46 protein-coding genes, 1 tRNA gene and 1 pseudogene (2 of these 48 running past the window's edge) are annotated in these 57,671 nt (G+C 39.1%); 18 read left to right on the top strand and 30 right to left on the bottom strand.

The features are described from left to right. The 4 genes from JMW39_RS03995 to JMW39_RS03980 form a co-directional block, all read right to left on the bottom strand. A protein-coding gene (locus tag JMW39_RS03995) for a VOC family protein (protein ID WP_201544036.1) crosses the window boundary here: on the bottom strand, nucleotides 1–752 show its 5' portion. 136 nt of this gene lie to the left of the window's left edge; 752 of the gene's 888 nt are visible here — the first part of the coding sequence; its start codon is at nucleotides 750–752; the stop codon falls past the left edge of the window. 61 nt (nucleotides 753–813) lie between these two features. Then, complete coding sequence (locus tag JMW39_RS03990) at nucleotides 814–2,055, bottom strand: NAD(P)/FAD-dependent oxidoreductase (RefSeq protein WP_201544035.1); 1,242 nt, start codon at nucleotides 2,053–2,055, stop codon at nucleotides 814–816. After that, a complete protein-coding gene (locus JMW39_RS03985) occupies nucleotides 2,052–2,360 on the bottom strand; it encodes a bifunctional 3-phenylpropionate/cinnamic acid dioxygenase ferredoxin subunit (protein WP_201544034.1) in 309 nt (102 codons plus the stop codon). The genes JMW39_RS03990 and JMW39_RS03985 overlap by 4 nt, the downstream gene beginning before the upstream one ends. A gap of 12 nt (nucleotides 2,361–2,372) precedes the next feature. Continuing rightward, nucleotides 2,373–3,203 carry an alpha/beta fold hydrolase gene (locus JMW39_RS03980; protein ID WP_201544033.1) on the bottom strand — a complete coding sequence of 277 codons (831 nt, stop codon included), beginning with the start codon at nucleotides 3,201–3,203 and terminating at the stop codon, nucleotides 2,373–2,375. A 660-nt stretch (nucleotides 3,204–3,863) separates the two neighbouring features. Between JMW39_RS03980 and JMW39_RS03975 the strand changes: the two genes are divergently transcribed. Then, entirely contained in the window at nucleotides 3,864–4,430 is a 567-nt protein-coding gene (locus JMW39_RS03975; RefSeq protein ID WP_201544032.1) for a TetR/AcrR family transcriptional regulator, read from the top strand. Nucleotides 4,431–4,539: 109 nt separating this feature from the next. On the opposite strand, the gene JMW39_RS03970 is transcribed toward JMW39_RS03975, so the two are convergent. From JMW39_RS03970 to JMW39_RS03945, 6 genes are all read right to left on the bottom strand, one after another. After that, entirely contained in the window at nucleotides 4,540–5,355 is an 816-nt protein-coding gene (locus tag JMW39_RS03970) for a thioesterase family protein (protein WP_201544031.1), read from the bottom strand. A gap of 701 nt (nucleotides 5,356–6,056) precedes the next feature. After that, the gene (locus JMW39_RS03965) at nucleotides 6,057–7,742 is read right to left on the bottom strand and encodes an AMP-binding protein (RefSeq protein WP_227679228.1); all 1,686 of its coding nucleotides are present in this window, start codon (nucleotides 7,740–7,742) and stop codon (nucleotides 6,057–6,059) included. A gap of 56 nt (nucleotides 7,743–7,798) precedes the next feature. Beyond that, nucleotides 7,799–8,857: a CaiB/BaiF CoA transferase family protein gene (locus JMW39_RS03960; RefSeq protein WP_201544030.1), complete on the bottom strand. Its 1,059-nt coding sequence runs from the start codon at nucleotides 8,855–8,857 to the stop codon at nucleotides 7,799–7,801. Beyond that, nucleotides 8,850–11,021, bottom strand: a complete 2,172-nt coding sequence (locus JMW39_RS03955) for a 3-hydroxyacyl-CoA dehydrogenase NAD-binding domain-containing protein (RefSeq protein ID WP_201544029.1) — start codon at nucleotides 11,019–11,021, stop codon at nucleotides 8,850–8,852. Before JMW39_RS03955 ends, JMW39_RS03960 begins: the two co-directional genes overlap by 8 nt. Before the next feature lie 76 nt (nucleotides 11,022–11,097). Further along, the gene (locus tag JMW39_RS03950; protein ID WP_201544027.1) at nucleotides 11,098–12,306 is read right to left on the bottom strand and encodes an acetyl-CoA C-acetyltransferase; all 1,209 of its coding nucleotides are present in this window, start codon (nucleotides 12,304–12,306) and stop codon (nucleotides 11,098–11,100) included. Nucleotides 12,307–12,484: 178 nt separating this feature from the next. Next, nucleotides 12,485–13,636, bottom strand: coding sequence for an acyl-CoA dehydrogenase family protein (locus JMW39_RS03945; RefSeq protein ID WP_201544025.1), 1,152 nt, complete (start codon nucleotides 13,634–13,636; stop codon nucleotides 12,485–12,487). A 277-nt stretch (nucleotides 13,637–13,913) separates the two neighbouring features. Here JMW39_RS03945 and JMW39_RS03940 point away from each other — a divergent pair, with 277 nt between their 5' ends. The 3 genes from JMW39_RS03940 (at nucleotide 13,914) to JMW39_RS03930 (ending at nucleotide 16,900) form a co-directional block, all read left to right on the top strand. After that, on the top strand, nucleotides 13,914–14,564 hold the full coding sequence (locus JMW39_RS03940; protein ID WP_201544023.1) for a TetR/AcrR family transcriptional regulator: 651 nt from the start codon (nucleotides 13,914–13,916) through the stop codon (nucleotides 14,562–14,564). Between the two features lie 264 nt (nucleotides 14,565–14,828). Further along, a complete protein-coding gene (locus JMW39_RS03935) occupies nucleotides 14,829–15,362 on the top strand; it encodes a DUF2058 domain-containing protein (protein ID WP_201544022.1) in 534 nt (177 codons plus the stop codon). Nucleotides 15,363–15,643: 281 nt separating this feature from the next. Further along, nucleotides 15,644–16,900 (top strand): CAP domain-containing protein, encoded by a 1,257-nt coding sequence (locus JMW39_RS03930; RefSeq protein ID WP_201544021.1) that lies wholly within the window; start codon nucleotides 15,644–15,646, stop codon nucleotides 16,898–16,900. 170 nt (nucleotides 16,901–17,070) lie between these two features. On the opposite strand, the gene JMW39_RS03925 is transcribed toward JMW39_RS03930, so the two are convergent. Both JMW39_RS03925 and JMW39_RS03920 read right to left on the bottom strand, forming a co-directional pair. Next, nucleotides 17,071–18,861 carry a potassium/proton antiporter gene (locus JMW39_RS03925; protein WP_201544020.1) on the bottom strand — a complete coding sequence of 597 codons (1,791 nt, stop codon included), beginning with the start codon at nucleotides 18,859–18,861 and terminating at the stop codon, nucleotides 17,071–17,073. Nucleotides 18,862–19,238: 377 nt separating this feature from the next. Continuing rightward, the gene (locus tag JMW39_RS03920; protein WP_201544019.1) at nucleotides 19,239–20,903 is read right to left on the bottom strand and encodes an alpha-keto acid decarboxylase family protein; all 1,665 of its coding nucleotides are present in this window, start codon (nucleotides 20,901–20,903) and stop codon (nucleotides 19,239–19,241) included. 253 nt (nucleotides 20,904–21,156) lie between these two features. Here JMW39_RS03920 and JMW39_RS03915 point away from each other — a divergent pair. Beyond that, nucleotides 21,157–21,231 (top strand) — tRNA-Gly (locus tag JMW39_RS03915). A 495-nt stretch (nucleotides 21,232–21,726) separates the two neighbouring features. Here JMW39_RS03915 and JMW39_RS03910 read toward each other — a convergent pair. Beyond that, on the bottom strand, nucleotides 21,727–21,963 hold the full coding sequence (locus tag JMW39_RS03910) for a helix-turn-helix domain-containing protein (RefSeq protein WP_045456306.1): 237 nt from the start codon (nucleotides 21,961–21,963) through the stop codon (nucleotides 21,727–21,729). Nucleotides 21,964–22,085: 122 nt separating this feature from the next. Between JMW39_RS03910 and JMW39_RS03905 the strand changes: the two genes are divergently transcribed. Genes JMW39_RS03905 through JMW39_RS03890 form a run of 4 tightly spaced genes read left to right on the top strand, consistent with a single transcriptional unit; the run spans nucleotide 22,086 to nucleotide 24,190 of the window. After that, nucleotides 22,086–22,301 (top strand): hypothetical protein, encoded by a 216-nt coding sequence (locus JMW39_RS03905; RefSeq protein WP_045456309.1) that lies wholly within the window; start codon nucleotides 22,086–22,088, stop codon nucleotides 22,299–22,301. Nucleotides 22,302–22,327: 26 nt separating this feature from the next. Beyond that, nucleotides 22,328–23,572, top strand: coding sequence for a site-specific integrase (locus tag JMW39_RS03900; RefSeq protein WP_201544018.1), 1,245 nt, complete (start codon nucleotides 22,328–22,330; stop codon nucleotides 23,570–23,572). Further along, nucleotides 23,569–23,862 carry a hypothetical protein gene (locus JMW39_RS03895; RefSeq protein ID WP_201544017.1) on the top strand — a complete coding sequence of 98 codons (294 nt, stop codon included), beginning with the start codon at nucleotides 23,569–23,571 and terminating at the stop codon, nucleotides 23,860–23,862. Before JMW39_RS03900 ends, JMW39_RS03895 begins: the two co-directional genes overlap by 4 nt. A 10-nt stretch (nucleotides 23,863–23,872) precedes the next feature. Further along, entirely contained in the window at nucleotides 23,873–24,190 is a 318-nt protein-coding gene (locus JMW39_RS03890) for a hypothetical protein (RefSeq protein ID WP_227679226.1), read from the top strand. Between the two features lie 267 nt (nucleotides 24,191–24,457). On the opposite strand, the gene JMW39_RS03885 is transcribed toward JMW39_RS03890, so the two are convergent. The 7 genes from JMW39_RS03885 to JMW39_RS03855 all read right to left on the bottom strand — a co-directional run bounded on the left by JMW39_RS03885 (nucleotide 24,458) and on the right by JMW39_RS03855 (nucleotide 31,085). Then, a complete protein-coding gene (locus JMW39_RS03885; RefSeq protein WP_201544014.1) occupies nucleotides 24,458–25,699 on the bottom strand; it encodes a PD-(D/E)XK nuclease family protein in 1,242 nt (413 codons plus the stop codon). A 36-nt stretch (nucleotides 25,700–25,735) separates the two neighbouring features. Continuing rightward, the gene (locus JMW39_RS03880; protein ID WP_201544012.1) at nucleotides 25,736–26,182 is read right to left on the bottom strand and encodes a DUF1810 domain-containing protein; all 447 of its coding nucleotides are present in this window, start codon (nucleotides 26,180–26,182) and stop codon (nucleotides 25,736–25,738) included. 94 nt (nucleotides 26,183–26,276) lie between these two features. Next, entirely contained in the window at nucleotides 26,277–27,284 is a 1,008-nt protein-coding gene (locus tag JMW39_RS03875) for a leucine-rich repeat domain-containing protein (protein WP_201544010.1), read from the bottom strand. 29 nt (nucleotides 27,285–27,313) lie between these two features. Continuing rightward, a complete protein-coding gene (locus JMW39_RS03870; RefSeq protein WP_201544008.1) occupies nucleotides 27,314–28,579 on the bottom strand; it encodes a PD-(D/E)XK nuclease family protein in 1,266 nt (421 codons plus the stop codon). 21 nt (nucleotides 28,580–28,600) lie between these two features. Then, nucleotides 28,601–29,059: a DUF1810 domain-containing protein gene (locus JMW39_RS03865; protein ID WP_201544006.1), complete on the bottom strand. Its 459-nt coding sequence runs from the start codon at nucleotides 29,057–29,059 to the stop codon at nucleotides 28,601–28,603. Between the two features lie 18 nt (nucleotides 29,060–29,077). Next, the gene (locus JMW39_RS03860; protein WP_201544004.1) at nucleotides 29,078–30,166 is read right to left on the bottom strand and encodes a helix-turn-helix transcriptional regulator; all 1,089 of its coding nucleotides are present in this window, start codon (nucleotides 30,164–30,166) and stop codon (nucleotides 29,078–29,080) included. A 61-nt stretch (nucleotides 30,167–30,227) separates the two neighbouring features. Then, nucleotides 30,228–31,085, bottom strand: a complete 858-nt coding sequence (locus JMW39_RS03855; protein ID WP_201544002.1) for a PP2C family protein-serine/threonine phosphatase — start codon at nucleotides 31,083–31,085, stop codon at nucleotides 30,228–30,230. A 475-nt stretch (nucleotides 31,086–31,560) separates the two neighbouring features. Here JMW39_RS03855 and JMW39_RS03850 point away from each other — a divergent pair, with 475 nt between their 5' ends. The 6 genes from JMW39_RS03850 (at nucleotide 31,561) to JMW39_RS03825 (ending at nucleotide 37,557) form a co-directional block, all read left to right on the top strand. Continuing rightward, nucleotides 31,561–32,616, top strand: coding sequence for a WG repeat-containing protein (locus tag JMW39_RS03850; RefSeq protein WP_201544001.1), 1,056 nt, complete (start codon nucleotides 31,561–31,563; stop codon nucleotides 32,614–32,616). Between the two features lie 250 nt (nucleotides 32,617–32,866). Beyond that, nucleotides 32,867–33,823 carry a WG repeat-containing protein gene (locus JMW39_RS03845; RefSeq protein ID WP_201543999.1) on the top strand — a complete coding sequence of 319 codons (957 nt, stop codon included), beginning with the start codon at nucleotides 32,867–32,869 and terminating at the stop codon, nucleotides 33,821–33,823. A gap of 53 nt (nucleotides 33,824–33,876) precedes the next feature. Beyond that, on the top strand, nucleotides 33,877–34,647 hold the full coding sequence (locus tag JMW39_RS03840) for a hypothetical protein (RefSeq protein WP_201543997.1): 771 nt from the start codon (nucleotides 33,877–33,879) through the stop codon (nucleotides 34,645–34,647). 180 nt (nucleotides 34,648–34,827) lie between these two features. Next, nucleotides 34,828–36,033, top strand: a complete 1,206-nt coding sequence (locus tag JMW39_RS03835) for a competence protein CoiA (protein ID WP_201543995.1) — start codon at nucleotides 34,828–34,830, stop codon at nucleotides 36,031–36,033. A gap of 144 nt (nucleotides 36,034–36,177) precedes the next feature. Continuing rightward, nucleotides 36,178–36,651 carry a hypothetical protein gene (locus JMW39_RS03830; protein ID WP_201543993.1) on the top strand — a complete coding sequence of 158 codons (474 nt, stop codon included), beginning with the start codon at nucleotides 36,178–36,180 and terminating at the stop codon, nucleotides 36,649–36,651. Nucleotides 36,652–36,837: 186 nt separating this feature from the next. Beyond that, nucleotides 36,838–37,557: a 3'-5' exonuclease gene (locus tag JMW39_RS03825; protein ID WP_201543991.1), complete on the top strand. Its 720-nt coding sequence runs from the start codon at nucleotides 36,838–36,840 to the stop codon at nucleotides 37,555–37,557. Between the two features lie 87 nt (nucleotides 37,558–37,644). On the opposite strand, the gene JMW39_RS03820 is transcribed toward JMW39_RS03825, so the two are convergent. The 4 genes from JMW39_RS03820 to JMW39_RS03805 form a co-directional block, all read right to left on the bottom strand. Further along, nucleotides 37,645–38,391, bottom strand: a complete 747-nt coding sequence (locus JMW39_RS03820; protein ID WP_201543989.1) for a hypothetical protein — start codon at nucleotides 38,389–38,391, stop codon at nucleotides 37,645–37,647. A 42-nt stretch (nucleotides 38,392–38,433) separates the two neighbouring features. Further along, nucleotides 38,434–39,087: a class I SAM-dependent methyltransferase gene (locus JMW39_RS03815; protein WP_201543988.1), complete on the bottom strand. Its 654-nt coding sequence runs from the start codon at nucleotides 39,085–39,087 to the stop codon at nucleotides 38,434–38,436. 19 nt (nucleotides 39,088–39,106) lie between these two features. Continuing rightward, nucleotides 39,107–40,168, bottom strand: coding sequence for an HNH endonuclease (locus JMW39_RS03810; protein WP_201543986.1), 1,062 nt, complete (start codon nucleotides 40,166–40,168; stop codon nucleotides 39,107–39,109). 154 nt (nucleotides 40,169–40,322) lie between these two features. Beyond that, nucleotides 40,323–44,063, bottom strand: coding sequence for a hypothetical protein (locus JMW39_RS03805; RefSeq protein WP_201543984.1), 3,741 nt, complete (start codon nucleotides 44,061–44,063; stop codon nucleotides 40,323–40,325). Between the two features lie 229 nt (nucleotides 44,064–44,292). On the opposite strand from JMW39_RS03805, the gene JMW39_RS03800 reads away from it, so the two are divergent. Then, the gene (locus JMW39_RS03800) at nucleotides 44,293–49,959 is read left to right on the top strand and encodes a UvrD-helicase domain-containing protein (RefSeq protein WP_201543982.1); all 5,667 of its coding nucleotides are present in this window, start codon (nucleotides 44,293–44,295) and stop codon (nucleotides 49,957–49,959) included. A gap of 233 nt (nucleotides 49,960–50,192) precedes the next feature. Here the strand turns inward: JMW39_RS03800 and JMW39_RS03795 are convergent, their stop codons facing one another. From JMW39_RS03795 to JMW39_RS03770, 6 genes and pseudogenes are all read right to left on the bottom strand, one after another. Further along, nucleotides 50,193–52,070 (bottom strand): protein kinase domain-containing protein, encoded by a 1,878-nt coding sequence (locus JMW39_RS03795; RefSeq protein ID WP_201543980.1) that lies wholly within the window; start codon nucleotides 52,068–52,070, stop codon nucleotides 50,193–50,195. Beyond that, entirely contained in the window at nucleotides 52,070–52,828 is a 759-nt protein-coding gene (locus JMW39_RS03790) for a hypothetical protein (protein WP_201543972.1), read from the bottom strand. Before JMW39_RS03790 ends, JMW39_RS03795 begins: the two co-directional genes overlap by 1 nt. Beyond that, nucleotides 52,825–53,658, bottom strand: a complete 834-nt coding sequence (locus tag JMW39_RS03785) for a vWA domain-containing protein (protein ID WP_201543970.1) — start codon at nucleotides 53,656–53,658, stop codon at nucleotides 52,825–52,827. Before JMW39_RS03785 ends, JMW39_RS03790 begins: the two co-directional genes overlap by 4 nt. 183 nt (nucleotides 53,659–53,841) lie before the next feature. After that, nucleotides 53,842–53,985 carry a hypothetical protein gene (locus tag JMW39_RS03780; RefSeq protein WP_201543968.1) on the bottom strand — a complete coding sequence of 48 codons (144 nt, stop codon included), beginning with the start codon at nucleotides 53,983–53,985 and terminating at the stop codon, nucleotides 53,842–53,844. Between the two features lie 87 nt (nucleotides 53,986–54,072). After that, nucleotides 54,073–54,561: a single-stranded DNA-binding protein gene (gene ssb, locus JMW39_RS03775; RefSeq protein WP_201543966.1), complete on the bottom strand. Its 489-nt coding sequence runs from the start codon at nucleotides 54,559–54,561 to the stop codon at nucleotides 54,073–54,075. A 258-nt stretch (nucleotides 54,562–54,819) separates the two neighbouring features. Beyond that, nucleotides 54,820–55,413, bottom strand: a pseudogene (locus JMW39_RS03770) (IS3 family transposase); the annotation flags it as partial. A gap of 1,213 nt (nucleotides 55,414–56,626) precedes the next feature. Between JMW39_RS03770 and JMW39_RS03765 the strand changes: the two are divergent. After that, complete coding sequence (locus JMW39_RS03765; protein ID WP_201543964.1) at nucleotides 56,627–57,103, top strand: hypothetical protein; 477 nt, start codon at nucleotides 56,627–56,629, stop codon at nucleotides 57,101–57,103. Between the two features lie 321 nt (nucleotides 57,104–57,424). Continuing rightward, a protein-coding gene (locus JMW39_RS03760; RefSeq protein ID WP_201543962.1) for a hypothetical protein crosses the window boundary here: on the top strand, nucleotides 57,425–57,671 show its 5' portion. Its footprint extends 1,361 nt past the window's final position; 247 of the gene's 1,608 nt are visible here — the first part of the coding sequence; it begins with the start codon at nucleotides 57,425–57,427; the stop codon falls past the right edge of the window.

The following is a 57,671-nucleotide window of genomic DNA, read 5'->3' as shown; positions in this document are numbered from 1 at the left end:
TAAAAAGACAACATCTCATCATTAGAGTGTCGACCTAGCGTGAACGAAAAGTGTGTGCCCGCTTTCTCTGCCGCATCCATCGCCCGACCAACGTCATCGACGTTATCGACTTGCAGCATGATATGAGCAACTTTTGCTGGGATAGGCACAGGCGCTAATGCCAAAGAATGATGACGTCCGTTACAACGTAAGAAGGAGATACTTAAAGGTTTACCAGGTACGATTTCGGTATTGATGTAATCTGATACTTTGAAGCCTAAAAGCTGAGTGTAGAATGCTTCTTGCGCCGCATGATCTTTACTAATAAGGACAATATGACCGAGTCCCTGCTCGCCAGTAATAAAGCGAAAACCTTTAGGACTGACAAAAGGCTGATTAGTCAATTGTAAAGGGCCGTAGAAGGCTTCACAGCGGGTGCCATCAGAATCATAAAAGACGATAAGCTCTTTTACTTGACGAGATTTTGCCAACTCATCTGAACCCACTTCAAAAGCGATTTTATGCTTGTGCAAGCGGCTTTTCAGACTTTCCAAATCTTGCTTGTCACTGACTTCCCAACCGACATAATCTAGATGGTTATGATCTGAATTTTTAAGCTTAATACGCCAAGCATACGAATCGACGCGCAGTGACATATCACCGTTATCATGGTCATCGACACTGACGCCCAGTATGTTTTCGGCATAATCTCGCCACGCTTCTCTATCAGCAATGGAGAAGCCCAGATAGCCCAACGCTTTTATCTCTGACATGTTAAAAATCCCTTTTATGAGTTTTATCCCTTCACTACACAACACATATATAGCCAAGCATTTAGCCGCGCATCAGTTTTCGCAGTGGTAGCTCTGGATTGGCCAATTGTGATGGCTCAACATTCACATCATTCTTTATCATGCGCATGGCAGCACGAACGGCATTTGGATTATTGACACTGACTGCACCAACGACGCGATTATCAACCACGCTAAAATACACCGGCCAATCACTTTCAAGTCTCACGACCAAATGCTCCTTGGTGGGTAAAATATTGCCAGCCATCTCTATATGCAAATCGCCTTGATCTGACCAAAACCAATCGACGGGTGCAGCAGGCGGCTCTTTATTTAAAATAGCAGCGGCGGCGCGCTCCCCTTGATGTTGGGCTGACTGCCAGTGTTCATGACGTACCGTTGAGCCATCAGCTTGGGTCACTGCCGCAACGTCTCCCGCCGCATAAATGCCTGAAAATTTAGTGACTTGATTGTCATTTACTTGAATGCCGCCCGTTGCTGGGTTTAGTAGCTCAGCGCTCACTGCTTCCGAAAGATAAGGGGTGCTTGGCGCCATACCAACGCCCATCACGATGACATCAACCTCAATGGACGTGGTATCTTCAAACAATATGGACACACTACCGTCCGCCTGCTCTATAAATTTATCGAGGCGGCAATGAGGTGTTAGCGTCACACCTTGGGAGCAGTGATTAGCAACAATTTTTTCGCATAATTCTGTCGGTAGTAGATGAGCCATTGGAAGCTCAGCGGCATCTAACCACTGTACTGCGGCGCCAGATTTAGATAACGAAGCCGTAGTTTCAGCACCAATGAAGCCGCCACCTATCACTGCCACGCGTGTATCAGCGGTCAATCTTTGGCGTAGGTTTAGAGCATCTTCATAGTGACGTAGTACAAATACTTGCGGCAAATCTGCCCCTTCTATAGGTAGTCGTCTTGCCTCGCCACCCGTTGCCAGTACGATGGCATCGGCGGTTAATTCTTTACCAGACTCCAAAGTGATGCGACGTGTCGTTGGATCTAATTCATACACACCATCACCATAGTGAGCTTCTATATTGAGCGACGTGAGCTCGTCATCGCTGATTAAAGCAATATCGTGGTGAGTGCTATCGGCTTGCATCAAAATCTGCTTGGATAGCGGTGGCCTCTCATACGCGCCATGTTTGTCTTTATCGACCAGCGTAATGCTGCCCAAAAAGCCCTGTTGGCGTAATGCTCTGACAGCGCTTACTCCAGCGGCACTTGCACCAACGACGATGACTGACTCAATCTGGCTCATCTGTCGACCTCAACGTATATCTCACCATCTCTGATTTCGACATCATAAACATTGACGGCTTTTATCGCTGGTGGATTATCAGGAACGCCCGTTTTTAGACAAAACACTGACATATGCAGCGGACACTCAACGGTGTCGCCCTCTACAAAACCATCACAAAACGAGGCTTGGGCATGAGTACAAGTATCATCAATAGCATAAACCTCACCACTTTCACCACGAATGATGGCGATTGGTGGGTTAAATTGGTCCAGCTTGATTGCTTCGCCAATGTCTAAGTCTTCTAATTTGCCAATATGAAACATAACAACCTCGCTTTATTCTACCGTGAAATGATTGATAACCAATTGCAGGAACTCTTTAGGTCTTTCAGCCATGACCCAATGCCCACAATTGGCTAGGACATGCAAATCTGCATTGGGCATCGAACGACCTAACTTAAAGCCCATTTCTGTCGGCACGACTTTGTCTTCACGGCCGTGAATAACGATAGCAGGATGATTGATTTTGGCGACCACGTGCTCAGGCATGCCAGAGAGTTGGGTTTCCCCTTCCTCGTTTGGCTGTACCAATAACTTGCGCAGACCTTCTTGAGCACCAGGGATAAGGCTGGTTTGATAACGCTCTTCGACCAACTCATCGGTGATGGTGTCTGGATTATATGGAAAGTGTGACATGGCTTGACGCATGTTTTCGCGTGATGGCGTGTAGTCCCATCCTGAGCGCAGACCGGGCGTCATAAAGAACTTGTCACAAGGGGTGCCCATTAAGCAGAGCTTGGAAAACCTTTCAGGGAAACGGGCCGCCGTTGCAAGTGTCAACGAGCCACCAAATGAGTTACCAATGACGTGGGTTTTTTCGATACCTAACGCATCTAAAAAGGCCAGTAAGTGCTTGCCCCAATGCTTAATATCATAACTGAAGTTAGGATCTCTTTCAGTGTGTCCAAAGCCAGCTAGGTCAGGCGCAATGACACGGAAGTGTTTGGCAAGCTCAGGAATAATTTTACGCCAGTTTGTATAGGCAGAGACGCCTGGTCCAGAACCATGCAATAGCAATAATGGCTCACCCTCGCCCATTTCCAAATAGTTGGTTTGCAGTCCAAAAGCTTCAATCGTTTTGCCTTTGCCAGAATCAATTACTTGCATATTCAATCTTCCTTGATAACAGTTTTCACGAGATGATTATTTATCACTGACAATTACAATAATGTAGATTATCACTAATGTCAATACGCTACCGTATGGTAAATAATAAAAATAACCCTTATCATGATTGCGAAGCACAATAGGATTAATAGACCTTTAATTCTTGAATCCTTATAAATAATAGATTATAGGATAAAAATAGGGGATTTATTAATCAAAATTATTAGTTAAATTTTATTTTAATTTAGAAAATATAGATGTATTCTATTAATATATAACATACTAAAGCGTATGTTATAGCTAATAATCAGCCGTATTTCGATGTAATAAACAAGGATAAAAATGGTAAAAGCGCTGTTTACTAGTATTTAACAGGATGAGCGAGAGGTCTTCGGAGAGTAGTTGAGAATGAACCTGATAGCTTATTAGGCTAGGACTTAAGTTTATTAAAATGATAAGATAAGGCAAATCTGATCTGACTAGCTGAGTGCATGGCTCAGTAGGCGTACGATTATTAATTTCTACGAGTGCTATCGTAGCGTCAGACTTTAGATATCTGGTATTGAGCATACTTGAAACCTACTAAATATAATAAATGAATTGTTTAAGAGTGAATCAACGATGATTGACTCTTTTTTAATAAGTAGAGGTCTTAAAAACATGGATTTAATAGAAAAAAATCCAAGTCAATCCAACAAACTGACTGCGCAAGATTGGTTGGATATCGCTGAATCTGAGCTGGCTAAATCTGGTATCACGGCCGTCAGAGTAGAGCCACTTGCCAAAAAGCTGAAAGTGACAAAGGGAAGTTTTTACTGGCATTTTAGTAGCAGAAAAGAGCTGTTCGAAAAGCTGTTGTCAAACTGGCGCACTCGCTCGACTGTTTCTATTATCGAGCGTTTGAGTGATATAGAGTTGACACCTGAAGAACGCTTGAGGAAACTTTTTTTAATTCCTTATAAGCGCAACACCAAGACCAATGGCGCCGCTTTAGAGCTTGCCATTCGTAACTGGTCACAAAACGATAAAGCGGTGCAGGAAATTCTAAATGAAGTCGATACTCACCGTCTGACTTTTATTGCGATGATTTTTGAAAATTTAGGGTATGACAAAGAACAGGCGGAGATAAGAGCGGCACGATTTTATTACACGATGCAGGGAATATCTGTCGTCAACGTACACAAAGAACAGGCTTCTATTGAGCAGATATTTGAGACCTTGTTGTAATAATTTTTGGATAGCGCTTTGAGGTTGCTTGCACAAATAATACCGCTAGCGATGGTATCCTCTATCGAGTTCACCATCGCCTCTTATAATCTTTATGTACTAATCAAATTTAACGCGGAATCTGACGAATGGTAAGAATCTGCTCACTCCGACCAAAAGGTCCGTAAACGTCATGCAGTACGGCACTGGTGATACCAATACCGTCAGCACCGTATTGTTGTACCGCCTCTAGACCTAACCAGCGACCTCTAGGAATACGATGCATATGAATTTGCAAATCCGTATTGGGGAACATCCATTGTAAATCATCCAGCTCTAACCCCAGTCTTGGTACGATGCCATTAGCAAGATCAACCATCCCGAGCAGATGCACCACATCATTAGTAGGCTCACCTTCTACCATTGCCGTATCATTGGTAATCCATACCATACCTTTGCCCGCACGGCGCGCTGAATTAGCAACCAGATTTACGCTTTTGACGAACCCACCAGGCCAGCTTTTCATCTCTTCCCACACGGGCAGCTCATCAGGATGCTGAGTTGCGTTTTGATCTTCTAAGCCTGCAATGGCGCTAGTATCTTGTGTCAAGAGTCGCCAAGCACGCGCACTAATACAAGCGCGACCACCACTACTCATGACCGATTCTATTAACTCGATGGTTTTTCCCGGACGAATACAGCGAGTAGTAATAACAAAGTCATCAAGCGGTATTAGCCCTAAGATATCAAGGCTAATGCGTGCTATTCGCATATTCGCTTGCGGCGCAAATTGAATCAGCTCATGAGTCAACAAGCCCGTCGCCGCTGCCATATGCTGTTCATGTTGATTCCAAGCGCCTTGAGCATGTTGAGTTGGTTTGTAATGTGCAATACTAACATTATCTGCTTGCTGTTCACGTTGGATACAATTGTAATAAGCTGCCATGGTTATCCCTTCACTTTGGTTTTCCAGTAAGATAATCTGAATAGATTCAAACCTAGGATAGTAACAGATATATTGGCGTTGTTTCCTTACTGACATGATACTTTCACTTCTAACTGACGTTTTGAGTAGATAATTTGTCTCAGCAGAATTTGCAGAAGTCTTGCGGGCTCTAAAATAGCTTTACTCTAACTATGTAAAAAAGAAGTCTAGGCGTCTGCTCAATTTTTTGATACTTTGAGAGAAAGCTATATCCCTTATTATCAATGATTGAGTAGCTTACTTGGAAGTAGAGCTATTTTAAGCGAGTCTAACAATGAAGAATTTTTATTTTGTAGACTGGCTTAAAATTTATTAGATGCAAACTATCTCACTATTACGGTCATAGGAATACTATAAATTCATGTAAGGTATGACTAATTTTGATAGAAGTAAAAAAAAGGTTGCTAACACTATATTTTACATAGTATTAGCAACCTTTTTTATTTAGTGTTTTATTCAGGTGCTGTGCTGAATATTGGGGTTTGTGTTTTGACATTATACTTCCTCCATGAAGAATTGAACGATTAGCATCCGTTGCTAATCAACTTTTTGCGACTCTAAACATTCTTATAAAAAGTTTCGTTGATAAAAGCTGACTTGTAAATAAAAAGCCAGCCGTTAATAAAACTGACAAACCCTTTGGATATTCATTTTCAGAGCAGTCAAGCTTCAGCAGCTTGTTTTCTAAGCTCGTGACGCAATATTTTGCCCACTGTGGACTTGGGCAGCTCATCGATAAACTCCACATGGCGTGGGCATTTATAGCCCGATAAGTTCTTTTTACAAAACTCGATCAGCTCTTCTTTTTTCAAGCTTTTGTCATCGGTGACGACATACAATTTGACGGCCTGACCTTGTTGCTCATCATCGACACCCACTACTGAGCCCTCTCTAACTTTAGGGTGCATCTCGACCACGCCTTCGACTTCATTAGGATATACATTAAAGCCGCTAACGATAATCATGTCTTTTTTACGATCTAACAGCTTGACGTAGCCTTCTGCATCGATAGAGCCCACATCACCTGTCTTCAGATAGCCATCTTGGGTGAAAAACTTGCTGTTATCGAGGTTATGATAGCCTTTAATGACGTTCATACCCTTAATACCAATCTCGCCCACTTCACCGATATTCAGCTTATTTTCATCATCGTCTAAAATGACAATATCGATGCCTGGTACTGGCATACCGATGGTACCTGTAAAGTTTTTATTGGTCAGTGGATTAGCAGTACCTACCCCGAGCGTCTCAGACATCCCCCAACCTTCGATGATCGTGACACCTGTAGTATCTAGCCACCTACGGGCCATCTCAGGTGTGGCCGCCATACCGCCAGCTAGTGACAGCTTAAGGTTAGAGAAGTCCAAATCTTTGAATTTTGGGTGATTGAGCAGCGCTTGGAACAAGGTATTTACCGCTGGTAGCAGATGGAAGTCTTCTTTTGCAAGGAGCTTAACAAAGGCATTGATATCACGTGGGTTGGTAACCAGCAGCAAGTGCTGACCCGTACGCAGCCCAAGTAAAGAGATGATAAAAGCAAAAATATGATACATCGGCAAGGCAATCACTGATGTCAGCTGTCCATCGTTATCCGTATACTTCAGTGGTTTAAACCACTCGCTATATTGCTTAGTACCGTAAACGACATTGTGATGGCTAATTAAGATACCCTTAGCCATACCCGTCGTACCACCCGTATATTGAATCATAGCAAGATCATCAGGCTTGACTTCGGACTTTGTATATCTCAATTGCGCGCCCTTTTTTAGCACTGTTTTAAAGCTCACCTCTGTACAGTTGGCACAGCCAGACAAGTCATACTTAGGCACGGCCTTTTTGATATGTTTTGCCGCCAAATTAACCACAGTACCCTTGGCTGTACCCAACATATCGCCAATAGCACTGACTACAACCGTCTCGACAGATGTTTTATCTATGATAGGGTCTAAGCTATGACAAAAAGGCTCTAGTATAAACAGCAGCTTTGCATCAGCGTCGTTGAGTTGATGCTTGAGCTCACGTGAAGTATATAGTGGATTAATTAAAGTCAACACCATGCCCGCGCGTAGAGTGCCAATGACGATAGGCAAGTATTGATTGACATTAGGCATCATCACCCCAACGCTACTACCTGCTGGGAGACCCAAACTTTGAATCCAAGCGGCGATGCTTGTTGCGATTTGATCGACTTGCTGATAGGTATAAGATACGCCCATGTTGGTCATGAACTTGCGCGGCGCAAATTTAACCAATACTTCATCAAAAAAATCATTTAAGGATTGGTCAGTATAAGGCAAGTCTTTGGCGACATCCTCAGGATACTTCTTGGTCCAAAACTTATTCATCATCAACCTTCCTTGGTTTTTGGCAATTAATTTTAAAAAAGTAGCATTAGTGCACTATTTTACTGCCAACCTGATGTCGCACTATGCTCATCTTGGTGTGCAAATAAAGGATGCACCTTTGCCTCCTCTAACGTCAGCACAGGTGTCACGCATACATCAGCGGATTCAAAAACCTGCTGCCAATGCGCAAGTTCATGGCTGGCAAAGGTATCAGCAACCACTTGTGCTGCCTCTTGACTGTCTTTGGTATTGGGCATGACCCCCATTTGCCAATGCTTAGATTTGAGTTCAGGCAATTCTAATACCTCACATAACCCTTGCCAAAACTTTAACTCTAAAGAGCCGACCGCCATATGACGACCGTCTGCGGTTTTGTACAAACGATAACAAGGCAATAAGCCACCTAAGAAATCATGTTGCGGCTTTGGATTTTTGCCAGAAAAGCTCGCAACCAGTTTTCCAGTCGCTTTTGGCATGATCAGATGCTGATACAAGCTATGAGTCATACTGACGGCAACGTGGCGACCTTTTCCCGTGCGCTGTGCTGAAAACACAGCGGCCAAAAGGGCAATCACTGCCGTGTCACTACCGCCTGCTAAGTCTGCAAACTGGATGTTTGGCATTGCTTGATCACCATCTGCGGTTTTTAACTGGTCAAGCACGCCGCTCATCGCCATAAAATTGATATCATGACCCGCTTTATCCGCCCAATTATGCGTGATGTCATCACTGTCAGCTACACCATAACCAGTAATCGATACCATGACCAGCTTTGGATTGAGAGCATGCAAGGTCTTAGCATACAGTCCCATGCCCTCAAGCACCTCAGGACGAAAGCTATCTAGCATCACGTCGGCATCTTTAAGATGCGCTTTGATAGCTTCAATACCTGCTGGATCACGGAAATCAACTTTTTGAGTCTCTTTACCATGGTTCAATGCGGTAAACAGCTCGCCAAAAGCTCGGGCTGGATCGCCATTAAGCGGTTCAATCTTAATAATATCCGCACCCAAGTCTGCAAGCAGTCGCGTGGCAAAAGGCCCTGGTAGGTTGCGCGTCAAATCAACAACGCGCAGCCCCTGCAGGCAGTCTTTCATAGCATCAGCTTGATTAACCATCTACAAATTCCTCACCTTTTAGGGCCATCTCCACTAGGATTTGCGCAGGTGCAAAACGCTCACCGTATTTGCTCGCAAGCTCGCGGCTACGCTCTACAAATTTATCGACACCTACTGAGTTGATGAACTGCAGCGTACCACCTTGGTTTGGCGCAAAGCCCCAACCGAAGATAGAGCCGATGTTGGCATCTGCTACGGTACGTACGACGTTTTCCTCAAAGCATTTCGCGGTCTCATTGGCTTGCACGTAAAGTAGGCGATCTACCAAGTCTTGCTGAGACGGCTGCGCATCTGTCGTTGGGTAAAGTTCCGTGAGTTCAGGCCATAAGTGCTTTTCGCCCTTTTCCGGATAATCATAGAAGCCTTTAGCAACCTTTTTACCTTCGCGTCCAAGCTCGTTGACCATTTTTTCAACGACTGGCATAGCAGGATGCGGGGTAAAGGTCTTACCTTCTGCTTCCAATGCCTTTTTAGTTTGCTCCATCACGTGTAGTGACAAGCTTAGCGAGACTTCGTCCTGCAGAGCCAGTGGCGGCATGGGCATACCAGACTTCATGCCGGCAACTTCGATGCTGCGTGGGTGAATGCCTTCACTCAACATCGCGATACCTTCTGATACGTAAGTACCAAAAACGCGAGAAGTGTAGAAGCCGCGGCTGTCATTGACAACGATTGGTGTCTTACCGATTTGACCGACATAATCAAAACCTTTAGCCAAAGTGGCATCGTCCGTTTCTTCGCCAACGATAATTTCAACCAAAGGCATTTTATCTACTGGTGAAAAGAAATGTAGACCGATGAACTGAGTGGGACGTTTGCTGGCTTTAGCAAGCTCAGTGATTGGTAAGGTTGACGTATTAGAAGCATAAATAGCAGTTTCTGGAATAACGGCTTCAGATTGTCGCGTACATTCTGCTTTAATGTCCACATCTTCAAAGACGGCTTCGATGATTAAATCACAGCCTTCTAAATCCTCATAAGACGTTGTGGTCTTGATAAGGTCTAATAATGCTTGTTTTTTCTCTTCCGTTGAACGACCACGGCTGACAGCCTTATCGAGCAATTTAGTAGAATAATTTTTGCCTTTTTCGGCACCTTCGATAGCCTTATCTAATAGCACCACTTCCATGCCCGCTTTAGCTGAGACGTAAGCGATACCAGCACCCATCATACCAGCACCAAGAATACCGACTTTGCTCACTTTAGAGCGCTCATATCCTTCTGGGCGTGACTGACCTTTTTTGATGCTATTTAGCTGCGTCCAGAGAGTGTTGATCATGTTTTTAGACACGTCTGATAGCGCACAGGCGACAAAAAAGCGCGACTCAATTTTAAGACCGTTATCGATATCGGTAAGACAGCCTTCAAATACACTAGATAAGATGTGGGTAATAGCCGGATAATTGCCGTGCGACTTTTGATTGGCCATCGCGGGCGCAATTGAAAACACTTGCACCACTTGAGGATGCTTGCTATCGCCGCCCGGAATCTTGAAGCCTTTTTTATCCCATGGCTGCTGCGCTTTTGGATTTTCATTAATCCACGCTTTTGCCTTACTGATAAGCTCGTCATTGTCATGAGCCACGTCATCGATAAGACCAATTTCTAGCGCTTGCTGTGGGCGAAGCTCTTTGCCTTGCGTCATCAGCTCAAGGGCTTTTTGGATACCTACTAAACGTGGCAGACGCTGAGTACCACCACCGCCTGGTAATAAACCTAGCTTAACTTCAGGTAAACCCAGTTTGGTTTTTGGCGAATCAATGGCGATACGATAATGGCAAGCTAGAGCCAACTCCAAGCCACCACCAAGCGCTGTACCCGTAATCGCTGCAACCACAGGCTTACCTGAAGTTTCGAGTTTACGCAGACTGGCTTTCAAATCCTCAACCAAATCAAACGCTTGCTCAGCAGTTTCAATAGTGGCCAATTGATCAATATCTGCACCGACTACAAAGGTTGATTTGCCAGACGTTAGGATCAAACCTTTTGCGTCTTGGTCGTTGACAAGTGCATCAGTCAATGCGGCAAAGGCGTCATTAAAGCCATCACCAATGACATTCATCTTACGGTCCGCTTGATCGATAGTGACCGTAATAATACCGTTATCGGCTTGGGCAGAAAAATTATTCAATGCATTGATGGCATCTACGCTATTAGTGCTCATATTCAGTCCTTCTTAATTTATTATGCGGTACGATTGGTCATTGAAAACCATTATTTATCAATATTTTATCAACGTTTTATACACGTTCAATGATAGTCGCAATACCCATACCACCACCCACACATAGGGTAATCATAGCTGTTTTTAGGTCGCGGCGTTCTAGCTCATCGAGCACCGTGGTCAGCAGCATCGCGCCTGTCGCACCAAGGGGGTGACCCATCGCGATAGCGCCACCGTTGACGTTGACGATATCAAGCGAGAGGCCAAAATCATCCGCAGTATTAAGCGGTACAGCAGCAAAGGCTTCGTTAATCTCCCAAAGATCGATATCAGCAGCAGTCATACCGGCTTTAGCCAAGGCTTTTTTACAAGCGGGTGTAGGACCAGTCAGCATAATAGCTGGCTCTGAGCCAATGACTGATGCCATAGTGATTTTGGCACGTGGCTTAAGACCAGCTTTTTGACCGGCAGCCGCACTACCGATGAGGCAAATTGCCGCACCATCAACGATACCCGATGAGTTACCAGCGTGATGTACGTGGTTGACGTTTTCAATCGTCGTATATTTATCAAGAATAACGCCATCGAAGCCCATTTTTCCTGGCATCATAAAGGATGGGTTTAGGCCAGCTAAAGTCTCTACTGAAGTGTTCGGACGAATGGTTTCGTCTTTGTCTAATAGCAATAAACCGTTTAAATCTTTGACTGGAGCCACTGATTTACCGTAGTAGCCTTTTTCCCAAGCGGCGGCGGCTCTTCTGTGTGACTCTGATGCAAACTCATCAACGTCTTTACGGCTAAAGCCTTTTAGCGTTGCGATGGTATCAGCGCCTACGCCTTGAGGGACAAAACTTGTGGCATCATTGACACGGGGATCCATATACCAAGCGCCGCCATCAGAACCCATTGGCACGCGGCTCATTGACTCAACACCACCAGCAACGACCATATCCTCCATACCAGACATCACTTTGGCAGCAGCAAGATTGATAGACTCAAGACCGGATGCGCAGTAGCGTGATAAAGTCACACCTGCGACACTTTGATCCCAGCCAGCATCAATAACAGCAATACGGGCAATATCAGAGCCTTGCTCGCCAACTGGTGTCACACAGCCCAGCACCACATCATCAACCAAACTGGTGTCTAAATTGTGGCGCTGCTGCATCTCTTTGAGTAGCGTGCGAGTCAGCCAAATAGGTGACGCCTGATGGAGGGAGCCATCTTTTTTGCCTTTGCCACGTGGGGTGCGGATGGCATCATAGATATAAGCGGTCTCGGTCATAATAAATCCCTTTAATATTTCATTGGATATGTGTTAGATAATGAAGTTTTGAGGAGAATATATTCTCCTCAATTCAATGCTTAATAACATTTGGCTTAATAACATTCGTATATTGGCTGGTATGTATTTATCTGCATACAGCGGTTTACATAAAGCGGCTTGGTTTCACCTAACGCTATTACATAAAGCGTGAAGCCAACTCCTTCATAATCTCATTGGTGCCGCCGTAGATTTTTTGTACGCGGGCATCAGCATACATACGAGCGATAGGATACTCGGACATATAACCATAACCACCAAATAGCTGTAAGCACTCATCCATCGTTTTGCACTGTTTTTCAGTGACCCAGTACTTAATTAATGAGGCTTGGGCTGCGGTAAGCTTACCCTCTATCTGCGCCTCAACAGCAGAATCACACAAAGCTTTTACCGCTAAATAATCAGCTTGTACTTCAGCTAACTTGAAGCGCGTGTTTTGAAACTTCCAAATCGGCTTACCAAAAGCTTCGCGCTGCTTGACATAATCAAGCGTCAGCTCTAAAGCAAGTTTCATAGCACCGCAACCACTTAAGGCAATAATCAGACGCTCTTGTGGCAGCTCTTGCATCATTTGTATGAAACCTAAACCTTCCATACCGCCTAATACGTTTTTTTGTGGCACACGGACATTACTAAAGAATAGCTCCGAGGTATCCTGACCAGCCAAGCCAGTCTTTTTAAGGTTACGTCCACGTGAGAAACCTTCTAAACCGTCCGTCTCGACCAAGATAAGTGAGACGCCCTGAGCACCCTGCTCGCGGTCTGTTTTACAGGCTAATAGAACAAGGTTTGCATGCTGACCGTTCGTGATAAATGTTTTTGAGCCATTGATGAGATAGTCATCACCTTCTTTTATCGCGTAAGTCTTGATAGCTTGTAAGTCAGAACCAGTGGTAGGTTCAGTCATCGCAATAGCAGCGACGTATTCGCCAGTAGCCATCTTAGGTAATAACGATTTCTTCTGATCTTCAGTACCAAGCTTATAGATATAAGGGGCAACGATACCTGAATGTACCATACCGCCATAGCCCGCTTGGTTCGCTTGTGCTTGAGCTAACAAAATAGCAGCTTCATGACCAAAGTTACCGCCGCCGCCGCCGTACTCTTCTGGTATAGAGGCACATAAAAAGCCCATCTCGCCTGCTTCGTTCCAAGCTTCACGGTCAATCATGCCGTTTTCACGCCACTGCTCGTCTTTAGACTCCCAACTTTGGAACATCTTCAAAGCACTGTCATACACCATACTATGTTCTTCGGTCATCCAGTTTGAGGCAAAGGCTTCAATACTCATGCTATCCATCCTTGGTTTAAATTAAAAATATAATTAAATTAATTGTGCTGGAATTAAAGTTTTATTAAGAGTAGCAATTAATGGTAATTTAAATTACCCTTTGTACAAGACCTTAAATCTATACAAACATTAACTCGTGACAGATATACTAGGTTATCAAAATACTTTATTCAATCTGTTTAATTTAAATGGTAATATAAGTTACCATAATTATGTTTCGTAAGATCAATAAAGAAACTCACTCTCACTCAAGCAAAATATATAGGAGTAAATATTCATGACAAGGGTCAGCCCAAAGGACAGCCTTACGACACCTCATCAATTGGCACCGTTGGCAGATATGCGACCTGCCACCTTGGATAAGATTGAAAAAGCAGTTCGTAAAGTTTTTGCAGGCTTCGACCCTAGTGAAGTGACGATGGCGCAAATTGCCAAATCTGCCAACGTGTCACTGCAAACGCTCTACAAATACTTTGGCGATAAGCAAACCCTATTTAATACCATTATGGATATTGTGCTTGGCAGATTGGCTGAACGAATCATGGATCACTTACAAGGGATTGATAGCGTGAAAGATCGATTGCGTAAGACGCTTTGGGTATGTTTTGACTTTGTTGATACCCATCCCGATGCAGTGATGGTACTTTCCTCGGTATCAGTATCCCGTATTCGCAGTATCGCTATTTATGAGAATAAAGAGCTGATTGGTGCATTTTTGGATGTATTAGAAGATGGGCAAAAACGCGGTGTATTGAACGACAGCGTGCCGCTATATATTTTGTTCGATGTGTTTATGGGATTTATTAGCCGTCTAGGATTAATGCATATCATGCGTCAGAGCCATACGCCGATAAACAAAGATTTTGATGCGTTGTTTGTGATTTTGTGGCGAGCGATATCTAAGCCTGACATAGAAAGTCTTCAATAATATAAAGATGAATAGCCCAATATGAGTATTCTGTTTAAAATAATTAGGCTGAATGGTAGCAGGCAATGTCGTTTAGCTTAATTGATGACATACCCTAGTTAAAACTCTAGCGGCCATCATTAAAGCTACTCTCTTAATAAGTGATTAGCCCGCTCAATGTGATGACATGTCTGGGCAAAATTTGTTACCATGACTTTTTAAATGCTACGATTTAGGCAGTTTCAGATTTAGGTAATTTCACTTAGGTACTTAGGTAATAAAGACATGGCCAAAAACGCCCTACAAGAACAACTCTTAAAAGCTGGATTGGTGGATAGCAAAAAAGCCAAAAAAATCAGCAAACAGTCGCAGCATGCCAAGCGTACTGGCGACGCCTCAAACCTTGAAGCCAAAAAAGCCTTGGCAGACGCTCAAGCCAAAAAAATAGAAAAAGACCAAAAGCTTAATCAGGAAAAACAGCAGATTTTAGAAGAAAAAATGCTAAGAGCCAATGTCATTCAGATGATTAAGCAACACCAAATCACAGAAATACAGGGTGACGTCACCTATCAATTTGTTGACGATGCGAAAATTAAAAAGATTTATATTACCCAAAAGCTCTATGATCAAATAGTGGCAGGTCATGTGGTGATTGCGCGCTTAGAAGACGATTACGCGCTGCTTCCTCGCCCATTGGCTGACCGTATCAACTCCAAGCTCGAAGGCTTTATGGTGGTGTCGAATGACAAATCAGAGGTTGAGCTGGCAGAAGATGACCCTTATGCTGCTTATGTCATTCCAGATGATTTAATGTGGTAACTTATTCTTAAATATTGAAGAATGAGATTCTGATTATCCTATTTACTGAAAAAGTCCTTTATAGAGTTACTCTATAAAGGACTTTTTTAATGCTTATTTAGTGAGCCAACTACAAAATCTTAAATAATGTAATCTTAAGGTCATATCGATTTAAAACGAATTTTTCATTGCAGGATTACTTTATAATAAAGTTATGCTAAAAAGCACAGGCTAACATAGCTAAAATCATCAGCAACAATCATTATTAGACCGATACGCGGGTATAACTTTAGGGGCAGCTAGTGGGTAAAAATATTAGGGTTAGCATTTTATTATTAAGTACGTTTCTGGTTGCCTGTGGTGGCGGTGGCAGCGGTGATTCAAATAGCGATAAGCCATCAAAAAATGACGGCAAACTCCCAACAGATACCGAAACGTCACCAGGTAAACCACCTACTGAAAAGCCACAAGAAACACCAGAGGATACAAATACTCCGTCAGTAGGAGGCACGCCTGCCGAAAAAACTGAAACGATACCTATCAGTACAGTAAGTAATAAAAACCATCCTACTGCCTCCATTGCCGGAATGAACTTGATTAGTTTAGAACGGCAGGCTTGTGGGCTTGGCGGACTGTCGTATGATAATGATTTAGAACGTTTGTCAGTTCAGCATGCCCAGTACATTCAGCATGTGTTCTCAAATGCCAATGTGAACAGTTTTAATGCTCATAGCCAGCAACCTCTGGTGGGCTTAGAAAAAACAACGGGCATAAACAATCCTTATTATTCTGGCGTTAATTTTAAAGATCGCCTTATCGCTGCCAATTATCCAAATAGCAGCTATATCGCTGGTGAAAACATTTCTCACAGAACCGCCTATTCTTCGAATGGTCTGAGCTTATCGCCTGATACTCATGCAATAGATATGGCGCGCGGCCTGCTATCAGCCCCTTATCATATGCGGACACTGGTAAATCCCAATATGAATAGCACAGGCGCAGGCTTAGTCACTTATACACCTTTTGAAAAAGACGCCAACACTTCTAAAGGTTATTTGTTCGTCACGAGCATTGCAGGAAGCATTACAACCCCTAAAAATATTGCCAATAAAATCATCACCTACCCTTGTGCCGCAAGTATAGGGGTGAAGACAGGGCTATTTAATGAATCTCCCAATCCTGTTCAGGGCACAAATCGTAACTTAGCCACTGACCCTATCGGTCACCCCGTACATATTAGATTGGCCGATGCAAACACTATCAAAGTCAGTAATGTGAAAATTATCGATGTCAAAAGAAATATCAATATTCCTATTAATATGATTGATACAGATAATGATCCGCATAAAGGCACTTCCTATCAGTTACCAGCAAACGAGGCTTTCATACTGCCTATTACCGATCATTTAAAGAGCTGTGAAGTCGGTAATCGTAAAGGCCAAAACTGTGGTTTGTATGGTAATAGCGACTATCAGGTAAGCTTTGATATTTTGATCGACAATGAAAACCTAGAAACGAGAGCATTTACCTTTAAAACAGGTCCGGTCAATTACAGCTAAGAGCTCTTCTCATTCGTAAAAACTTCAGCAAATAAGAAAAGCCCTATCTTGTGCTAGTAATAACATTTGACAGGGCTCTTTTCGGCTTAGAAATAGGCCATTTATCCGAAATAGTTATGAATTTTTAGTTAACGACCCATTCTTACTTCAAGCTATCAGCGGTTAAGTTACTATGCTTGCTTAGCCAATTCTTCACGTTTTAAACCAATGGTTCTAAGCTTGCCTTTATCATCGACTTCCTTGATAACCAGTGACCATTCATCATTAATTGCCACCGTATCGCCGGAAACCGGTGCCATATCTAAGCTATCTTTGACATATTCAGCAACCGTTTGCTCCCACATATTTTTTTCGTTATCTTCAGGTTTGGACTTAAGCTTATCGACCAATGATTCGGAGGTCATCACACCAGTAAAAAACGGTAAATCGCCCAGTTTAACGCTCGGCGATAGTAGCCAATCGCCATAAAAATCATCGATGGCTTTACGATCCAAAGTGGTATCATTAAAAATCTTAGCTATTTGGCTGGCATGATTGCCACGCATGGCATACCAAACGCTATCACCAAATTTCAGCTTAGTATCTTCTTCAACAATCACAATTTGTTGCCCACGTACCAAAGCAAAAACACTAATCTCATTAGGGTTAACGCGGTTAGAGATACCCCTCGGATGGCGACCAATCGCAAATGCACCTGACTTTACTTGGAACTGATATAAGGTAATACTCGCCTTGTCGGACACCCAAACCTCATGCTTCTCCTCGGGGTCTTTATTATTAGGAATACGTACTTTGAATAAATCCGCCATAAAGGGAATGGTAGTGCCTTGCAAAATCAATGATAAAACCACCACGCCAAAAGCAATATCAAATAGCATAAAGGCGCCATCAATACCTGCCATCACTGGTAAAATCGCAAGGGTAATAGGAACAGCACCGCGCAAGCCAACCCAAGAAATAAAACCGATTTCTCTGTCTTTAAACTTAAAGGGTTTAACGCTGCTATAAACGGCGATAGGACGGGCAATTAAAATCATAAAGGCGGCAATCGCAACAGAGTAATACCAAACGTTGATGACGTTTGATGGCGTGACCAATAAGCCCAGCACAACAAACAATACCGCTTGTGATAACCATGCAAAGCTGTCCATCACCCGCATGACATGCTCGGTCGAGCGTACTTTATGGTTTCCTATCAGCACCCCAGTGAGATAAACAGCTAAAAATCCGCTCCCACCGATCAAATTGGTCGCTGCAAACACCGCCAAGCCAGCAGAGAGTATCAAGATGGCATACATGCCTTCTGCCAAATGCACCTTGGGCAATAATCGCGCCAATAAGTACCCAAACAGTAAGCCCATCCCTAAGCCAAAGCTAAGCTGTTGTAACAGCAAGCCTAAAAAGCCAAACACGGTTTGTCCGGCAGGGTCAACATTTAAAGCAATCAATCCTGTCACCAACAGAATAGCTAAAGGATCGTTGGCACCAGACTCTAACTCTAAAGTCGCTTGTACACGGTCGTTAAGTTTGACGCCGCCATTACGCAGCAGTGAAAATACTGCTGCCGCATCGGTCGAGCCGACAATAGCCGCCATCAATAGCCCAAAGCGCCAATCGACATCAAGCAGCCAGGTGACGAATACACCCAGTATCATGACCGTCGCAAGTACACCCCAAGTGGCAAGCGTGATTGCTGGTTTCAGTCCGACTCGGAAAGATTTAAAAGAGGTGCGCAGTCCACCATCTAGCAAAATACAGGCCAACGCCGCCTGCCCGACGAAGTTAGCAATGCCATATTGAGAAAACTCGATACCCAATATACCTTCTTCGCCGGCGAGCATCCCGACGACTAAAAATAATAGCAGAAGAGGAACGCCCAAACGCGCCGATAGCGTACTTGCCATGATACTGGCAAAAATTAATACTGCTCCTACGAGATACAGGATATTTAAGGTATCCATCTTTTTTAAGCCCTATTTTTAATCATTATTATGTGAGTGTGCGCTTTAATATTTTCTAGCGTCGTTGTTCCAAAAAGTTGCAAATTTAAGTGCTCTAAATTAAATAATCTTAATTTAATTTTCTTAAACATCTAACCTTAAAAGCCTACTCTATTGTATAACATAGAATCCTAACGGTAGTTTGTGTTAAGCGTCGCTAGCCTGCAATTCATATAAAAATGTCAATGACTACTCATTTATATCGTCCAATCATAAAGGCTTTTAGCGCACCTATAAACTTTTTAACCATCAAAAAAGCCCTACTTAGCATAACGCCAAATAGGGCTTTTCTTGTTTATAAACGCTTAATAAATAATTTTAGTGAAAAAACCTTATATCTACTTAGGCTTAAGGGCGGCACTGATATCAGCTAATAATGGTGGAATATCATGCTTATCGGCAATCACCTCTAACATCACCAATTTATCTTTGGTAGCAGCTGCTTTCTTTAAAGCTGCTTTTAATTCGCCAGCAGTTTCCACTTTCATAATTAAGCTATTTTCTTCCGTTGCACCAAAGGCTTTTGGCATCATCTGCCAATCACACTTGGGAATATCATTATAGCGTTGGTTCTCACCATGAATCGCGCGCTCAACGGTATAGCCGTCATTATTAATCAGTACAATCACAGGATTAATGCGCTCCTGAATCATTACTGCAATTTCTTGAATGGTCAATAAAGCAGAACCATCACCAATCAGTAAGATACTGCGTTTATGCGGTGACGCAATCGCACCACCTAAACTCGCGGGTAAGGTATAACCAATCGAGCCCCACATCGGCTGACCATAAGACGTCACACCTTCTGGTAGACGCACATCACTGATACCAAAATACGCCGTACCTTGGTCAGAAAATACCAGATTTTTATCATCGAGCGCATCAGCGATGATGTGCCATAAATCATCTTGGCGAATAGGCTCATCATCCTTGCCATTTTGCTCATGGGGTTTCATCTCTCTACAGAACTGCTTAGGTACGATATTGATACCCGAGGTCATGACTTCATGCAGTGTTTGCAGGGCATCCTTTAGCGCAATCGGGGCAAAGTTCTGACCGCTAATAGACGCACGCTCATAATGTAAATCGACCACGACTTTTTCATCGATGTCTTGGCTAAAGCCTGCGGTAGTGGTATCGGTATATTGCACGCCGATTTTAATTAAACATTCGCAATTTTCTACTGCGTCTTTAACCACAGGACGCGATGCCACGCCAGCATAAGTACCTGCCCAACGCTCGCTATTTTCATCAAGCAAGGTTTTGCCCCATGATAACGTTGTATAAGGAATGTCGGTATCAGCAATTAAGGCTTTCAGCTGACTCTGTAATCCCAAACGATGCACCATCAAGTCTGCCATCAAAGTCGTAGTTTTATTGGGTAAAAATTCTATCAACGCTTGCTTAAAGTCTGCTAGCGCCGCTTGGCTAGTGATGTCTTCTTCACTATCAACAAGCTTAGTCGTCGGCGGATAAATCGGCGTTTTTGCCACATCTGGTGATAGCAATAAGTAACCTGGACGATGCTTTTTAAGAATCAAGCGGATGACACGATCAATCTCAGAGGCAGCGTTATCAGGTGTAATGTGCGCCCGTGCGACTGTCACTGGTTCTACCATTTTAATAAAGTGGTTAAACACCCCGTCACCCAAGGTATGGTGGATACGACGTTTTGAATCTTGCAACGCCGTACTAGGCGCACCGACCACATGCAGCACTGGTGCATATTCAGCAAAAGAGCCAGCGGTAGCATTAATCGCCGACAGCTCGCCGACACCAAAAGTCGTCACCATAGCCGCAAAGCCTCGCTCACGTGCATAGCCGTCAGCTGCATAACCAGCATTTAACTCATTGGTATTACCAACCCAGCGTAATTTATCAGAAGCAATCACGTTATCCAAAAACGTTAAATTAAAATCACCGGGCACACCAAATATTTCAGTCGCACCAGCTTCTGCGATGCGATCGAACAAATAATCAGCGATGGTATATTGTTGACTCATACTACTTATCCTTAAGCGTTATGTTTATTAATCATAAATATGATGAAAGTCATTATAAAACTGCATTCCAGCCTATTTATAGAAAGCAAAGCTTTTGGAATGTAGATTATAACAATCTGTTATATCATAGTTCTATACTGGAATAACATGCCTACTTTGCTAAATTTTACTTTTCTTCTTGATGACTATTGACACCCTCAGAAAACTGCGTATAATACGCCTTCATCAACTGACGATAGTTAATTGATAATTAGCGGGAATAGCTCAGTGGTAGAGCATAACCTTGCCAAGGTTGGGGTCGAGAGTTCGAATCTCTTTTCCCGCTCCAAATATTAAGAAAGCCTCACTTAACAGTGAGGCTTTTTTTTGTCCATTTTTTAGAGGTTGTAGCGATTTCTAACGAATATTTTTTTAAGAATAGTTAAGTTTAGCTACTCAATAAAAAAGCCCATTTTCGGCGTGGTGCCCATTTGGTGCCCAAACTGTGCCCTACCCTAAAACTACAAATGCTTAACTGACCACAACCTTGACAATTTATATCGTTGACACCTAACCTAAAAGGTCGAGTGTCATCTCAACTTTGAACCCAACCTCAATTCATTAAAAATCAATTAAAACTGCAAGATTAAAATACATTTCATTTTTTCAAAATGTCATTAAAATTTGTGGCACCCGTATTTACAACAAGACTGCCTAAAATTAATCTTTTTCTTGAAAGAGACCACAACCTAATATTTGATAGCAATTGGACCAAGTAAAAGCTTTAGTATATCTAAGCTTAATAACTCGTAACTCCCTGCTATCAAATGCCTTAGTAAGCATTCTAACTTTCTTCTGAAGCCCCTTCCTCACAAACCTTATCTTCTTCATAGAGGATAATATCTCCAGGTGTGCAATCCAAAAGCTTACAAAGCTCATTTAATGAATCGAAATCTATTCGAGTGACTTCATTATTGTACATCCTGTATAAAGTAGACCTTCCTAGTTTAGACAACCTATCAGCATCCGCCACACGGATACCTCTTTGTGCAAATAAAACAGGTAAATTGAGTTTAATCATACATAAAATCCCTAAAGTGATAATAAAATGCTTGCAAGTGATAATATTTATAGTTAATATGTACTCATTAGTGATAATTAATAACTCACTAATAGTAAATTTATTCCACACGGAGAACTATTATGTCACAGACTTATCTCACTACTCAAGAATTAGCTGAACGTATCAAATACGATGCACGTACTATCCGTAACCAACTTAAGGACACTGTCTTAATTGAGAACATCCATTACATTCGTCCTTTTGGCGGCCGTAAGATTTTATATGTATGGGAGCGTATCGAAGAGGATATGTGCAAGCCGGTTATGAGTGCCATCAACGGTATGGCTTTACAGTAAGTTTTATTTAAACAAGGAGATTAACAATGGCATCAGTAAGAGCAAGGCGTGGCAAATTATTTATAGATTTCACATTTATGAATATTCGTTGCCGTGAGACAACAAACTTCCCTGACACTCCAGCAAACGTTAAAAAGCTGACTTTAGTAGCAAAAAAAATGGAAGCTGAAATAACCCTAGGCATCTTCGACTATGGCGCTTACTTTCCGAAAAGTACGCGTTTAAAAGAGATGACAGCACTGGCTGATAGAGCCGAAGCTTGTATCAGTCGTAATCCCACCTTTCGGCAGTTTGTTGATATTTGGTATGAGGAGAAGAAGATTGAATGGCGGCCGAGCTATCGGCAAAAGACGCAGATTATTTTGAACAAGTATTTGTTGCCTGAGTTTGGTGGCAAAGCAGTACATACCATAAAAAAACCAGACTTGCTGACCTTCCGTAGCTCCCTCGCCAAAGTTCGTTACGGTAAAGATGGTCAGTCAAGTCTGTCAGTAGCACGGATCAACCAGATCATGATACTACTTCGTATGATACTAGAAGAAGCATCAGATCGCCATGAGTTTGAGATGCCTTATAAAAATATTAAGAATCTTAAGCAAGCACGACCTGATGTGAATCCTTTTACATTGAATGAGGTATGGCTGATTTTAAAGCATGTCCGTGCTGACTATAAGCCCTACTACACCATTCGCTTCTTTACAGGGATGCGTACCAGTGAGATCGATGGGCTTAAGTGGGACTGCATTAACTTTGATCGGCGGGAGATCAGTATCCGTGGTGCGTTAGTCAACGGTGAGATGGGTCCAACGAAGACGTTAGGCTCACAACGTGATATCGCAATGTCGCAGTTGGTCTATGACGCTTTACTAGAGCAGAAGACGCGTACCTATGGTAAGTCAGAGTTTATCTTCTGTAATAGCCAAGGCAATCCGATTGAGTATCGCAATGTGAATCGGCGGGTATGGAAACCTACGCTTGCCCTACTCGGTCTGAAACATAGGCGGGCTTATCAAACTCGGCACACAGCAGCAACGCTTTGGCTGGCTGCTGGTGAGAACCCTGAGTGGATTGCTCGCCAGATGGGTCACAGTAGTACGGAGATGCTGTTTCGGGTGTACAGTCGCTATGTCCCCGATATCACACGCCAAGATGGCTCAGCAATGGATAATTTGCTACTAGCGAGCAAGGAGAAGCTAACCAGCGCATCGAATAGCTTTAAAGCTGATGGAATGACTGCTAATGCACAAACTGACAAGGAGACGTCACTATGACAATTATCAATTATGAAGAGCTGTTTGCTGAACTTAAACCTGACGGTGCAATCAGTGCAGATGCAAACCTTATTGCTAATGCATTAATGCGTGAGTTGTATGTTTCATCGGGTCATAACCTTGCTCGCTTCTTGGGAGTAAAGCGCTGCTTTAATAACGATATGGCAATGCGTGTATGGGTACAGAAACACTTGGATTCCAGTCTTGGCTATGTGATAGAGGATATGCGTTGTCAGCTTCAGAGCGAGCTTTATGAGCTACTACCGCACTCTGACTATGTCGGCTACTAAGGAGAATGTGATGAGTGTAAAACTTCAGCCGAATATGACGCAGAACGCACGAGATCTAAGAATCTGTGAGGATTACTGGTCATATGATAATAAAGGTGATTATATTGCTCATGTAGAAACCGTCTGTGAAAAGTATGATATTAGCGCACAAGTACTATTCAAGACAATCGGTGAGTGTTTTGCTTATTTAGATGATGTGCGATGCGAATACTGTGGTTATGTGTGCCCTTTACAGATACCAGCAGACATTCCGTATATGCGCTCAAAAGAGCGTTGGTGCTGTGAGGTATGTGAGCATGCTGTATGGCGGGAACATAATCATAGATAAGTCGTTCAAAATATTAAAGCCAGACAGCTTAGGTTGCCTGGCTTTTTTCTGGATGATATATCTTGGGGCTGTACCGATTTAATGTATTACTGCTCAGTAGGACTAGAAGTCAAAAGGACTTAGACTACAAAACACCATGAAAAAACAGATATAGTTTAATTATTATCTTCAATCTGCGTAACCAAGGTCTCTCAAGTTATTGTCTACGAATTTAACAGCATGGATCATGATTATTGAGTAAAGCATTCTAAAACTATATTCTTCTAATCAATATTTGATAAAACAATCATTGGCTTTTAAGATGTTAAAAACCTTGTCCATTTCTTCTAAAATCTTATCTGCCATTGTGCCTTGATTTATCATTAGCCATGCCTCACTCGAACCCTTCCAATCCTGTGGACAAAAGTAATAGTATGCTGGCCATGATGGTGATGAAAGGACCTTCCTATCTGTTAAGACGTCATTTAAAACTGTTTTCATTTTTTCCGTATATGGACAAGCTCTTGCTGCTTCTGCGGAAATAAACGCAATGCCTAAACATGGGCGGTCAAAATTTGCACCTTGAAACTCAAAGCAAATATATCCATTATCATAACCAGGTATTAGGAAATAAATCTGTTCATATCTTTTACCGTTACCAATATAACTAACATCCACCTCATAATCAGTTTTTTTACATTTTGCTAATAAGTCTATTTTCAGCTTTGCTATAAGCTCTTTCTTCATGCGATCTACTGTATTAGACACCTTGATACTGGCATCGATGGTAGCTGCATCTTTTTTAATAATATTTAAAACTGCATTATCTTCATTCATATCTTCGATCCCCATAAACTGTTTTTGAATAAATTTAACTAGCTGTACAATAAATTCACTGACGCTGTGATTCTGGCATTCAACTTGGCAAACTTTAAGCCAATCAATTAAGTCACTATAACGAAGAGAACTATATTGATTGTTATTGATCCATTCCTCTAAAGTAATAGGGTCGACACTTTTCTTATCAGGTGTATCGTTATACTCGTTTAGATAAATAAGATGCCAAGCAGTATGCCTTCTATTCTCAAGCTCAATAGCATAATCTTTCATTTGCTCAAACTGGTCTACCGCATAGGGCTTATTCTCAATACAGATACCATAGCTATTATCACCCACCTGACAGCTCAAATAAATATCCATACGGCGTTGGGTATTGCTTTTCCCAGTTACTTCTTCAAGAAAAACTTCCGTTTTCTCAAGGTTATTAAGAAAAATTTGCCTTTCAGGAGTTTTATACATACTGGGTAAGCAATGCTCGACGAAGAGCTTCAAAAAGGTTTCTTGCTGTGCATGACTGCCTCTAGGATCAAGAAGAGCCGCTAAAATACGGCTAAGTCCCAACTCATCCGTATTGATATAATCAAAAGTATTAAAATCCGGTGAAAGCTGCCGGCTATAAAGTGCTTGCGCTGTCTCTAAAGAACTTATCTTTTGGCTCACTTCGTTTATCAAACTTTGTACTGTGCTCATAATCACATGTCCTTTTAGAGTCTCGTTCGGTTTTAGTCACTTAGCTTGCTGATCATCGATTTGCTTTAACATTTTGATAGAGTTTATATCGTAACTGCCTTCAAAATACTGATCCAAAAGCTCGTTAAAAACACATTTTTTATTAGAGGATGCTAAAGTAAACAACGTAAGCGAAGAGTGCAATTTCAGCGTATCGATTGATCCGAAAATTTCTAAAGCGCTTTTATCAGGATGCAACAGCAGTAGTTCCGCGCACTCTCTTAACCGTGCTCCAAGCACGTCATGCTGCAAATACTCCTTTGCTTGCTTTAGACTCTCAATTGCAAAACGCCGAGCCATTGTGCTGTATCCCAAGCCTTTCACCTGTGGAAAAATAAACCACATCCAATGCATGCGCTTCTGCCCTTCGGTTAACTCTTTAATAACCGATGGATAAACAGTATTTTGAGCTTGGATAAAATCATTAAACAAAGCTGTACTCATATCTCTCACCTTCTATATTCTTTGCTTCTTAAGCGATAATCGCTTTCCAACGATGCCTACAATTTTATTTAAGCTATATTTATATTTAATACAACTACGAAACCATATATATCATACCCATCCAACAGTGCTCATTCTTATCGACAACTTCTGTATTATAGAAAGTATATTCATCTTTTATACCAATTTTATCAAAAACATCTACTACAATTTTAAAATCATCAAGCGTAAATTCGCGATCACTTTCAGCTTGAAACATCATAGCGTTTATAGTGGTATCTTTAGGAATCTGATCAATGATCTGACTGAGCACTTGGTCTGATTTAGACATTCCTAATGCGCTAGCTTGTATAAACTTACCAGGTTTCGCAAAACTTAGCGCCTCTTCAACGTCTGGATAGGGTATAGCCGTAAACTCGTTGCAAAATACACCTTTAAACATATTCATGACTTTTTGCACTTCATCAGGCTGACAAATAATAATGCCATCCACCACATCAAATTGCTTAATAGTTTTTTCAGTCGTTTGCAAACCGAGTAAGAACTCTGGCGCTGTTTTGAATCTTAGATCAATTAGTGATTTTTCATCCCAATTATCACTAATAAGAAAAAATCCATAACGGGATAGGTCATATTCGCTCATTTGCGGCGTATACAACTTGGTAAAAGCAATATTTTTAATCCACAACTCATTATTACGATACCTTTCAATAATGCTCATCGGTAACTGATTAACTAAATGAGCAGGGATATCTAATCCACGTAGATGCGTTAGGTTAGCCAAGCTATCAGGAAGCTGTTCTATTTTTTCACTAATGACAATAAGCTCCTCTAACTCACTTAACTGCCCTACTGACTCTGGTAAACGCTCAAGCGCTTCACAATTTAGCGTTAGGTGAGTTAAGTTATATAAGTAGCCAATACTTTCAGGTAGCTTAGTTAATTGGCTACAATCAATACTCAGGTCTGTTAACGCTAATAGTTCCGCCTGATTGCATGGTAAAACATCTGCAGAAACCTTAAACTTATCAGCCCATGTCCACAGCTCTGTCATCCATTGTTCTATATCGTTGTTTCCGACTTTACTATTCAGCTCTGACATATAATGGGCTTCTTTGTTTGTTTAAAAAATTATTTACTTAGTAAATTATTATCGTTTAAAACTTCATAATACCCATCAAGTTCTTTAATTATTTTATATGCCATCTCACCGTTATGAATTTGTTCCCACGGTTCAGTTTTAGACCACCAATCATGTGGTTCAAAACTGTACCAAGCACACCAATAACCGCCCTTTGACTTATCTTCTTCTGCTTTTATATTTTCACCAGCAATACTATTGCTAGATTTACACTTCGTCAGAATTTTTTCATAATATTCATAGTCTGGTCTTACATCCTCATTAGCTATAAAGATACCCAAGTAAGGAAAGTTAAAAACCGTACCTCCGAAACCTAAACAAAAATCTAGAGCACTTTCTTTAATATTAAAGGTAATTTGCTCTTCTTTATTAACACCTTTTAATTCTGTTTTAATCATTAAATAAGGTTTGTTTTCTTTTTCAATAATCATCATGAGATCGCGCTGTAATTTCTCAATGAGTTGCTTTTTCATTTCATGAGCACTTAAAGCGATTTTGATAGAGCTAGCAACACTCTCTTCGCTAAACGACATAACCTCTAATATCGACTTTAACTCATTCATATCCTCTACCCCCATAAACTGCTTTTGAATAAACTTAATTAGCTGTGCAAGAAACTCACAAACGCTATGATTCTGACATTCAACTTGGCATGCTTTGAGCCAACCTAATAATTCGCTAAAACGAAGATGCGTAAATCTTTTCTTATCTGTTAAAGCTTTTAAATTATCAGCTTTGATACTATATTCACTTGGTCCGTTATCAGATTCATTCAGATATACTAAATGCCAAGCTTTAGGATGTCTTTCTTCGAGTTCTATAGCATAATCTTTCAACTGTTCAAATTGATCACCCGCATAAGGCTTGTTCTCAATGCAAACACCGTAACTGTTATCACCCACCCGACATTGTAGATAAATATCCATACGGCGTAGGCTATTACTTCTTGATGTAACTTGCTCAACAAAAACCTTTGTTTTATCAACATTATCAAGAAAAATCTGCCATTCAGGTGCTTTGTATATAGTAGGTAAGCAGTGTTCAATGAATAGCTTAAGGAATACCCCTTGTTGAGCATGGCTACCCATTGGATCAAGTAAGGCAGCTAATATACGACTAAGCCCTAATTCATCAGTATTAATGTAGTCAAAGGTATTAAATTCTGGCGAGAGCTGTCTGCTATAGAGTGCTTGCGCGGTCTCCAACGCCTTCACCTTCTGACTGACATCATTTATCAAATTTTGCACTGTGCTCATATTCATACCTTATTTAGTAAATTATTTATTTAACAGATCTTTTTTCCAATCACTCAACTGCATCAACATTTTTATCGTGTCTATATCGTAATTGCCTCCAAAGAACTGATCCAAAAGCTCGTTAAAAACACATTTTTTATTAGAGGACGCTAACGTAAACAACGTAAGTGAAGAGTGTAATTTCAGAGTATCGATCGATCCAAAAATTTCTAAAGCGCTTTTATCAGGATGTAACAATAGTAATTCAGCGCACTCTATTAGCCGTGCTCCAAGCATATCGTGCTGCAGATACTCTTTTGCTTGCTCTAGACTTTCTATTGCAAAGCGCCGAGCCATCGTACTATGTCCCAACCCTTTAACCTGTGGAAAAATAAACCACATCCAATGGGTACGCTTACGCCCTTCGGTTAACTCCTCAATAACCAATGGATAAACAGTATTTTGAGCTTGTATAAAATCGTTAAACAAAGTTTCACTCACAGTGCTTCTCCTATGTAATTAGTTTTCATAAAGCTCTATCCCACTCTGCAAACGCTCAAGAATCACTGTTTTCAGCTCACTTGGCTCAACAACCACGGCAAGCTGCGACATACTTACTAACCAATCTTGCAGACGCTTAGTATTGGCAACAGTAGCGCTGACTCGATTCCAAGTATCATCTATCATAGTAATCTGCTGATCTTGTGATAATGGACGCTCATAAAGATGATGACAGGCATATTTTTGTACCTTTAAAATCAATTTTATCTGAGCATTATCAGTTGGCTCCAACTTGCCCCGCTTACGCAAATACTGTAATGACAGACTGTCTCGCCCTACCCAGTCAGGGACAGGTTTATCTATGACTACTCCCTCAGTAATACGATTAACTGCAAAATTACGATGCGCTTCTAGCAGCACCTCATCATCGATATGATCATCAGTAGGATTAAAGCCTGTGAGGTAGATCATATTGTCAATAAAGATAAGTCCTTTGGGATAGATGACTCTCTCAGCAGAACTGCCATGCCATTTATTTTGATAGCTTATTTTAAGTTGCAGTCTATTTAGCAGAGCTTGGTGAATGCTTGCCATTACATCATTCTTAAGCGTCGGTGCTTGCACTATACTCGGTAAAGTAATGAGATAATCTTGCCATTGTCCTAGCTTACTTTGATGGAAATCATCCTTATTATGCCGACCTAATTGGGTGAGCTTATCTGTGATATTTTGCTTAAAAGATACTGGTAAATAGTTTGCGGTATATTTATCTAGCATCTCCCAAAAGAACACTGTTTGCTCATTGATAATATCGATATTAAAGCCAGGCTCAATATAAAACCGTGCTGTCTGTCCACTAATATTTTCACCCCACGCTGGGACTCTCACTAATGCGTTACTATAAAAAATATCGTTAAATATTTGATTTAAGCCAATCAGATCATTCTCTAAGTTTTTACGTTCATTAGCGAAATTATCTGAATCATCACCATAACCAACCATAAGCTCTGTTAATGACATAGCATCATCTTCACTCCGAGGCAGACATTGATATAAAGCGAATAGACGTGTCGACTTTGTATAGCTTGCGATTGGGTGTGTGGGCATATGGGTTTCTCAGTTAAATCGTTCAATGGTAAGTTTATAGCTTCATTACTAAAACAATGGTTCAATCAAAACGAACCAAAATCGCTGTCCCATTATCATAAGCATCACCCTCTGAATCATAAACTTGGTTTTTAAGAGTGATTAGCCAATGCTGTAAATCTGTCTCCGCACTGACAGTTTGCCACTCATGACTCGGTACTAAGTCATGAATCCCATCTGTACACACCAAGAGACAGTCGCCACCATTAACCTCAATCGTTAGAGATATGCTCTCTGGTGCTTCACTGCTTGTATAACTGTCATCAGTGGTCAATGCAAAGCATTCAGTAATGCTATATAAGCTTCCCGCCATCCCTTCTCGGTTATAGTCTGAAAACTCTGCGTAGCGACCTTGCTCATGCGCCTTCTGGTCGATGAGTTCATTTAGCAGATTATGATCTCGAGTCAGGCACTGCCATTCTGCCGCGCCTTCGGGTAGCCAATAAACACGACTGTCACCCAGATGTGTTATCGTCGCCTTTATAGTTCCATCACTATTTAACTCTCCAACCACCATTGCGAGGGTTGCCGCGGCACCATGACGCTTAGATGAATGCTTGGTTTTATTAATCAGCTGATGAATAGTCTCTGAACGGATGCTCTTATGCTCGCTCCATAGCCGACTAACTGCTTTTACCACCGCCTTTGAGCAGTACTGTGAATAATTAGAGCTGGCAACACCGTCAGAGACTGCTAAACACAAAGGAAGCTCGACTGATGTCACTGCCATCACTCCTAAGTCTTCTTGATACCAATTATCCAAAAAGAAAAAAGCGTCTTGTTGCAGATTATTACTAGCGTTACCTTTGAAGGTGATTGCACAAGCTTGTGCTATAGGAAGCATATTTTGGGCTGCATGGTTATTTGAAGAGATATTCATGATGCTAAGCCTATATATTTATCATACAGGCTAGTATAACGAACAACCTATAAAATTATTTTCTAGGTTAGATTTTATCTAAATGAAATGCATACATTCAAAATTATTTTTCTCGAAAGCGAGAGTCATCTAAATTCGGTTTTTGTACTGATTAATAGCACTAAAGTTGATGTCTATATCTTGAATAATTATTCCACCTACTTGCCTCTTAAACCTAAATAAAATAACCCTTATTTCCTTTATCAAATTCACCTTGAATTAAACTAATGTTTGTATATGAAACTAAGTTAATTATTGCTAGAATATAACCATTTTATTAAAGTGGATATGCGTCATGTATCAAAACAGTTTCTTTTTTTAAGTAGCGGTTCAGCAGCGTTATTAAAATTAAAAAGCTATTTACTACTGAAATTTGACGTCAAATTAGCGCTAAATCTTCAGCAAACAATATAAGAGTATAAAAAGGACAATTAGGATGTTAGGAAGAAAATTTATTGTTTTTTCAGTAATGGCAAGCCTTGCCCTTAGTGGTTGTAGTAAAAACGAGTCCGTTCCAGACACCGTAAATACTACCGATAATATGAGCGTCGAATCAAAAAAAATCGAGACAGAATTAAATAAAAAGCCGAATACAGAAGTGGCACCAGAGTCAGATGAGTCACCAACTGTAAAGACTGATTCTAAATTGGTCCAATATACTGTGGCTAATGGTGAGTATTCAGAAGTATGTGGCTTTAAAAATAGTGAAGGAAAGATTATCTTAAAAGCAGAGTATGACTTCTGCGGTGATTTCCATGATGGCATGGCTTATCTACTCAAAAAGAATCTAAAGTCTGATTCTGACGGCGGCTATTACATTGGATACGTTAACAACTCAGGCGAGCTTGTGATCCCAGTAAATATCGAAGCAGATTATGGCTGGATGCTGGATGCAAGAGATTTCAGTGAAGGCGTGGTCGCTATTCTAAATAAAGACCAATGGGGATATATGGATAAAGAAGGAAACACAGTTATTCCTTTTAAATATGAAAGTGCCTCAGATTTTTCTAACGCTCTAGCAACAGTATCAAAAGACTACAAATACGGCGCAATTGATCATTCTGGTAAAACGGTCCTTGGGTTTAAATACAACCATTTAGGGGAATTTAAAGATGGTTTGGCGAGCTTTACACCGGCAAACTCAGAAAAACATGGCTTTATTAATGCTAAAGGCAAAGAAATAATTGCACCCATTTGGGATCAGGCAATGGACTTCTCTGAAGGGCTAGCTGCGGTCGCTAAAGGTGACTATGACAACGCTAAGTGGGGATTCGTTGATACCTCAGGCAAAGTCGTTATAGAACCACAATATGATCATGCTTTTCTTGAACCAGGTGGAGATTCACCCGATGTCATTGGTGGCTATTTTGAAAACGGTACTATGGTTGTGTACCAAGACGGTGAGGACGGTCAAATTGCGGCGATTACGATTGATAAAAATGGTAAAGAGCTTAAGCGAAAAAACTATGCAAATTATTCTGATTTGCTCTGATAGATCCATAGTCAAACATAAAAGCGGTCTACACCCATAACGTCATTTCTCAAAGTTAAAGTGACAAGATAGTAAAAATAAAAAAGGTTTTATATCTTACTTTATACCTGTGAAGTCTCTTATTTTGAGGGATAAACCCGCAACTACCGTTCGTCGGATCAATATTTTAACGCTAAATTAAGCGATATAATTTCGAATACGAATCGAGTTTAAAAAAAACATCTTCATTCAATAACAAGGAATACAACTTATGATTTTATCCCCTAGCCGTTTGCTTTCTCTGGCTGCTGCACTTAGCCTTTGCTCTTTTACATTATCTGCCCAAGCTTATGTAGATAACTGCAAGCCACCAAAAACAAAATACGCTGAAGTATCTTGCACAGCAGATGATAAATATTTTGTTGGACACAACGCTGACTATAGCGTGCAAACCTTATTGGACAAGCAAGGAAAGGCACTACTAAGTTTAAAAGGTTATGAGAATGTAGACTACTATGGTATTGAAAACGGTGTCTTTGCAGTGATGAAAAATGGCAAAATCGGCTATATGAACACTCAAGGTAAACTGGTTGTGCCAATGGTCTATGACAGCCTAGGAGATCCTGATAGCAAATACGATGAGAGATGGGCTGAATCTCCATCGCAAGGTCGTATCATAGTTGCCAAAGGTGGAAAATTAGGAATTATCGATACTTCTAACAAAATCATTATGCCTTTTAGTAATAAATACAGTTCTATTGAATCCTTTAGTGAAGGCGCAGCACCTGTGATGTCAAAAGCAGGTAAATGGGGTTTTATCGATAAAGAGGGTAAAGAAATTATTGCTCCGCAGTATAATGGAACAAACGGTCACTTTGGTGGCGTCTACGGTTTCTCTGAAGGATTAGCTGGTATGGAAAAAGGCGGGAAATGGGGCTATATCACTAAGACAGGTAAAGTCGCTATACCTTTTGTTTATGATGAAATACGTCCATTTAAAGAAGGCGTCGCGGGCGTCTTAAAAGGTAATAAGTGGGGCTTCATTGATGGCACGAATAAAACCATCATTCCTTTTAAATACGCTGATAGTAATATTGAACGGTATAGCGTCAATTATATGGGTGCCAACTATTTCATATTCGAAGATGGTGTAGCAGAAGTTGCGACTATCAATGAGCAGACGGTTTGTATTAATAAGTCAGATAAAAAAGTAGCCTGCCCACAATAAATGCGTTTTGCTATTTATGAATAGTTATTAACTACTTTTAAAGGAATTATATAGTGCTATCAAATCGTCTACTTTCAGCTGCTGTTTTTATGGGCTTTATTGCTTTATCTGGTTGTTCTGACAAAGCCGCCGTTGAGGAGACTAAGCCAGAACCCACTGCTAAAGAGGCAGTTACCACAGAACCTGTCGTGACTGCCTCAACGGATGCAGTTGAAACCGAGAAATCAGCAGAAGAGGCAGAGGTTGTCGTTGAAGAAAACCCACCTAGATTTGCCAGCATTACTGACTCGCTTGCGCTTAAGCCAAATGCAGAGTGGAGTTGGGATACATTAGCAAACACACCTAATATTAAAGATTGGGATCCTAAAACACCTACTAAAGATGAGTACTTACCTGAAGAAAATGGTTATTATATTTGGGGTGAATTAGATGATGTAGGTGGCATGAGAATAAGGGGTACTAGGGCACAACCAGAAATAATAACTATTGGCTCTGGTCAATCAGTAATGGAAGATGAGACAGGTAGTAAGGTATATAAAATTGAAGATCTATTTAGAGAAAGTGAGCTTACTCGAGTGAAATCGAACTGCGATACAGCTGAAAGTTCTTTATCCTCACAGTATTTTTATAGATGGCACAAACCAGGGTATCAACCGCTTTATGTCTACTCCATCACTGACCAGGCTAATGCTGGCGCCTCAAGTGATGTCGGTATCGCTAAAAGCTTCGATATTTTTTTTGATTCTGAATATAGTGATGATCTTCATAACTTAGGATCTTTCGATGCTGAAGGCAATAGTGTAACTTGTACTTTTGAACTCTAATCATCACTCAATACATTTGAATCTTAATGAACTAAATCATATATGTGAACCGCCCCAATATATTCGGAGACTCAACACTCTGAGAGAATAGGACCATACTAGGGCTGTTCATATTGCTCAGTATTAGGTAAGTTTAAATCGTGATACCAGTAGTTAAAAAGTAAAAAACTGGAGATCAATATGGCTTTTACTTGTATAAAGAATGATAAACAAATTCATAGTTTTGTATACAGCCTAAAAGACTGGATAGCTTTAAAAGAAGATAAAAATTCTAGCTTTAACATGGTTTGCTGTGGCAACCAAGCAACGCTGAAGACAAGTAAGCTAGGCACACAGTTTTTTGCTCATAAAATTAAACCTAAGGATTCTAACTGCTCTACTGGTGGTGAAACTGCAGAACACATACATATTAAATACCTTGTTATGAAAGAATTAGGTAGAAACGGTTGGGATGTAAAAGTCGAAAAAAGAGGGGTTACACCTAGTGGTGAGGAGTGGGTAGCAGATATTTACGCAGAAAAAGGCAAAGCCAAGATTGCTATTGAAGTGCAATGGAGTCCTCAAACCTTTATAGAAACAAGACGCAGACAAGAAAAGTATGCGCAGTCGGGGGTAAGGTGTGCATGGTTGCTCAGAAGTGGCTCAATGAAAGAGACAAATGCAATTACAGGCGATTATACCTACAGTACGAAAGATCTACCTGTCTTCTCTGTTTATAATAACAAGATGCAGAACGGACAAAATTATATGGTATATAACGTGAATAAGTTAGATAGTAACAATAGCCAGTATAATCATCGTTCATTCAAACCTATTACGCTACCATTAGATGATTTTATACAAAGATTAGTATCACAAGGTATAACTTTCATACCTTGTGAGCGATTTACTTCTACAAAGTTCAGACTTAAAAATAGCCCTATCGTTGAAATGTTTTTAGCATTAAGCAATGGATTTTGCAGCATATGCAGTCACTCTAGCAAGATAGTTGCAGAAGTGCGGTTTAAGGAAAACTATAAAATACGTTCTAAGAAAATAAAAAAATGTAGCGCTAAAGAAATTGAAAATATTAATAAATATTTTGCTGAAAAGTATCTTTTTTCACCTATAAAAAAAATACGCAGTCAAATTCTTAATAAAGATTTTATTGTTAATTCTTGTACTCAGTGTGGTTTTCCTATAGATCGTGATGGTGAATATGCAAGCATTTCAAACAAACGTATTACGAAGTCAATTTTTATAAAGCGTAAAGGTCTTAATACGGAAAAAATCTATAATGCAAACACTATGATTAATACAGAATGTGTTTATAGCTTTAATAACAGTATAAAAATTAAATATAACGAGAGTTTTAAGTTTGGTAAATGGATAATAAAAGAGAGATAGTAAAGCAGATTTCTGACCTCTGCTGTCAAACTTGTATTTGAGCATGCAAACATTGTTTTTGAAGAGTGGTAGTAGCGATTTGCAACGAATTATAGAACACAAGAGCGGTCGCAGTGAGCGCGCTTCAAACAAAAGGTGCATAAAATGAAAAATTTGATGTTAGGATTGGTTACTGTAATGATTTCTTTTGGGGCTAATGCGGAAAAATGGGACTACTCATCAGGTGACGATGATTTTGACAGAAGTTTTGTGGCGGCGTCCATTGCTTCGGACAAGGATGGTTTTAGCGTCGTTATCTCTAATACAGTTGAATCAGGTTATGAGGCGTCTATTGGTATCCCTGATGAATACACTGCATCAGATTGCAGTCTCACTAAGTGCGAGATAACGCTATCAGCCAAGGATAAAAAGTCTAAGACATTTTCGACGGAGATAGATGGGTTTGGTAATGGGTGGGTCGTTGAAGAACAACAAAAGGCATTTCTTGCTTATTTTGAAAGCAACAAAGTGGTTAAGTTGAAAGCGCCTGTCGGTAAGATCTCAAAGACTGTCACATTTACTCAAGAAAAGCGCATAAGCTCTAAAGATTTAGAAGCCAAAGGCAAAAAACGTAAGTAACCCAACGCTTATTGTGGGAAATAAAGCTAGGTGATGCTTTAATGAAAACTCAACGATACTTGTAGCCTTCGATGGGTCTTAATAATGCTCTGATTAGAACTATAGATTCAATCATATAACGGATGCTGTATTAGCTAGGCGTATACGCCAGCTGAACAAATTATTTCACCTCTGCAAAGGCCAATTATGACCACATACATACTCGACACCGAAACCACAGGGCTTGTTGAGCCGCACATGACGGAAGCCGCCTACTCTATTGTTGATATCATTAATGGCAAGGTGACTGTGTTGCAAGCGCCAAGAGCGAAACGTTTTAATCCTCTGAAAGAAATCAGCCTAGGCTCTATGGCGATATCACACATCTGTGATGAGGATGTGGCGGATGAACCACCTCATACAGACTTTAAGCTACCTAGCAGTGTTGAGTACTTGGTTGGTCATAATATTGATTTTGACATGTCCGTTCTTAAAAATGCTGGCGTGACCCATGAGCCTAAGTTAATTTGTACCAATGCAATGGTTAACTTTCTACTTCCTACGCTTGAAAGCCATAAGCTAGTATCCCTCCTCTATCACTTTCACCGTGATATAGCCCGTGCTCAAGCAAGAGATGCTCATACTGCCATTGCTGATATTTACTTCACTGAGCTGGTGCTTGGTAGTCTGATTGATTTGGCGAATAGCCAAAGTTATGAGATAAGTGATGTGAAGAGCTTATATGAATTTAGTGAAATGGCGCGCGTACCCACGCATATGAGTTTTGGTAAGCATAAAGGTGAGGCTATTGCAGATTTAGCCACTAGTTCTGAGGGTACTGGCTATCTTAAATGGCTATTGAAACAAGATACGGTTGATCCTTATCTAGCTGAGGCTTGTAAGAATGCTTTAGATCAGTCTTCTTAAATATACGTATCATCAAGCTAGCGCTTTTATTGTTCGCCCATTTTACCGGCTTGTAGCATCAGTATCATAAAAGCGAAAACCATCGTATTATTTTTCCTGTTGCATTCCCTCATACAATTGACGCCGACGCTCTTGCGCCGCTTGATAACGATGAGCTTTAGCCAGCTCAATCTCTTCATGAGTTTGGATTAGATCAGACGCCATAATAAGCGCTTCATCCATATTGATCGTATCGACATACATAGCATTACCTGTGAGAATTGAACGCAATACTTTATTGGCATTAGTTTCATGAAGACTTTCAATCACAGCAATGCATCTATCAACATCAGCTAACTGTAGCTTAATCATCATTTGGGCATCGTAATAAGATTTATAATAACCATTACTCACTGCCAGACACCATAATGCTACTAATACTTCAGGGCTGGCGACAAGTATATCAGCCACGCCAAATATCTCTTTAGGTATAGACTGACAAAGTGTAAGAGCTTTAGGGGCGCTTTGGAATGAAAGTTCAAGAGGATATTTTTTAGTCTCATCACTATCATCTTTGACAGCAATGATGAGCTGTTGGTAGGCATTCCATATAAAATCAATGCCATGCTTTTTAAGGACGCTTTCAAGTTTACAGCAGTCACTTTCAGAAACCCTGAAATTAATATTGGTAGTCGCACGAGGAGGTGCATACTCCGAGTATGCAACTGTTCCAATAACCACGTACTCAATGTTTTCTTCTGACAAAACATAGATGAGCTGTTTAAATAAGTTTTGGTATTTATTCATTCGGCTATCTGATTCAAACAACCTTAAAAGTTCCATTGACTCACTCATATCTACCCGCCAAGTTTTATATCAGTTATTGTCAGTTGTTACTCATCGTCTTGCAGAACTTCTAATATGATCATTCTTTCGTTTGATCATCACATTGAACCATGTATCTTTACAGTCGGCTCTTTTATCGGCCGACAACCATATATCACATTCAATCACTTGCGGTATTTTAGCTACAATGGTTTTCCAGCGTGCTTCATCCATATCACAAAAGAAACGCTTCTCATCTACTCGCTCCCCTTCTCCATATTTAAATGACAAGTACATTACGCCTTCATCAGTCAAGGTATCTAACAATGACTCTATAATGCAAGGTAGCTCGAGAAAAGGTACGTGTAGCAATGAGGCGCAAGCCCAAATACCAGTGAACTTATTTTCCCAAGCCTGCTTTTCAATACTGCAAAAGTCTAGATCATACCAAGTAATTCTGCTCGATATATGATGTTGCCGAGCCCACTGAATTAACTTAGCACTGGCATCTATTGCTGTTACGTCATAGCCCTGTTTAGCAAAATAATCCGCATCTCTACCTGAGCCACAGCCGACATCTAAAATACATTGCATGTCTCTTTGAGGGAGCTGATTAATAAATAGCTCGTATAAATCATGCATATCTATACTTACCGTTTGACCAGCAAACTCAACGGTATTTTTATCATAATAATTAAGCGTTCTTTTAGATAATTGATTGATCATAAGGTGACATATCTATTTATCAGGCTCTAAGCTGTGGTAGTGCATCAGGATTAATTGGCCGCAACTTTATACCTGGTTTTGGTGACCAGACCAAATCCTCATGCTCCACCGCTATTTGATAAGCCCACTGGCTAATCGTCTCTGAGCGTTGCTGGTTGGTTATAAAACCTATGGTTTTTGCTTCCTTTTCAATCGTATTGCTGTGCTGTTGATTACGTTCTAACCACTTCTCATAAAATAATTCTTCAGCCAGATAGTCACGTTTGCTGTTATTACACTTATGATCAGTGAGTACAAAGTTATGAGTGGTATCAATGGGGTATTTCGACCAAGGAATGAAATGATCAACTTCGATGTCGTTTTTAAGTGGCTTATTACAGTAGAAGCACTGCCCTTGTTGGGTATCAATTAATATAGACTCTAAGACCTTTAAACTTTGTCTTGATTGATTAAATAGAAATTGTTGCAGGTCAATATCATCGCTAAAATAAGATTGATTGTGACGGTTCTTACGCACGAACTCTGTCCAATATTGCTGACAAAGTTTATGAATTATCTGACTGAAACGGGTAAAGCAATATGCAATCCCAGGCATCAATATTATCGCGTTTTCTTTAGGCTTATAAACATATAGAAATTCGCGACTGACCTTATCTTGGGCACTTTGTAAATACTTTGCCGGGTTGTTTTTGATGGTCTGAGCAATTTCTTTAATCGTTAACTGCCACTTTTTAATATCACGCGTACAAGCTACACGTATGCTGGTAGTTTTAGTCTCTTGTTGCAATTTCAGTATGCTAGTAATAACCTTAGCTTGACTCCCTGCATTACTCTGTTTCAATACAGAGTCATCATCTTGATGTGGAAACGGCAGTGATTGTGTCCAGTAAAGCTGAACAAACTGCTCAGCTAACTGCTGATAAGAAATACTGCACTCTCTGCCATCATTAACCCCAGACTCTATAGCTAAGTTAGCCGTTGCTATTAGTAAGGCAAACTTATAGGTCGAGGTATAAGAGCTAGACTCAAGCAACCACTGAATACGTTTTAGAAAATTGAGCTGAAAGTCGGCTGTAGGCACTATGAGTATCCTTTTAAAATAAAAAAACTTATTTTAATAAAAAGAGGTATATTACTCATGAAAATTCTCGCATAAGTCATTTGATATATACTTAGTCAGCTTTTCCTCTATTGAGTACATCCCAGCTCATTTTTATATAAAGTTGTCAAATACCTTACCAATCAAAACCCTGCTGCTCTTTTGATTCTTTAGCTTCTTTTTTCTGAGCCTGTTCAATATATTTTTGGAAGTCAGCCTTTTTCTGTTCGATTAGCGGGATCAGCTCTTCATGATTATGCTGCTTTAGATACTGCTTTAAGCTTTGAAGTAGAGGTAAACGTCTACTCAATGCTCCTGAATAACTACCACTGTAGCTAAATACTTCAATTATATTGCTATCGATCATATTTGATAAATTAGCCTCAGGTTCACCGCTTTTAAGTAATAGTTCATTGAGAAGGTTAAACCACTTAATCTCTCCTTCATCTGAAATTTGACAAAACTTCGAATTAGAAAACCAAAAATCTATTTTATTTTGATGATTATCTAGCCAAACTAAAACTTCTGCTTCATTAACTTTAAATAATAACTCTTTAAGACCTCTATTCATAATGATATATTTGAATTGGTCATTACCATATATCAAATTCAAAAGCTTACTAGAACTACTAACTAATAAGGCTTCTAAAATATCTCCAAGTGAGTTTGATTCTAAATTTGATAAATAACTCTGATTATTAATCAATTCTTCAACTATATCGAATATTTTTTGATTGCTATCTTCAGAATTCATCATCATAAATTGTAATGCGTGGCTATAATCGTAATAATTTCGAGACTCCAAAGCTTTTGGTAAAAGTTCTAACATTTTATCAATATATTTATCAGCTATTATCTTATGATGCCTACTATCGAACAATAATGCTTCAAGAACTATATTATCCTCATTCAAGCTGATCATCTTGTCCAAAACAAACTCAAATAGTTCGGGTGTAATATATTGATGTAGCTTTTGAAAAGCTAGTTGATCCCCTAAATAATTAAAATTAACTTCTGAGTATTGAGTAATCTTATCAATAATAAATTCAAAGTGTTCTTTCTTCGTACTTACTTCTGCCATTACTCTAGGTGCGATAATATGAAACGATGGTACTGATAGAATGTAATTTATAAGTTTAGTATAACTAATCCAATCATTTTCTATTAGTACCTTCGATAATCCTGATAGAAAGAATCTATTGTATAGTGGCTGTTCTGTATGTGTTATAGCTTGCAAGTCGGAGATAAAATCATCAATGCTTGAGTATGCAATAGCTACAGAATTTCCAATATCGCGCACATAATGATTACTTGAAGTCAAAAATTCATTTAGATTGTCTCTCACTATTTGGCTAGTTAAATTGTTTCCAATAAATTTGATTAAATCTTCAATATCAGTGAAACCTGATAAAGATAAACCTAACTCATCACTATAATTTGCACTACTATTGAAAAGGTGTGAGGCTGCCGAAAATACATAAGTTTTTATAAGAGATGATACCTCATTTTTATCTGGTTCTAGGTAGCATTCAATCCCTCTAAGTTCATCTACAATATTTGGAACATTTACCAGTTGCTTACTACGATATTTTATAATTTTTTTCACTTCTAGCAGCGCTGATGTAAATGGCTTCCTGTCATGAAATATTTTTAGATATTTTATGGCTTCGTCAGTTCTACCACTGATCCAAATTATACTTTTAAGATTGCTTGAGAATATTTTACGGCATTCATTCAAGTATTCATTATCTAAAACATTCAATTTTCCTAATAAGAAATCAAACCAATCCCAAATTTCATTATAGGTTGCTCTATAACTATAAGTTTGAACCAGGCCATTTTCATCACCATAAATAAAGATTGTACGGGTGTCTGAGCCTAACCCATTATCGATAATATCTAATATATATTTATGGTAACCCTCATTATTAAACAACTGCTCAATCATTCGTTTTTTAGTAGCAAAGGATGCTTCAGTCTGAGATAAATGATAATTAAACAGAGAACTAAACAGCTCTTCCAATGAGTTATCTTGAGAGTCGTTATTTCCATCAGTTTTTACAATTTCAAATAACAGCCAGAAAGCTTTTTCAAAGTTTTTATCAAAATAAGCTAAATTACGCAGTAATTTAGCTAAACCATAACTATTTGGATTTGAATTTGATAGGAAATTACTATCTTTGTCATGCTTTAATTTTAATACATCGAGTAATTCATCTGGGCATATTGAAGTAAGTAAAGAGATGTTCCTTAAATCTTTTTCTGTTAATTGCTCATCTAATATTTTTGAGCCAAAGTAACCTTCAGGTGCTAGCCAGCCCTTAACAAGACTTTTGACTCTATCATTGTCATGCAAATAACTGAGGCGTTTTAGAAACGATGTTTGAAACCTTTCAGGTGTATCTATTAATAACTGGTTAAGCTCTGAATTTGAAACCCCTAATATCGCTTGCTTTGCTAAGTTATTAGCTAAGGCATGAGGTAAAATAGCTCGAAAATCACCACGTTCTTGAACAATATCTTTACCATGTAATTTTTCTATTAATCGGTAAGCTTTTCTTGGTGTGACGTCTGCTAGCTCTGATAGAATATTTATCTCCGATGCTGTTTCATTGCTATCTTCAACATTAAATGAGAAAACTAATGAAAATATCTGTCCGATATTTTGTGCTTCTTCGTTTAGCTCTCCTTTTTGATAAAACAACCTTTTGAATAGATCCTCATCTGTCAAAATAGACAAATTGTCTGACTTATCAATATTTGAAGCTATTGCTAACGCCAATCGATAATTACCTCCTGAAAAATCAGCAATTTTATTGATGTTAATACTTTCTAGTTCAGGATAATGTCTCTCTAGGACCTTCTTTAAAAGTTCGGTTGTTGTCGGTTGCATTCTATAAATACTGGTTTCTTCAGGTAAGCCATCGTTCACATCATATTCAATTGTTAATAGCGATATTTTCTCACTATCTTTCATAGACTTAGTTAAAGATGAATGTAACTCTTGCCCACAATTATCTACGATAACAAGAGTAGGCTTATTCCCTTCAATCATTTGCTCAATAAAATGTTGCGGATTTGGATCAGGTGAGTCACCTAAGTCACAATACCAGACGTTTCTAATATCGAGTGCACTCTCACCTATTCGCTTATCAAATAAAGCTTGAGCAAAGCGAGTCTTGCCGACCCCAGATAAGCCTACCAAGCGGATAGATGAGTTTTTTTGAACTAATTTGACTCTAATCTCATTTAAGCCTTCGACTACAGTTATTGAATTCAGATTATTGTGATTTGGTGAGATTATTTTGACATCTTTATCTATGTAATACTCTGCTGCTACATCAGTACTTTTACTTGACCAGTCACCAAATCGTTTCCAACCTTTATAATCGTTATCATTAAAAAAATATCTAGCTAAGTCATTATTAGTTACACATACAAAAGGTGAGTGAAAAAAGGATTCATTAGTACGCCAGTCAATCTCTATGTTTAAACTCAACGCTAAAGCTTCAATATCTTTTTCAGTTTGAGTAACACTTTTGACTTTTTCAGGATAATTCAAAGTCCATGTTTGGTTAGTATAAAATATTATTTTAGTTAGTTGAGGGTAATGACGCCTAGCATCTTCAAGCATTTTAAATAGTTCTGGCTTTTTCTTACTCAACTCAGCTTGGTAAAACTTAGCTTGAAAGCTTATAACCTCTCCACCTCTTTCAATAGGTTCTTTTTCAACCGCAGGTTGATCTTTATAGCCATGCCAACCTTTATCTAAGTCAAACTCTCTACAAAATAATAGATAGCTGAACCACTCGAAATATTCTTGAGGATTGCTATGAAATTTAGCTTTAAAAACGTCCCAATCAGGCTTGACTAGCATTTAAAATCTCCAAGTAGTATCGTTTTTCATAATGAGTTGTTAGCGATGAAATTGAAGTGCTTTGAGCCCCTGCTGTCCAATTAGCAAATGCTAATTAATAGGTTTAAATAAGGAGTTATAACTATAGAAGTTAAATCATAATAGCGATTCATACTAGTATTGCTAACCTACTTTTAAGATATTATATGATATAGTGCAATTTTCCGCTCATAATGTAGAATATCAAAGCATGTTAAACCTACCTGAGTTTATTCATCCTGCGCTATCGCAGCAGCAACAGTTAGACCACCAGAATCTTAATCTTCGTAATACCCCCCCTAGCATAGCCACTGGTAGCTTAAGAAGCTCGCAAGATTTTATGCCTAAGAGTATTCAACTGAACAGTTTATCTGAATTCTTACGTGAACATGTGGCAAAAGATATTGAAAAGCTGCAAGCAGCAAACGATCCTTCTGAATTACTATCTCAGCTCGATCACTATGGTACACTTTGGCTCGACTTGGAGATTAACCCTAAAAACAATCAACTGATTGACGGTGCATTTTTGGTTAATGACACCTACTGGCGTTTCGATGCTAAGCAATTCCAGACACAAACGCTTCTTATCTATAACTTATTAGATAAAGCGCGCTACTTAGGCGGACATCACTTAATTGAGTTTGATCTACCGCACCTCATATTGCTACTAATAAAAGCATTATCAACACCCAATGCTAAGCATAAATTTTTGCTAAGTAAACTTGCTGATTCTAAGACCTTACATCATTGGCAAGGGAAAGCATGGGATACACTGATACTTAGCTGTCTTTTCATCCCACATCAGCCAAGCCATGCGTTAGCCAAGCTCTATAAGGCTAATGTTGATTACAATAACCCTGTCCTCGATTGTTTAGAGAGTCGCTGTGTATTCAAGCTCTGCGCTCAGTCATGGAAAAACTTATCTTCAAATATACAGATTCTTTTCCATAAGCTATTACCTCAATTAGGCCAACTAAGTAATGCTAGTTATTATGACTATTTCGCTATCGATAAAAAGAATGTCTTTGATATAAAGATAATATTCGATGACCTGCCAGCTGGTAATAAAAATGAACTCATTTTATTATTAGAGCGCTGTATTCTAGATAGCGAGGTAATACAAAACTATCTAAAGGAAAACAAACCAGCTTTATGGCAAAATCTTGGCCTAGCTACTTTTATTAGTTGGCTCAGATACTTCAATAAACCGCAAGCTCGCCGCCCCGTCTGGATCACAAAACATTCTGTCCATCGCCAAAGCTTTATACATGCTGAGCAAGCTTTTTGGCATTTAAATGAGCCAAGCGAAGATTGGATTAATGAGGAATGTCAGCATTTCTTTGGCTTTGATACTTTGCGAGACGGACAAATGTCTATTGTAAAAGCAGTTCTAACCAATAAAGATATTCCTTTAGGCATACTACCAACCGGCGGTGGCAAAAGTTTAACTTTCCAGCTTCCTGCTCTAATATTAAGTAAATATCAGCGTCAACTTACTGTAATCATCTCACCGTTAAAAGCCTTAATCGAAGATCAAGTTGTCAATTTACACTCTGAGTTACCCGACTATGAAAGCAGAATCGCCTATCTGACTTCTGGCCAAACGATAGAAACCCAAAAAACAATCTTAGACGGCATTTGGCAGGGTGATATAGACATTATCTATTTGAGTCCAGAACGACTGCGTACTCATAGTATTCGCCAACTACTAAAAAACCGCCCGCCTACATTTTGGGTACTAGACGAGGCGCATACCCTCAGTCAATGGGGTACGGATTTTCGCCCTGATTTTTTGCGTATCGCTGACCATATGATGGCTTGTTATAGTGATGAGCTTAGACAGCACTTTCAACAGCAAATTGACATGAAAAACGCTGCGAAAGACGTAATCCCTCAGCTTGATTTATTGAATACAGTTGGAAACAACACTGATGACAATATCTTATCTAATCTTTCTGATCTGACCTCCTACAATTCTAAGCCACCTGACTTTATACCACCTATTATTAGCTTGGTCACCGCTACTGCTTCATCACGGGTAAAAGACGACTTAGAAAGTGAGCTCGTTAATAAATTAATAACTCTGACTGATAATAAACCTTTAGTGCAATATGGTACGCCAATAGAACAACTCAAAATTTGGCGGGATGATATCAAGGCTTATTTTAGAGACATTCCAAAGGATGCTCGTAAGACTAATATTTATCAGATTTTACGTGAACGTAAAGCGTGGTATGAAAACCAATACCCGGAACACCCTGAAAAGGGGGTAGCAATTGTTTATCTACGTAATCGTAAAGGCTGTGACGAATATGCCAACGACTTCGCCCAGCAACACTTAGCAGCTGCCGCTTATCATTCAAAGCTAGATGATGTACAAAAAAAGAGCGTGCTAGAGAAGTTTAAAAACGATGAGCTTGATGTGGTGGTCTGTACCAATGCTTTTGGCATGGGCATCGATAAAGAAGGCATCCATACAGTCATACATAGTGGACCGCCGAATAATATTGAGTCCTATATTCAAGAGATTGGTCGTGCTGCCCGTAAAACTTATGAGGTGGGCGAAGCCTATATGCTATGGTCAGAAGAAGATATCAATGCGTTATTTTTTCAAGAACGCCAGTCGCGTATTCCTAATACAAACACCCTAAAAGACTGTTGGACTGCGATACGCCCAACACTTAAAAAACCGTTAGAAGATCAATGGTTCCCAACTAGCACATTGGCATCAATACTTGCACCAGATAATGAGATTGAGCAGCTAAATACCCAAGTTCGGGTGGCATTATTAGCTCTTGAACGCTATGGATTACTAATCGAAAAAGAACAGCAACCTGCTTGGATTAGTATTAAGCTAGCTGAGCTAGCGCCAGCAAGTGAGCATACACGTATTGCCAAGCTGTATACACAATTACAGCAGCTCTCTGATGATACTATTAGCACTACTGATAGCGACCAGCTGACTCGTTACCACCTACCCGAATTGGCAATGGCGCTCGGCTATTCAGTTAAATCCTTACTAAGGCTATTAAGAGATCTGGTTAATCAAGGTCATGCTCAATGGCAAGTGGTGGTACGTATACGCCTGAAATATACTCATCGTTATCTAAAGGGTGAATTTAATCGCTTGAGTCGTATTATCAGTGCCTTAGAAGACTGTATTAATAGCACATATGGAGGTCTTGATGCTTCTGAAGATCTAGAGACGCAGGGTTCTTCACGTCTTAATACCAAGGCTTTAGACAACTGGCTAACTCAGCAACGACATAATTTATCTTGTAAACGTCATATCTTACCAATGTTTCGGGCCCTAGGTATTCTAAAAATCCGTAGCCATGGTTCCACACAAGTCTTTGTCTCATCCTCTAATCAAACCAAAACTTGGCAATACGAAGAAGAATTACAAGATGGTTGGGCAAGTTGGATTATTTATGCTAAACAGCTTCTAGAGGACTTAACTCCACTATTTGAAAACCAATTATTAATCAATCTACCTGACAAAAAGGATGGTGACAGTCAAGCATTTAACCTAGATGATCTTGCACTTCCTCTAAAGCGCTCACCTGATCAAATTCTTGCACAGCTTGAAACCTTACAAAGACTTGAGATGATTGAGCTTAGTCGCTTAGATGATGACCAAGATGCTATTTTTTTCATTGGTGCGCATCGAAAACCTACCTCAAAATATCATGAAACAGCCTATCGTTATCTACAAGAACACTATCAAGATCGCTGTGTACGTATCCATATGTTGAACTTTTGGTTACAATCTGAATCCTCTATTCAACAAGCGTTGATTGAAGACTATTTTAGCAAGCCATTATCTGAGGTGGTTAATACTTATATAGGTAATGATATTGATGTAAATAAACCCTATATAAAAGACTATGAAAAAGAGATCTTACCTGATTTTTTTAGTGATATTCAAACTAAAATCGTTAAAGAAACTAATCGCGCAGCAATGGTGCTAGCAGGACCAGGCTCTGGTAAGACAACAGTAGTAGTACATAGAGTCGCCTATTTACTGATGATAGAAGAGATAAAACCTGAGAAAATATTGATTTTGGCATATAACCGTTTAGCAGTAGCAGAAATCAGAACACGGCTACATAAACTTATTGGATATCATGCCATAGACGTGACCATAGAAACCTTTCACGGATTGGCAAGGCAAATCACAGGAATGAGTGAAAAAGACGCACCAGATGCTGCTCTTGACGACATCACTAAACGTATTAAATACCTCAGCCAAGAAAAAAATATTCAAAAACGGCGTGATAATGCACGCTATCAATGGATGATAGAACAAGCTATTAGCCAGTTACAAGAAAGACCTCAACATTTCCAGTACATTATGGTTGATGAGTTTCAAGATATCGATGAATATCAATATGAAATGATAAGCCTATTGGCAGATTTACAGATACTAGATAGTGATGATGCTGAAATATTTGAAGCCATAGGAATGGATGATGCCTATGGCTCAGATATAGATGAGTTTGAGCAACGCGGTTATCTAATGGTGGTCGGTGATGATGACCAAAACCTATATGCGTTTCGTGGTGCAAGTATTCAGTATATACAGCAGTTTGAAGATAACTATCACGTTAATACTCAGCAAAAATACTACCTACTGGAGAACTATCGTAGCGCTGATAATATAGTGAGCTTAGCCAATGATTTTATAGCATCAGCATTGCCAAATGATGAGCGTTTAAAAAAAACTGATCATGAAGTCAAAGCCACTAATATTCATCCCGACTCCCCTATTCGCCATGGTTATTATCAACAAACTAAAGGTGTGGATATGGCAGCATGGGTAGCGTCTGACATTCAGCAACGATTAGTGACCGCTAAAGAGAGTCAGACTGAAGTTTCTGAAACTATAGCTATACTTGCACCCAAATGGTCAATATTTGATGGTATACAACATTATCTTGAGGCATTAAATATTCCTAGTCAGCGCTACAATGAAAATGAACAAGTTATTCCCATCAATAGCATGATAGGACAAGAACTATTTGAATACTTAAGTACTGACAGGCTAGCTATTATTACTGGTAATGTACATGAGCATCTAGAAAATTGGCGGCAGGGACAAGAGTTAAATCATGTAGATAAAGCATGGGATGCAATACTTCACTGCATTCATAATATGCATGATGTCACTTATGAACAGGTGATCAATGCTGTTGAGTCCATACTGTATAATAAAACTCAGGTAATTCTTATCACTTACCATAGCGCGAAAGGTATGGAATTTGACCATGTATATGTCATTGACGAGGAATCGTCAAATAATTCATTGAAAAATAATAACGATAGCAGACCTTTATATGTAGCAATGACTAGATCTAAGAAAACTCTGACGCTACTTCAACATAATAAATATCACAATTCTACTCTCGCTAAAATAGTAGTTATTCATACAGAACCTATCGAGCTACCACAAGTTCCCACTCCTCAAGTTTTAAGATTTCATCGATTTATGCGTTTAGATGAAATGATGCTAACCCCGCGGGCGTTAGTCAGTGAGACAGGACGGAGTTTTGTTAAAAATATTTTTTGTAGAAATGGTTGGACTGAAAACCGTAATGACCTTACTGGTTTATTTAGCGTACGATGCTATCAGAAACATAAGCAAAGTGACGGATTTTACTCAAATAAGGGGCAACAGGTTGCGCAGTTTTCGAATAGCTTTGCGAAAGAGCATTCTAGCAGTGGTAAAGGTAACCAGCATTTGGTAATAACTGGTTTTACAACAACATTATTTTATCAACAAGATATTTCTTGGTATGAGAAAGCAGGGTATAGAGGTCAGGAAACTAGCCATTATCTGATTGTACCGTATGTTTGTTTTAGTATTGACTGTAAATAAACACCTTCAAACATTTATTTTCACATAGGAGATCAACCTCAATGTTTAAATCAACATAAGATATAGGTTTTAAGATATAGCTATAAAATACTCTCTTCTAATCAAGATACACTCTAAATCTATTATCATTAATCATAATAGGTATGCGCTTTTTGACATTTTTAGTATCTACTCACCTACCAGAGAAAACAGTCAGCTATCAATATTATTGATATAAACATAAATTAGTTAATTTATGCACACGATCTAATAAGAATGATCATAACAACTATCCAAAAAATAACACCGAAAATATTACTCCCATCTGTTTTAGAGCTTTTACTTTTTTCCAAATTATTATTACTCGAACTAGAGTATGGTTTAATTTTTGGTGGCTGTTGGAACTGATTATTTACATTGCTTGTAGGATTAACATTAGGCTTCCTATTAGTACTTGAGACTTTAACCGGTATATTGGCTGATTGACTCGCTTGTGTTCTAGTAGCGTATGAATTGCTGTTAGTGCTAGAAGTCACTTTATTAGCCGACTTAATCTCTTTCAAGATATCCTTGTTTTTCGTTGACGAAGAACTAGTAGAGACTCTAGTACTTTTGCTGCTTGTGGTTTTTTTGACTGTATTATTAGTTTTAACTGGTTTTTTTAACTTAGGCTCGACTTTATTACCTATTAAATTTTCAATAACTTTTGCATTATCCTTTATAGAAATAGCATCAGTTTTATCTTTTGTTATAAATGCATCTAAAGCCAAGTCTTGCGAATTAGAATGGTTATAATTTTTAGCATTAATTCTTCTATCGTATTCTTTTTGACTGATTATAGATAGTTGGTTATTTTTATTAACTGTAATAGTCAAATGATTATAGTCGAACTTTGGATTATTGTAAGGGGGCTCCATTAAGCCTTTAATGCTAATCCACTTACCAATCCAACTTCTATCTGGTATATCATCGATCTTATCAATGCCTTCACTCCAAATAGTAACTTTAAAAATATCATCTCGCCAATCACCGAAATTAAGAAAAATATAAGGTTTACCTGCTATTGATTTAGCAACCTTAACATCAGTAATTCTACCAACAACCTCAACTTGATCACCCATGCTTTCAAGACACTTATCATAATTATTAGCATCTAAAACTGGGTACTGGCTATAATACATATCACTAGACAGCGCGCTAGTTGTGATTCTTGTATTAGACTTGATAGAAGCTTCATTCATTTCTCGATTGATAAAACTATCAAGCGAGGGTATATCATTAATAGCTTGCTGGCATATATAACCAAAGACTTTGATATGTTTTTCTAAAGATAAATTAGCACTTAAAAGTTGAAAAACCGATGATTTTTCAGGATCATTGTAGTCGTTAGCTGTGAAAACAAATGAATCCATATCTGAGTTGGTTTTTTTCCAAATTTTGGAATCTTCGACCAAGGCATTAATAGACATCCATAACATAATAAATGAAAATCTATCAAGTTTACTATTGAAAGGGTTAGTGTTCTTACGTTGAGGATGCTGAAAGTTAATATGTCCTAATTCAGAGCTTCCTAAAGATGCCAAGCTGTCAATATACATTCCATCATAATCGATAAGCTTAATGGTATTACCTTGATCCGCAATCATCAAGTTACCGGGCTGAATATCACCATGAGCAATATCATGGGATTCAATAAAATCTGATAATTTTACAATAGCGCCTAATAAGTTTTTGAGTTTCGAAGCATTATCATAGTTATTCTCTATGAACTCGCCAAGGGTTTCACCTTTAGCCCATTCCATTTTCACTAATGGATATCTAGAGCCACCAACGATAATTCCTTCTTGCTGGAACTCAAATTTCACGAAATAGTCTGATTTTAATGAGTTTATTTTTTTAGAAATCTCTTTATATCTAAACTCAAGATTTTTTGATTCTTTATGAAAGCACCTAACAGCAAACTTTTTACCTTTTGTCTCTATAGTATATGTTAATGCAAAACCACCACTGATAACAATTGGAAGCCCAAACCCAGTTTTTGCTAGCTTACCTGTGCTAAGTTCTTTATCAACAATAAATTTTTGATAGTTTTGAATCGCTTCGGTATATTTATCAATTCTAGGATATGCCATTAATCATACTCACATTTCAATATCACCAGAGTTGAATCATCTACTGCCATTGTTTTTAATTCTCGGCAACTAACGACAAGCTGCTTGAATTCATCTTTTTCTTGTATAAAACTTTTCAATAGCTCAAAAGTTTTCTTATGCCCATAACCTTCCAGGTGTTTAAAAATATATTCGGCCACAGCATCAGTTGCACAAACCAAGTAAGTGTCTTTATGTTCTTCTAAATCTAACTCATTATAATAATCTGTATTTTTTAAATTATTAAAATCTAAGAAACTGTTATTTATGATTTTTGTGGATAATAAAGTAGGATTCTCTGAAAAATTTGGTTTTGGAAAAACCTGTTTTGCTTCAAGTACATCTATATTCTCAAAATTATTTCTAAGATTATTGAAGAAAAATATATAACTATCTCCTATACAGGTAATTTTAATGCAATTATTTTCATTCTTAACACCTATCAAAGTTGCAAAACTGCCTTTTTCAAATGCTATACACTGACTAGCTGTAAGGTTAGAAAAATCCAATCCCTTAATATACTTTTGGATACATTCCATCATCCATTCTTCAGAAACCTCTGGTTGCATAATGAAGTGCTGGGCTAAAATATTAGCCCAGCTTTTAGAATCAAATGATTCACTAGCACCGTCACATAAAGAAAAGGTCTGATTTAAACTGCTAAATCTAAAGGCATCTTCATTAGAGCTCGCAAGGATACTTTCCTTAGGTATAGATTCAGAAAAAAGTAGTTTAATCATCTAAGTTGAGAAGCCCTAGTTCCAATATCGAAGAAATCAACAATATCAGAGGCTTCAGCGTTAAGAATAAATCCTCTTGATTCACCGCTAACAGTATATCCTCTTTCTTGAGCATAACTTGTTAGGCCTGGAGGTAATAAACTTGACATTCTAAACAGCATTTTAGAATACGAGTCAGATAAGTTCATCTCCCCTGCTGGGAAAGATATAGGCGTTTCGCCTGAAGTGCTTACATGAAGATTAAATACTAATACTTCCCCATCGTTTGTTGATATTTTCTTCAACTGCTCTGCGATCTCTTCAGGGTTGCCATCTGTGGATTCACCATCTGTAATATGTAAAACTGTAGGTGGATAGCTTTCAGGGTTATTATCACACCAATTCACCAATTCTTCAGCAGCTAATGTCAATGCTGCGCGCATCGGTGTGCCACCATTCGCAACAGACTTATACCAAACAGGAAACTTAATATCTAATTCAATAATACCACCTGCACCATCATCCATTTTCTTCTTTCTTTCTTCTATTTCTATAGGGTTTTGTTCTAACTTTGAAATAGGATTAATGACTTGTTGAGAAAGCTCACCTTGCAATGCATTATCAACAGTCTCATGTCCATAACCTATGATACCTACCTCAAAGTAATCCCGTACGCCCTCGGATTTCGAACACTTAGCAACTAACTCAGTTATAGTTTTATTCAGAACATCTGCAACAAAATCAGCTTTACTTTTACCTGATGACATCTTATCTGTCATTGAGTAAGACTGATCAACAAGGAATAAAAAAGCTGTAGGTTTTGTACGACTTATTTGAGCTTCGTAAGACATAAAGAAATCCTTTAGATGGAGGAAATAAATAATAACTTTTTTCTGATTAAAAGTTTATTTTAATGTACATCAGGGTATCAGTTAAAAAAATTTAATACAAATAATTTAGGGGCGATATAGTCAGTTCAAAATAAAATTTTTATGGCTAGGGCAAATATCATAAAATAATTTAGACAAATCATTTTACATCCAGCCTTGGCGTAGAAACTTCACCTGTGCCCATTTCTTTTTAATGGGATTTAAATCAGGGCTGTAGGGTGTCAGCCAAAAAATACGATGGCCATGGATATTTAATGAGACACTGTTTGATTTTGTGTATGTATTCATCCTAAATGATAGTTACAAAAAACCTAGGGTACCCCGATGATTACAACTACAAGCCCTTCAAATGTTTTGATAGTTATTTCCAAAATTTTAAAATTGACCGTCAAAGTGAGGAGCGAAGGGAATATCGTCATCTACTGGTCCAGGTGGAAGCCCATGATTGACATTTATTTTAATATTGGGTGCTTCCTGGTCGTTCTGAGGCTTTTGACGGTCCGGATGACTGATTTGTTTTTTGTTATCGTCATTACTATCTAGCATCTGCATCTGGTCAGCGCGAATTTCAGTCGCATAACGGTCGCTACCGTCAGGGGCTTGGTACTTACGAGTACGTAAGCTACCCTCAATATAGACTTTGCTACCTTTACGCAGATACTGAGCGGCGATTTCACCTAAACGATTGAATAGTGAAACACGATGCCATTCGGTCGCTTCTCTTTTTTCGCCACTTTGTTTATCAGTCCATTGCTCAGAGGTCGCTACTGATATATTGGTAACGCTACCACCATTATTAAATTGACGTGCCTCGGGATCTGCACCGAGGTTTCCGATGACGATGACTTTATTAACTCCGCGCATAATACTTCTCTCTTAGTTTGGTAATTATTCAAATAATACATTGTAGTAGTTGCGCGACATCTCCACACGCTTCTTTACTTGCTCTATCAAGGACTCATCAGGTTCAATTTTTACTAACCTAATGCGTTAGTGATTTCGAAGTTGAAGAGTTCTTTCCTAAATACCCAAAATATATTATAGATAAAGGTAGATATTCTAAAAACGACTCGTCACTTAGTCTGAACCGCCCCGAGTATATCGGAGGCTGATTTACTTGAGTCAGGCAGCTTCACCTAACAGATTAAGATTCTCATAATATCGCTTTTCAAACTCAAAGGGTGACACATATCCAATCGTGCTATGCAGCCGTGTTTTGTTAAACCAGTCAACCCATTCAAGGGCTGCCAGTTCAAGATCGTTCACACCAGTCCAGTTCTGCTTTAAATAATGAATCACCTCAGACTTATAAAGGCCATTAACCGTTTCGGCTAATGCATTGTCATAGGAGTCACCAGTCGTGCCCACAGAAGCGCTAATGCCAGAGTCAGTCACCCTAGAAGTGTAGCGAATGGATAAATACTGAACATCTCTATCACTGTGATGAATCACGTTTTTGGGCTTGTTTCTATCTATTATCGCTTGATTTAACCCTGCCATCACCATATCGGTATTCATACGATTAGATACTTTCCAACCGACGATAGGACGAGAAAAAACATTAATAATAAAAGCGATATAAACCCAACCACTAATTGTCTTGATATAGGTAAAGTCCGCAACCTACAGTTGGTTAGGGCGATGAGCTGTGGAGTTGCGATTGACTAGATCATCCGCTCGCAGTTGATCGTCGCGAGATTTAGTCGTGACCTTGCTTTACCGCTCCAAGATTGTTGGAGAGCTCACTCTCTAGAAAAAACAATAATAAAAATATAAACACACTTCTGATATTGTAAAAATAGTTATTTCGATGATTATCGAAGCATCAAATTACCAACCTTCACAATGTGACCATTCATTTCCTAAAAAGCCAATTATATAACTCAGTTAACCAAAATCACTCTATGTAGAAGCTTCTAGATCTATTTAAGCCATGCAAGATTGATAAACCTGTTCAATAAATTCTTGATGAACTAGTGTCTTGCAAACAGACGACTACTCTATAAATTGAAAGCCTTACATTCCTCAATAGGTCATGCGTCATGATCTTGACGCTTCCCTATCCGTCTATTCTCATTAAAAAGCTAAAAATTACAAATAGATACAATATAAATTGCTCATAATTTATATCAAGCCAATATATAAGCAATAATTTATAAAATACATACCTTATATTTAATTACAATCTTATGGATGCTAATGCGGCAAAGGCCTTCAAAACCTTCTTTATAATAAAAACCCATTAAATATTTATTAATTTAAATACCACCTTCTAGTTATTGGTACGTTATTGATTATTCATTTTAATATTAACTAGAAAATTTTATACATACTGCTCGTTGGACTAATAGAGAAAGGCTTGCACTCTTGAAAAAATTACTCTAATATTTTTCGAAATACGGGTTGGAGTCTCCCTTGATAGAACATCTAACGTTAAGACATCTTAGATCAAGCAACATCTTACTTGATAATTTCAATACTAATTTCTACATCATTACTAAGAGATATTTATCTAATGAGTTATTTCTAAAAAAGAACTCCAAGGCAATTACACATATTTTAAGCCTCAATACAATATTAGATAAATCAGAAAGATTTTGTTTTATAAAAAACAACTTTTCTATTTTATTAATTTTAGAGAATGAAAAAATAAATAAAATATATAAAGATGAATGCATACTTACAAACACTAAAAAAACAATAAATAATAGTAATGTGTTTTTATTTAAAGAGACATCTTTTCTTATAAAAAGCTTGTCTGGATACGGAAGTCATTTAATGCATGCATCAATATATAGATTACTGAAAGCACAATTGACGCAGAGTGACTGTATAGAGCTGTTTGGTATTAATAAATTTACCATTAATGACTATATTAAAGCCGTAGATATCTCACAAAGCACGTTCGACAGATCGAGAAGGAAAACTTATGAATAATAAAAATCAGCCAAAAATAATAGATAACTCGTCTGTAGTGGGTGCTATCAAAAATTTTAACCTAGATGGATTGAGTTTGGAAAAAAACGCATTTGAACTGCTACAGAATATTGCACTTTACATCCATGAAATCATCCTAAAAAACAAAACTCTCAATACATCAGAACTTCGAAAATACGCTGAAAAACATGACTTTGAGTATAATATCTCAAGGAAATGGTTTTCCACTCAACCATATATATTACAAGTACTAGCACTATTTTTATCAGTACTGAACCATAAAACCTATAAAGCTGAATGGTTAGCAATCGCTATTTATATCAATATACTTCTAAAGGCTCACGGTAAACCCGAGGAAGAGGACTCTACAACACTACTTATCAGGTTCAAAACTGCCACCTTTTATCAGACTAAAAACCATATGTGGATTTGGAGTTTTTTACCTGATATTACTGACGATATCACTTGATCCCCGGATTCTATAATAAATATCTTTTCAGAAAAACTTGAAGAGCTGAAGGATGAAAATGAATGTGCTATAGCCAATAAAGAACTAGGTATTTTTGAGAGTACAGAAACAACAGATTTCAGAGCTAAAAAAATCAAACAACTTTCTATCATTAACAGATATCTGAACAGAGCCTGGTATCCTGACGAAAAAACGAAAAAGTCAAAGAAAACGAGTGTTAAACCTAGACAATCAAAAAAAGGAAAACAATCAAAAAAAACCAAACCTCCTAAATTGTCTCACCAAGATTTTTCTACCTTGAATCTAACTAATAATGAATTTATGGTTAATGGCCACGAAAGTGGTAGGCCAGCGATTAGAACTTCTATCAACTTTCTTACTAACGGCGCTGATACAGCCGCTAGTATCGAAGAAAAAGCTGATAACTATGAATCTCCATATTTTGGTTATCGTGTCCTTATCCATAAAAATAGGAGATCTCACTTTGAACTGGAATCTCTTGATTTTAGTGTGATGCAAAATCACATCAGTCAACGTGATTTGGGATTTAATTCTAATCCCAGACTGT

The organism is Psychrobacter immobilis (assembly GCF_904846175.1).
In the GTDB taxonomy this organism is placed as follows: Bacteria; Pseudomonadota; Gammaproteobacteria; order Pseudomonadales; family Moraxellaceae; genus Psychrobacter; species Psychrobacter immobilis_E.
This window is presented reverse-complemented; position numbering and strand designations above follow the sequence as displayed.

Bases quoted from the DNA above. Each gene is read 5' to 3' on its own strand.
- JMW39_RS03990 (WP_201544035.1), bottom strand. From the start codon at position 2,055: ATGAGCCAGATTGAGTCAGTCATCGTCGTTGGTGCAAGTGCCGCTGGA.
- JMW39_RS03985 (WP_201544034.1), bottom strand. From the start codon at position 2,360: ATGTTTCATATTGGCAAATTAGAAGACTTAGACATTGGCGAAGCAATC.
- JMW39_RS03980 (WP_201544033.1), bottom strand. From the start codon at position 3,203: ATGCAAGTAATTGATTCTGGCAAAGGCAAAACGATTGAAGCTTTTGGA.
- JMW39_RS03975 (WP_201544032.1), top strand. From the start codon at position 3,864: ATGGATTTAATAGAAAAAAATCCAAGTCAATCCAACAAACTGACTGCG.
- JMW39_RS03970 (WP_201544031.1), bottom strand. From the start codon at position 5,355: ATGGCAGCTTATTACAATTGTATCCAACGTGAACAGCAAGCAGATAAT.
- JMW39_RS03965 (WP_227679228.1), bottom strand. From the start codon at position 7,742: ATGATGAATAAGTTTTGGACCAAGAAGTATCCTGAGGATGTCGCCAAA.
- JMW39_RS03960 (WP_201544030.1), bottom strand. From the start codon at position 8,857: ATGGTTAATCAAGCTGATGCTATGAAAGACTGCCTGCAGGGGCTGCGC.
- JMW39_RS03955 (WP_201544029.1), bottom strand. From the start codon at position 11,021: ATGAGCACTAATAGCGTAGATGCCATCAATGCATTGAATAATTTTTCT.
- JMW39_RS03950 (WP_201544027.1), bottom strand. From the start codon at position 12,306: ATGACCGAGACCGCTTATATCTATGATGCCATCCGCACCCCACGTGGC.
- JMW39_RS03945 (WP_201544025.1), bottom strand. From the start codon at position 13,636: ATGAGTATTGAAGCCTTTGCCTCAAACTGGATGACCGAAGAACATAGT.
- JMW39_RS03940 (WP_201544023.1), top strand. From the start codon at position 13,914: ATGACAAGGGTCAGCCCAAAGGACAGCCTTACGACACCTCATCAATTG.
- JMW39_RS03935 (WP_201544022.1), top strand. From the start codon at position 14,829: ATGGCCAAAAACGCCCTACAAGAACAACTCTTAAAAGCTGGATTGGTG.
- JMW39_RS03925 (WP_201544020.1), bottom strand. From the start codon at position 18,861: ATGGATACCTTAAATATCCTGTATCTCGTAGGAGCAGTATTAATTTTT.
- JMW39_RS03920 (WP_201544019.1), bottom strand. From the start codon at position 20,903: ATGAGTCAACAATATACCATCGCTGATTATTTGTTCGATCGCATCGCA.
- JMW39_RS03910 (WP_045456306.1), bottom strand. From the start codon at position 21,963: ATGATTAAACTCAATTTACCTGTTTTATTTGCACAAAGAGGTATCCGT.
- JMW39_RS03905 (WP_045456309.1), top strand. From the start codon at position 22,086: ATGTCACAGACTTATCTCACTACTCAAGAATTAGCTGAACGTATCAAA.
- JMW39_RS03900 (WP_201544018.1), top strand. From the start codon at position 22,328: ATGGCATCAGTAAGAGCAAGGCGTGGCAAATTATTTATAGATTTCACA.
- JMW39_RS03895 (WP_201544017.1), top strand. From the start codon at position 23,569: ATGACAATTATCAATTATGAAGAGCTGTTTGCTGAACTTAAACCTGAC.
- JMW39_RS03890 (WP_227679226.1), top strand. From the start codon at position 23,873: ATGAGTGTAAAACTTCAGCCGAATATGACGCAGAACGCACGAGATCTA.
- JMW39_RS03885 (WP_201544014.1), bottom strand. From the start codon at position 25,699: ATGAGCACAGTACAAAGTTTGATAAACGAAGTGAGCCAAAAGATAAGT.
- JMW39_RS03880 (WP_201544012.1), bottom strand. From the start codon at position 26,182: ATGAGTACAGCTTTGTTTAATGATTTTATCCAAGCTCAAAATACTGTT.
- JMW39_RS03875 (WP_201544010.1), bottom strand. From the start codon at position 27,284: ATGTCAGAGCTGAATAGTAAAGTCGGAAACAACGATATAGAACAATGG.
- JMW39_RS03870 (WP_201544008.1), bottom strand. From the start codon at position 28,579: ATGAGCACAGTGCAAAATTTGATAAATGATGTCAGTCAGAAGGTGAAG.
- JMW39_RS03860 (WP_201544004.1), bottom strand. From the start codon at position 30,166: ATGCCCACACACCCAATCGCAAGCTATACAAAGTCGACACGTCTATTC.
- JMW39_RS03855 (WP_201544002.1), bottom strand. From the start codon at position 31,085: ATGAATATCTCTTCAAATAACCATGCAGCCCAAAATATGCTTCCTATA.
- JMW39_RS03850 (WP_201544001.1), top strand. From the start codon at position 31,561: ATGTTAGGAAGAAAATTTATTGTTTTTTCAGTAATGGCAAGCCTTGCC.
- JMW39_RS03845 (WP_201543999.1), top strand. From the start codon at position 32,867: ATGATTTTATCCCCTAGCCGTTTGCTTTCTCTGGCTGCTGCACTTAGC.
- JMW39_RS03835 (WP_201543995.1), top strand. From the start codon at position 34,828: ATGGCTTTTACTTGTATAAAGAATGATAAACAAATTCATAGTTTTGTA.
- JMW39_RS03830 (WP_201543993.1), top strand. From the start codon at position 36,178: ATGAAAAATTTGATGTTAGGATTGGTTACTGTAATGATTTCTTTTGGG.
- JMW39_RS03825 (WP_201543991.1), top strand. From the start codon at position 36,838: ATGACCACATACATACTCGACACCGAAACCACAGGGCTTGTTGAGCCG.
- JMW39_RS03820 (WP_201543989.1), bottom strand. From the start codon at position 38,391: ATGAGTGAGTCAATGGAACTTTTAAGGTTGTTTGAATCAGATAGCCGA.
- JMW39_RS03815 (WP_201543988.1), bottom strand. From the start codon at position 39,087: ATGATCAATCAATTATCTAAAAGAACGCTTAATTATTATGATAAAAAT.
- JMW39_RS03805 (WP_201543984.1), bottom strand. From the start codon at position 44,063: ATGCTAGTCAAGCCTGATTGGGACGTTTTTAAAGCTAAATTTCATAGC.
- JMW39_RS03800 (WP_201543982.1), top strand. From the start codon at position 44,293: ATGTTAAACCTACCTGAGTTTATTCATCCTGCGCTATCGCAGCAGCAA.
- JMW39_RS03795 (WP_201543980.1), bottom strand. From the start codon at position 52,070: ATGGCATATCCTAGAATTGATAAATATACCGAAGCGATTCAAAACTAT.
- JMW39_RS03790 (WP_201543972.1), bottom strand. From the start codon at position 52,828: ATGATTAAACTACTTTTTTCTGAATCTATACCTAAGGAAAGTATCCTT.
- JMW39_RS03785 (WP_201543970.1), bottom strand. From the start codon at position 53,658: ATGTCTTACGAAGCTCAAATAAGTCGTACAAAACCTACAGCTTTTTTA.
- JMW39_RS03780 (WP_201543968.1), bottom strand. From the start codon at position 53,985: ATGAATACATACACAAAATCAAACAGTGTCTCATTAAATATCCATGGC.
- ssb (WP_201543966.1), bottom strand. From the start codon at position 54,561: ATGCGCGGAGTTAATAAAGTCATCGTCATCGGAAACCTCGGTGCAGAT.
- JMW39_RS03765 (WP_201543964.1), top strand. From the start codon at position 56,627: ATGAATAATAAAAATCAGCCAAAAATAATAGATAACTCGTCTGTAGTG.